The sequence below is a fragment of the Actinomadura sp. NPDC000929 genome (genome assembly GCF_040492065.1).
Classification (GTDB): Bacteria; Actinomycetota; Actinomycetes; order Streptosporangiales; family Streptosporangiaceae; genus Spirillospora; species Spirillospora verrucosospora.
Window position 1 is genome coordinate 1 of record NZ_JBEUPA010000003.1, and the last position, 55,229, is coordinate 55,229.

The 55,229-nt window shown below is 71.3% G+C and carries 55 protein-coding genes and 1 riboswitch (1 of these 56 running past the window's edge); of the genes, 29 read left to right on the plus strand and 26 right to left on the minus strand.

From position 1 onward, the window contains the following. Positions 1–120: 120 nt before the first annotated feature. Together ABWI04_RS01555 and ABWI04_RS01560 are read right to left on the minus strand one after the other, a co-directional pair. The gene (locus tag ABWI04_RS01555) at positions 121–1,527 is read right to left on the minus strand and encodes an FAD-dependent oxidoreductase (protein ID WP_353831106.1); all 1,407 of its coding nucleotides are present in this window, start codon (positions 1,525–1,527) and stop codon (positions 121–123) included. Next, positions 1,524–2,504, minus strand: coding sequence for an isocitrate lyase/PEP mutase family protein (locus ABWI04_RS01560; protein WP_353831107.1), 981 nt, complete (start codon positions 2,502–2,504; stop codon positions 1,524–1,526). The genes ABWI04_RS01555 and ABWI04_RS01560 overlap by 4 nt, the downstream gene beginning before the upstream one ends. Before the next feature lie 310 nt (positions 2,505–2,814). On the opposite strand from ABWI04_RS01560, the gene ABWI04_RS01565 reads away from it, so the two are divergent. The 6 genes from ABWI04_RS01565 to ABWI04_RS01590 are packed head-to-tail and all read left to right on the plus strand — an operon-like array spanning position 2,815 to position 8,634. After that, positions 2,815–3,990, plus strand: coding sequence for an acyl-CoA dehydrogenase family protein (locus ABWI04_RS01565; protein WP_345173734.1), 1,176 nt, complete (start codon positions 2,815–2,817; stop codon positions 3,988–3,990). After that, the gene (locus ABWI04_RS01570) at positions 3,987–4,910 is read left to right on the plus strand and encodes a VOC family protein (RefSeq protein ID WP_353831108.1); all 924 of its coding nucleotides are present in this window, start codon (positions 3,987–3,989) and stop codon (positions 4,908–4,910) included. Before ABWI04_RS01565 ends, ABWI04_RS01570 begins: the two co-directional genes overlap by 4 nt. Further along, positions 4,907–5,755 carry an alpha/beta fold hydrolase gene (locus ABWI04_RS01575; protein ID WP_353831109.1) on the plus strand — a complete coding sequence of 283 codons (849 nt, stop codon included), beginning with the start codon at positions 4,907–4,909 and terminating at the stop codon, positions 5,753–5,755. The genes ABWI04_RS01570 and ABWI04_RS01575 overlap by 4 nt, the downstream gene beginning before the upstream one ends. After that, positions 5,752–6,933 (plus strand): acyl-CoA dehydrogenase family protein, encoded by a 1,182-nt coding sequence (locus ABWI04_RS01580; protein ID WP_353831110.1) that lies wholly within the window; start codon positions 5,752–5,754, stop codon positions 6,931–6,933. The genes ABWI04_RS01575 and ABWI04_RS01580 overlap by 4 nt, the downstream gene beginning before the upstream one ends. Then, entirely contained in the window at positions 6,930–7,781 is an 852-nt protein-coding gene (locus ABWI04_RS01585; RefSeq protein WP_353831111.1) for an alpha/beta fold hydrolase, read from the plus strand. The genes ABWI04_RS01580 and ABWI04_RS01585 overlap by 4 nt, the downstream gene beginning before the upstream one ends. 10 nt (positions 7,782–7,791) lie before the next feature. Further along, a complete protein-coding gene (locus tag ABWI04_RS01590; RefSeq protein ID WP_353831112.1) occupies positions 7,792–8,634 on the plus strand; it encodes a fumarylacetoacetate hydrolase family protein in 843 nt (280 codons plus the stop codon). A 91-nt stretch (positions 8,635–8,725) separates the two neighbouring features. Here ABWI04_RS01590 and ABWI04_RS01595 read toward each other — a convergent pair whose 3' ends face one another. The 5 genes from ABWI04_RS01595 to ABWI04_RS01615 form a co-directional block, all read right to left on the minus strand. Beyond that, entirely contained in the window at positions 8,726–9,406 is a 681-nt protein-coding gene (locus ABWI04_RS01595; protein WP_353831113.1) for a hypothetical protein, read from the minus strand. 143 nt (positions 9,407–9,549) lie between these two features. Continuing rightward, entirely contained in the window at positions 9,550–10,281 is a 732-nt protein-coding gene (locus ABWI04_RS01600) for an ABC transporter ATP-binding protein (protein WP_353831114.1), read from the minus strand. Between the two features lie 22 nt (positions 10,282–10,303). Further along, entirely contained in the window at positions 10,304–12,022 is a 1,719-nt protein-coding gene (locus tag ABWI04_RS01605; RefSeq protein ID WP_345173753.1) for a branched-chain amino acid ABC transporter ATP-binding protein/permease, read from the minus strand. A gap of 4 nt (positions 12,023–12,026) precedes the next feature. Continuing rightward, the gene (locus ABWI04_RS01610) at positions 12,027–12,950 is read right to left on the minus strand and encodes a branched-chain amino acid ABC transporter permease (RefSeq protein ID WP_353831115.1); all 924 of its coding nucleotides are present in this window, start codon (positions 12,948–12,950) and stop codon (positions 12,027–12,029) included. A gap of 62 nt (positions 12,951–13,012) precedes the next feature. Further along, the gene (locus ABWI04_RS01615; protein ID WP_353831116.1) at positions 13,013–14,332 is read right to left on the minus strand and encodes an ABC transporter substrate-binding protein; all 1,320 of its coding nucleotides are present in this window, start codon (positions 14,330–14,332) and stop codon (positions 13,013–13,015) included. Positions 14,333–14,526: 194 nt separating this feature from the next. On the opposite strand from ABWI04_RS01615, the gene ABWI04_RS01620 reads away from it, so the two are divergent. From ABWI04_RS01620 to ABWI04_RS01635, 4 genes are all read left to right on the plus strand, one after another. Further along, entirely contained in the window at positions 14,527–15,162 is a 636-nt protein-coding gene (locus ABWI04_RS01620; protein ID WP_345174184.1) for a TetR/AcrR family transcriptional regulator, read from the plus strand. Beyond that, positions 15,159–15,797, plus strand: a complete 639-nt coding sequence (locus ABWI04_RS01625; RefSeq protein WP_345173760.1) for a TetR/AcrR family transcriptional regulator — start codon at positions 15,159–15,161, stop codon at positions 15,795–15,797. The genes ABWI04_RS01620 and ABWI04_RS01625 overlap by 4 nt, the downstream gene beginning before the upstream one ends. 109 nt (positions 15,798–15,906) lie before the next feature. Beyond that, positions 15,907–16,422, plus strand: coding sequence for a flavin reductase family protein (locus ABWI04_RS01630; RefSeq protein ID WP_345173763.1), 516 nt, complete (start codon positions 15,907–15,909; stop codon positions 16,420–16,422). Positions 16,423–16,771: 349 nt separating this feature from the next. Beyond that, the gene (locus ABWI04_RS01635; RefSeq protein ID WP_345173766.1) at positions 16,772–17,566 is read left to right on the plus strand and encodes a family 16 glycosylhydrolase; all 795 of its coding nucleotides are present in this window, start codon (positions 16,772–16,774) and stop codon (positions 17,564–17,566) included. An 84-nt stretch (positions 17,567–17,650) separates the two neighbouring features. Here the strand turns inward: ABWI04_RS01635 and ABWI04_RS01640 are convergent, their stop codons facing one another. From ABWI04_RS01640 to ABWI04_RS01655, 4 genes are all read right to left on the minus strand, one after another. Continuing rightward, a complete protein-coding gene (locus ABWI04_RS01640) occupies positions 17,651–18,571 on the minus strand; it encodes a serine protein kinase RIO (protein ID WP_353831117.1) in 921 nt (306 codons plus the stop codon). A 178-nt stretch (positions 18,572–18,749) separates the two neighbouring features. Next, positions 18,750–19,703, minus strand: a complete 954-nt coding sequence (locus ABWI04_RS01645) for a cyclase family protein (RefSeq protein WP_353831118.1) — start codon at positions 19,701–19,703, stop codon at positions 18,750–18,752. A 157-nt stretch (positions 19,704–19,860) separates the two neighbouring features. Beyond that, on the minus strand, positions 19,861–20,865 hold the full coding sequence (locus ABWI04_RS01650) for a TIGR03857 family LLM class F420-dependent oxidoreductase (protein ID WP_353831119.1): 1,005 nt from the start codon (positions 20,863–20,865) through the stop codon (positions 19,861–19,863). Positions 20,866–20,883: 18 nt separating this feature from the next. After that, the gene (locus tag ABWI04_RS01655) at positions 20,884–21,765 is read right to left on the minus strand and encodes a helix-turn-helix domain-containing protein (RefSeq protein ID WP_353831120.1); all 882 of its coding nucleotides are present in this window, start codon (positions 21,763–21,765) and stop codon (positions 20,884–20,886) included. Between the two features lie 128 nt (positions 21,766–21,893). On the opposite strand from ABWI04_RS01655, the gene ABWI04_RS01660 reads away from it, so the two are divergent. Further along, positions 21,894–22,709: a phytanoyl-CoA dioxygenase family protein gene (locus ABWI04_RS01660; protein ID WP_353831121.1), complete on the plus strand. Its 816-nt coding sequence runs from the start codon at positions 21,894–21,896 to the stop codon at positions 22,707–22,709. Between the two features lie 369 nt (positions 22,710–23,078). Further along, on the plus strand, positions 23,079–26,621 hold the full coding sequence (locus tag ABWI04_RS01665; RefSeq protein WP_353831122.1) for a CHAP domain-containing protein: 3,543 nt from the start codon (positions 23,079–23,081) through the stop codon (positions 26,619–26,621). A gap of 104 nt (positions 26,622–26,725) precedes the next feature. Here the strand turns inward: ABWI04_RS01665 and ABWI04_RS01670 are convergent, their stop codons facing one another. From ABWI04_RS01670 to ABWI04_RS01680, 3 genes are read right to left on the minus strand one after another with little or no spacing between them, the layout of a single operon-like run. Further along, positions 26,726–27,589 (minus strand): alpha/beta fold hydrolase, encoded by an 864-nt coding sequence (locus tag ABWI04_RS01670; RefSeq protein WP_353831123.1) that lies wholly within the window; start codon positions 27,587–27,589, stop codon positions 26,726–26,728. A 23-nt stretch (positions 27,590–27,612) separates the two neighbouring features. Next, the gene (locus tag ABWI04_RS01675) at positions 27,613–27,750 is read right to left on the minus strand and encodes a hypothetical protein (protein WP_353831124.1); all 138 of its coding nucleotides are present in this window, start codon (positions 27,748–27,750) and stop codon (positions 27,613–27,615) included. Positions 27,751–27,782: 32 nt separating this feature from the next. Continuing rightward, a complete protein-coding gene (locus ABWI04_RS01680; RefSeq protein ID WP_353831125.1) occupies positions 27,783–28,757 on the minus strand; it encodes an MFS transporter in 975 nt (324 codons plus the stop codon). Between the two features lie 111 nt (positions 28,758–28,868). Between ABWI04_RS01680 and ABWI04_RS01685 the strand changes: the two genes are divergently transcribed. The 3 genes from ABWI04_RS01685 (at position 28,869) to ABWI04_RS01695 (ending at position 32,000) form a co-directional block, all read left to right on the plus strand. Then, positions 28,869–29,387, plus strand: coding sequence for a CGNR zinc finger domain-containing protein (locus ABWI04_RS01685; RefSeq protein WP_353831126.1), 519 nt, complete (start codon positions 28,869–28,871; stop codon positions 29,385–29,387). Between the two features lie 231 nt (positions 29,388–29,618). Continuing rightward, positions 29,619–30,917, plus strand: a complete 1,299-nt coding sequence (locus ABWI04_RS01690) for an MFS transporter (protein ID WP_353831127.1) — start codon at positions 29,619–29,621, stop codon at positions 30,915–30,917. A 114-nt stretch (positions 30,918–31,031) separates the two neighbouring features. Further along, positions 31,032–32,000, plus strand: coding sequence for a patatin-like phospholipase family protein (locus ABWI04_RS01695; protein ID WP_353831128.1), 969 nt, complete (start codon positions 31,032–31,034; stop codon positions 31,998–32,000). 87 nt (positions 32,001–32,087) lie between these two features. Here ABWI04_RS01695 and ABWI04_RS01700 read toward each other — a convergent pair whose 3' ends face one another. Further along, complete coding sequence (locus ABWI04_RS01700) at positions 32,088–32,531, minus strand: hypothetical protein (RefSeq protein WP_353831129.1); 444 nt, start codon at positions 32,529–32,531, stop codon at positions 32,088–32,090. Positions 32,532–32,690: 159 nt separating this feature from the next. Here ABWI04_RS01700 and ABWI04_RS01705 point away from each other — a divergent pair, with 159 nt between their 5' ends. Beyond that, a complete protein-coding gene (locus ABWI04_RS01705) occupies positions 32,691–33,827 on the plus strand; it encodes a serine hydrolase domain-containing protein (protein WP_353831130.1) in 1,137 nt (378 codons plus the stop codon). 105 nt (positions 33,828–33,932) lie between these two features. On the opposite strand, the gene ABWI04_RS01710 is transcribed toward ABWI04_RS01705, so the two are convergent. After that, positions 33,933–34,814 (minus strand): LysR substrate-binding domain-containing protein, encoded by an 882-nt coding sequence (locus ABWI04_RS01710; protein ID WP_353831131.1) that lies wholly within the window; start codon positions 34,812–34,814, stop codon positions 33,933–33,935. Positions 34,815–34,886: 72 nt separating this feature from the next. Between ABWI04_RS01710 and ABWI04_RS01715 the strand changes: the two genes are divergently transcribed. From ABWI04_RS01715 to ABWI04_RS01725, 3 genes are read left to right on the plus strand one after another with little or no spacing between them, the layout of a single operon-like run. Next, positions 34,887–36,083, plus strand: a complete 1,197-nt coding sequence (locus ABWI04_RS01715; protein ID WP_353831132.1) for a thiolase family protein — start codon at positions 34,887–34,889, stop codon at positions 36,081–36,083. Then, on the plus strand, positions 36,080–36,775 hold the full coding sequence (locus tag ABWI04_RS01720; RefSeq protein WP_353831133.1) for a 3-oxoacid CoA-transferase subunit A: 696 nt from the start codon (positions 36,080–36,082) through the stop codon (positions 36,773–36,775). The genes ABWI04_RS01715 and ABWI04_RS01720 overlap by 4 nt, the downstream gene beginning before the upstream one ends. Before the next feature lie 2 nt (positions 36,776–36,777). Beyond that, the gene (locus ABWI04_RS01725; RefSeq protein WP_353831134.1) at positions 36,778–37,425 is read left to right on the plus strand and encodes a 3-oxoacid CoA-transferase subunit B; all 648 of its coding nucleotides are present in this window, start codon (positions 36,778–36,780) and stop codon (positions 37,423–37,425) included. 85 nt (positions 37,426–37,510) lie between these two features. Here ABWI04_RS01725 and ABWI04_RS01730 read toward each other — a convergent pair whose 3' ends face one another. Both ABWI04_RS01730 and ABWI04_RS01735 read right to left on the minus strand, forming a co-directional pair. Further along, positions 37,511–38,278 (minus strand): NAD(P)-binding domain-containing protein, encoded by a 768-nt coding sequence (locus ABWI04_RS01730; protein ID WP_353831135.1) that lies wholly within the window; start codon positions 38,276–38,278, stop codon positions 37,511–37,513. 30 nt (positions 38,279–38,308) lie between these two features. Next, a complete protein-coding gene (locus ABWI04_RS01735) occupies positions 38,309–39,307 on the minus strand; it encodes a threonine ammonia-lyase (protein WP_353831136.1) in 999 nt (332 codons plus the stop codon). Positions 39,308–39,407: 100 nt separating this feature from the next. Between ABWI04_RS01735 and ABWI04_RS01740 the strand changes: the two genes are divergently transcribed. Next, on the plus strand, positions 39,408–39,920 hold the full coding sequence (locus ABWI04_RS01740; protein ID WP_345173811.1) for an Lrp/AsnC family transcriptional regulator: 513 nt from the start codon (positions 39,408–39,410) through the stop codon (positions 39,918–39,920). 47 nt (positions 39,921–39,967) lie between these two features. Here ABWI04_RS01740 and ABWI04_RS01745 read toward each other — a convergent pair whose 3' ends face one another. Further along, positions 39,968–41,041 (minus strand): GNAT family N-acetyltransferase, encoded by a 1,074-nt coding sequence (locus tag ABWI04_RS01745; RefSeq protein WP_353831137.1) that lies wholly within the window; start codon positions 41,039–41,041, stop codon positions 39,968–39,970. A 30-nt stretch (positions 41,042–41,071) separates the two neighbouring features. Here ABWI04_RS01745 and ABWI04_RS01750 point away from each other — a divergent pair, with 30 nt between their 5' ends. Further along, positions 41,072–41,560 carry a MarR family winged helix-turn-helix transcriptional regulator gene (locus ABWI04_RS01750; protein ID WP_353831138.1) on the plus strand — a complete coding sequence of 163 codons (489 nt, stop codon included), beginning with the start codon at positions 41,072–41,074 and terminating at the stop codon, positions 41,558–41,560. Here ABWI04_RS01750 and ABWI04_RS01755 read toward each other — a convergent pair. From ABWI04_RS01755 to ABWI04_RS01770, 4 genes are all read right to left on the minus strand, one after another. After that, positions 41,557–42,291, minus strand: a complete 735-nt coding sequence (locus tag ABWI04_RS01755) for a haloacid dehalogenase type II (RefSeq protein WP_353831139.1) — start codon at positions 42,289–42,291, stop codon at positions 41,557–41,559. The two genes, ABWI04_RS01750 and ABWI04_RS01755, sit on opposite strands and share 4 nt — an antisense overlap. A gap of 136 nt (positions 42,292–42,427) precedes the next feature. Next, entirely contained in the window at positions 42,428–43,147 is a 720-nt protein-coding gene (locus tag ABWI04_RS01760) for an RlpA-like double-psi beta-barrel domain-containing protein (RefSeq protein WP_353831140.1), read from the minus strand. A gap of 192 nt (positions 43,148–43,339) precedes the next feature. Continuing rightward, positions 43,340–44,017 (minus strand): CHAP domain-containing protein, encoded by a 678-nt coding sequence (locus ABWI04_RS01765; RefSeq protein ID WP_345173822.1) that lies wholly within the window; start codon positions 44,015–44,017, stop codon positions 43,340–43,342. Positions 44,018–44,031: 14 nt separating this feature from the next. Then, a riboswitch (cyclic di-AMP (ydaO/yuaA leader) is annotated at positions 44,032–44,182 on the minus strand. A gap of 333 nt (positions 44,183–44,515) precedes the next feature. Beyond that, positions 44,516–45,142, minus strand: a complete 627-nt coding sequence (locus ABWI04_RS01770) for a DsbA family oxidoreductase (protein ID WP_353831141.1) — start codon at positions 45,140–45,142, stop codon at positions 44,516–44,518. A 113-nt stretch (positions 45,143–45,255) separates the two neighbouring features. Here ABWI04_RS01770 and ABWI04_RS01775 point away from each other — a divergent pair, with 113 nt between their 5' ends. After that, positions 45,256–45,855, plus strand: coding sequence for a TetR/AcrR family transcriptional regulator (locus tag ABWI04_RS01775; protein WP_345173827.1), 600 nt, complete (start codon positions 45,256–45,258; stop codon positions 45,853–45,855). Positions 45,856–45,956: 101 nt separating this feature from the next. Here the strand turns inward: ABWI04_RS01775 and ABWI04_RS01780 are convergent, their stop codons facing one another. Beyond that, positions 45,957–46,580: a LysE family translocator gene (locus ABWI04_RS01780; RefSeq protein WP_353831142.1), complete on the minus strand. Its 624-nt coding sequence runs from the start codon at positions 46,578–46,580 to the stop codon at positions 45,957–45,959. 110 nt (positions 46,581–46,690) lie between these two features. On the opposite strand from ABWI04_RS01780, the gene ABWI04_RS01785 reads away from it, so the two are divergent. Continuing rightward, entirely contained in the window at positions 46,691–47,632 is a 942-nt protein-coding gene (locus tag ABWI04_RS01785; protein WP_353831143.1) for a LysR family transcriptional regulator, read from the plus strand. Positions 47,633–47,714: 82 nt separating this feature from the next. On the opposite strand, the gene ABWI04_RS01790 is transcribed toward ABWI04_RS01785, so the two are convergent. Continuing rightward, positions 47,715–48,227, minus strand: coding sequence for an HXXEE domain-containing protein (locus ABWI04_RS01790; protein WP_353831144.1), 513 nt, complete (start codon positions 48,225–48,227; stop codon positions 47,715–47,717). Between the two features lie 45 nt (positions 48,228–48,272). On the opposite strand from ABWI04_RS01790, the gene ABWI04_RS01795 reads away from it, so the two are divergent. From ABWI04_RS01795 to ABWI04_RS01810, 4 genes are all read left to right on the plus strand, one after another. Further along, positions 48,273–48,920: a TetR/AcrR family transcriptional regulator gene (locus ABWI04_RS01795; RefSeq protein WP_353831145.1), complete on the plus strand. Its 648-nt coding sequence runs from the start codon at positions 48,273–48,275 to the stop codon at positions 48,918–48,920. 285 nt (positions 48,921–49,205) lie between these two features. Beyond that, positions 49,206–50,612 carry a tetratricopeptide repeat protein gene (locus tag ABWI04_RS01800; protein ID WP_353831146.1) on the plus strand — a complete coding sequence of 469 codons (1,407 nt, stop codon included), beginning with the start codon at positions 49,206–49,208 and terminating at the stop codon, positions 50,610–50,612. 724 nt (positions 50,613–51,336) lie between these two features. Then, positions 51,337–51,903, plus strand: a complete 567-nt coding sequence (locus ABWI04_RS01805; protein WP_345173841.1) for a carboxymuconolactone decarboxylase family protein — start codon at positions 51,337–51,339, stop codon at positions 51,901–51,903. 251 nt (positions 51,904–52,154) lie between these two features. Next, positions 52,155–53,177 carry an LLM class flavin-dependent oxidoreductase gene (locus tag ABWI04_RS01810; RefSeq protein WP_345174185.1) on the plus strand — a complete coding sequence of 341 codons (1,023 nt, stop codon included), beginning with the start codon at positions 52,155–52,157 and terminating at the stop codon, positions 53,175–53,177. A gap of 214 nt (positions 53,178–53,391) precedes the next feature. On the opposite strand, the gene ABWI04_RS01815 is transcribed toward ABWI04_RS01810, so the two are convergent. Beyond that, the gene (locus tag ABWI04_RS01815) at positions 53,392–53,763 is read right to left on the minus strand and encodes a DUF6086 family protein (protein ID WP_353831147.1); all 372 of its coding nucleotides are present in this window, start codon (positions 53,761–53,763) and stop codon (positions 53,392–53,394) included. A gap of 270 nt (positions 53,764–54,033) precedes the next feature. On the opposite strand from ABWI04_RS01815, the gene ABWI04_RS01820 reads away from it, so the two are divergent. Both ABWI04_RS01820 and ABWI04_RS01825 read left to right on the plus strand, forming a co-directional pair. After that, a complete protein-coding gene (locus tag ABWI04_RS01820) occupies positions 54,034–54,441 on the plus strand; it encodes a nuclear transport factor 2 family protein (protein WP_353831148.1) in 408 nt (135 codons plus the stop codon). 504 nt (positions 54,442–54,945) lie between these two features. Beyond that, positions 54,946–55,229, plus strand: partial view of a cation:proton antiporter gene (locus ABWI04_RS01825; RefSeq protein WP_353831149.1) — the 5' end (the start) only. 1,003 nt of this gene lie beyond the right edge of the window; 284 of the gene's 1,287 nt are visible here — the first part of the coding sequence; it begins with the start codon at positions 54,946–54,948; its stop codon lies off the right edge, out of view.

The following is a 55,229-nucleotide window of genomic DNA, read 5'->3' on the forward strand; positions in this document are numbered from 1 at the left end:
GGTCGGCGACGGCGACCCGCGCGCCGGCGCCCGCCAGCGCCCGCGCCGCGATCTCGCCGAGGCCGCCGGCGGCGGCGCCGACCACCAGGGCGACCTGGCCGGTCAGGTCGAACGCGGGGTTCACCACTGGAGCTCGCTCTCCTCGTCCGCGGCGTTCCGTCCGGCGAGCCGGCCGAACACGCCGGACTTGCCGATGGAGGTGCCGGTCATGTAGCCGGCCCCGTGGAATCCGCCGGTGATCTCTCCGGCGGCGTAGAGGCGCCCGATCGGCTCGCCCCACCAGTCGAGGACTCGCATCCGGGTGTCGACGGTGAGCCCGCAGTACGTCGCGAGCACGACGGTTCCCGAAGGGTGGGCGTAGAACGGCGGGCGGTCGATCGGCGTGGGGTCCCCGACGCCGCCGGACAGGTGGGCCCGCCCGAACGCGTCGGCCCGCCCGTCCCGGAGCGCGGCGTTGTACTCGGCGACGGTGCGCTGCAGGGAGCCGCCCGGCAGGCCGATCGCGGCCTCCAGGCCGGCGACCGTCCCGGACCTGAGCAGCATCCCGGCCCGCTCGCGCCCGGCGAACTCGTAGATCGGGACCTCGTCGTTGGCCAGGGCCATCGTGCGGGCGTCGAAGACCTGCCAGGTCGTCACGCCGGGCTGGGCGAGCGCGGCGTCCCCGATCTCCTTGTAGTTCCGCGACTCGTCCACGAAGCGGCGGCCTTCGCGGTTCACCGCGATCGCGCCCTTGTAGACGGCGAGGATGCCGGTGCCGTCCTCGTCGGGGTGCTCGACGTGGTAGTGCCCGTACGTGCCCTTGATGTAGGGGGTGTCGCGCAGGCCCGCCCCGAGCGCCATGGCCATCTTGAGGCCGTCGCCCTGGTTCCCGGCGCCGCCCTGGCGGAGCGCGTTCTCCATCTGCGGCGCGAACGCGGCGAGCAGCTCCGGGTTCATCGAGAAGCCGCCGGTGGCGAGCACGACCGCGTCCGCGAGCACCTCGCGGCCGTCGGCGAGCCGGACGCCGGTCACGCGGGCGCCGTCGTGCAGCAGCCGGTGCGCCGGGGCGCCGAGCACGACCCGGGCGCCGAGGGCGCCGGCCGCCGCGAGCAGCAGGTGCAGCATGCGGGTGGTGTCGGCGGGGTGGCTGCGCGGCGCCGACTGGCCCGAGGCGGCGTGGATCTCGCCGTAGCGGACGCCGTGCTCCTTCAGCCAGCGGTACGCCGCCAGCTGGTGCTCGCAGTACAGGTCGATGAGCGCCGGGTCGCCGCGCCCCCGCCCGACCTCGACGAGGTCCTCGCGGAGCAGCTCGACGGAGTCGGCGATGCCCTGCTCGGCCTGCTCGTCGGTACCCGCGAAGGCGGACAGCCCGGCCGACTTCACGGTGGACCCGCCGATCTCGCCGGTCTTCTCCAGCAGCAGCGCGTACCGTCCCGCCTCGGCCGCCGCGAGCAGCGCGGCGCATCCGGCGAGGCCGGCCCCGAGGACCAGGACGCCGACGCGCCCGGGCAGGTCGGTCTCGACCGGCAGGCCGGGCAGGGCGCTCACGAGACGCTCCCGAACTCGCGGTCCAGGGCGGTCTCGGCGGCGCTGAACCGCGGCAGGTTGAACAGGCTCTGCCGCTCCTCCCAGCCCGCCATCCGGCCGGCCCGGGACGCGGTCTCGCCGCGCTCGCGCAGGTGCGCCAGCGCCTCGCGGCCGGCGAGGTGCATCGAGCGCATCAGGTAGTTGGCGAACAGCACGACCCCGAAGCCCAGCTCGGCGTAGCGCGCGACGTCCAGCTGCGGAGTCCTGCCTCCTTCGACGACGTTGACGATCAGCGGCACGCCCGCCAGCTCGCGCCCGACCAGCGCGAGTTCGTCGACCGTCCGCGGCGCCTCGACGAACAGCGCGTCGGCGCCGGCCTCGGCGTAGGCGCGGCCGCGTTCGACCGCCTCCTCGATCCCGTGCACGGACCGGGCGTCCGTCCGCGCGATGATCACCAGCGCGTCGTCGGCGCGCGCCTCGCACGCCGCCGCGATCTTGGTCTGCATGTGGCCGGACGGGATCAGCGCGTGCGAGTCGAAGTGGCCGCACCGCTTCGGCATCTCCTGGTCCTCCAGCTGGAGGCCGGCCACACCGGCGCGCTCCAGCAGGCGGACCGTGCGCATCGCCGCCAGCGGTCCGCCGTAGCCGGTGTCGGCGTCGCAGACCAGCGGCACGCGGGTCGCCTCGGCGAGCCGTCCGGCGTGGTCGACGACCTCGGCCTGGGAGATCAGCCCGATGTCGGGAAGCCCGAAGCCGGCGTTGGCGAGCCCGGCGCCGGTGGCGTAGACGGCGGCGAAGCCGGCCTCCTCGACGAGCCGGGCGCCGAGCGCGTCGGTCGCGCCGGGCAGCACCAGCGGCTCGACCGGCGCGCCCGGCGCGGCCGTGGCGGCGGCCAGCGCGGCGCGCAGCGCCAGCCGCTTGTCGCGGGCGGTCGGGCCGGGGCCGACACCGGTCAGCGATGCGAGCAGGCCCGGCTCCCAGGGCGGGGTGTGGGGCACGTCAACTCCTCCATGGAGCGATTACTACAGACGCTTACCGTGACAGCAGTCACCAGGTCGGCGCAACCCTCGCGGTTCCGGCCCACCTTCCCGCGGACTCCCTCCACCAGGGTCGACATCGCGAGTTTTCGCAGCACATCAGCCATGTTCTAGAGGTCGTACCAGCGCCCGGCGCCTGTGGTCGCAGTCACAGAATTCTGCGGCCACCTCTTGCCTTCCCCGGAGCGATCGCTCTACGGTCCATGTAGTGACTGCTACAGAGATGCCGGTCACGCTCTCCCGTTCTCCGCGACCCGAAGGAACGTCACCGATGACCGTCCTGGACGAGATCCGCCGGCTGGAGCCGGAGTTTCGCGCCGAGGAGGACCTTTCGGCCGACCAGCGCATGCTGACCGGCCGGGCCTTCACGCGCATGCAGGAGACCGGGCTGATGCGCGGCCTCCAGCCCAAGCGCTGGGGCGGCGCCGAGCTGTCGCTGCGCGAGCACCTCACCGGCGTCTACGAACTCGGGCGGATCGCCCCGTCCGCGGGCTGGGTCGCCGGCGTCATGGGCTCGCACCCCTGGCAGCTGGCCCTGTTCCCCGAGGAGACGCAGGCCGAGATCTGGGCGTCCGACCCGGACTGGAACGCCTCCTCCTCCTACGCCCCGACCGGGAAGATCGAACCGGTCGACGGCGGCTACCGCGTGCACGGCCGCTGGTCGTTCTCCTCCGGCTGCGACCACGCCCAGGGCGTGATCCTCGGCGGCTTCGCCGGGAAGGTCGAGGTGGCGCCCGGCGTCGAGGTGCCGAACTACGGGTCCGCGCTGCTGCACCGCGACCAGTACTCCATCGAGGACACCTGGCACGTCCGCGGCTCCCGCGGCACGGGCAGCAAGGACATCGTCGTCGAGGACGCCTTCATCCCGGCCCGGCGCTTCCTGTCCAGCCCGCTCTACGAGTACAACCCGGAACGCCCCGCGCCCGGCATGGAGACCAACCCGAGCGCCCTCTACAAGCTGCCGTGGGCGGTCATGTTCAACCTCGTCCTGGTCGCGCCGATGCTCGGGCTCGCCCGCCGCCTCATCGACGACTGGACGGCCGACACCCGCGTCCGCAGGGCGAACTGGGGCGGCACCTACGCCGACGACCCGCTGATGCAGATGCGCCTGGCCGAGGCCGAATGGGTCCACGACGCCGCCGTCATGAAGATGTACGACGCGATCGACACGATCACCGAGGCCGCCGAGGCCGGGGTGTTCCTGGACAAGCGGCAGCGGGCCCGGCTGCGGTGGAACATCACCCGCGCCTGCCAGCGGACCGGCTTCGCGATCAACGACCTGATGCGGGCCGCCTCCGGCCGCACCGTCTTCGTCGACCACCCGCTGCACCGCCTCTACCAGGACGTCATCGCCGAACTCGGCCACGCGTTCCTCGTCTCCGACGGCGTCGGCCAGTACTACGGCGCCGCCCTCCTCGACTCTTCCGCCCCGGAGGTCATGCTGTGATCACGCAACTCGCCTACCTCGGCATCGCGTCCCCGAACTCCGCGGAGTGGCGCGACTACGCCCCCCGCCTGCTCGGCGCGACCATCGCCGGCGACGGCCCGGACGGCGCCGTCCGGGTGAAGGTCGACGACAAGGGCTACCGGGTCGCCGTCCACCCGGCGGAGCAGGACGAGCTCCGGTACGTCGGGTGGGACTGCGGCAACGAGACCGACCTGCGGTCCTACGCGGCCGAGCTGCGCGGCAAGGGCGTCGAGGTGCACGCCGGCGGCGCCGAGGAGCTGAAGGAGCGCCAGGTCGCCGAGCTGTACTGGTTCACCGACCCGTTCGGCAACCGCCACGAGATCGTCTGGGGGCAGTTCTCCCAGCCGAACTCGTTCTTCCCCGGACGCCCCATGCGCGGCCGCTTCGTCACCGGCGACCTCGGCCTCGGCCACGTGGTGCTGATCGTGCCGGACCTCGACCGCGCCAACGCCTTCTACGCCGAGACGCTGGGCTTCCGGTTGTCGGACCGGGTGAAGAGCGACGTCTTCAACCTGCGCTTCTACCACTGCAACGGCCGCCACCACTCGCTGGCCGTCGCGGAGATCCCCGGCATGACCGGGATCAACCACCTGATGCTGGAGGTCGAGTCCTTCGACGACCTCGGCACCGCGATCGACCTGTTCACGGCCGACCCGGAGCGGGAGATCCTGCTGTCCCTCGGCCGGCACACCAACGACCTGATGACCTCGATCTACGTGCAGACCCCGTCCTCGATGCAGATCGAGTACGGGCACGGCGGGATCAGCGTCGACGACCTCACCTGGGTGGCGGGCAACCACGACCTGCCGTCGATCTGGGGCCACCACCGCTCCCAGGCGTACCTGGACGGGCCTCCCGGCATCTTCCGCCCCGCGGGCGGCGAGGAGGCCGCCGGATGACCGCCGCGATCCGCACCGAGGACGTCGCGATCGGCGGCGGCCGCCACCTGCGCGTCAACCAGACCGGCGCCCCGGGCGCGCCCGCCCTGCTCTTCCTGCACGGCTCCGGGCCCGGCGTGACCGCCGCGTCCAACTGGCGAGCGGTGATCGAGGGGCTCGGCGACACCTACCACTGCGTCGCCCCCGACATCCTCGGCTTCGGCGACTCCAGCCACCCGGACCCGCAGCCGCAGGGCTTCGCGGCGCAGGCCGAGGTCCGCATCGACGCGCTGTTCGCCCTCGTGGACGCGCTCGGTCTGGAGAAGGTCGTCCTCGTCGGCAACTCCATGGGCGGGATGTACTCGCTGCGCATGGCCCAGCTGCGGCCGGACCTCGTCGACCGGATCGTGCTGATGGGCTCGGGCGGCATGCCGGGCCTGGAGCCGACCCCGGACCTGATCAAGCTCATCACCTACTTCGACGATCCGACCGTCGAGGCGATGGCGGACCTGCTGATGAGGTTCGTGCACGACAAGAAAGCCTTCGGCGACACCGTCGAGGCGGTCGCGGCGGAGCGGATGCCGATCGTGCGGCGCCCCTGGATCGAGGCCGGGCACCGGGCCATGTTCGCGCCCGAGATGCTCAGCTTCGGGCCCGACGACCTCGCGAAGATCGACATCCCGGCCCTGGTCGTGCACGGCCGCCAGGACTCCATCGTGCCGCTGGAGTGCGGCTACTACCTCGCCGAACACCTGCCGCAGGCGGACCTCTACGTCATCGGCGGGTGCGGCCACTGGACGCAGATCGAGCAGGCCGCGCGATTCCAGGCGATCGTGCGGACCTTCGCCGGAACGGGGACGCGATGACCATGAGCATGATCGAGAAGGCGCGGGCGGCCGCGCCGGCGCTCGCCGCGGCCGACGCCCCGAGCGCGGAGCAGGGCAGGCTCACCGCGGAGGCCGTCGCGGCGCTCGAATCGACGGGCGTCCTGCGGGCGCTGCAGCCCGCGCGCTGGGGCGGCGGCGAGGCCCACCTCGCCGAGTACGCCGAGACGGTGGTCGAGATCGGCCGCGCCTCGGCGTCCGCCGGCTGGGTGGCCTCCGTCGTCGGCGTCCACCCGTGGCAGATCGCCCTGTTCCCCGAGGAGACGCAGAAGGAGATCTGGGGCGCCGCCCCGGCCCGCAGGATCGCCTCGTCCTACACGCCGACCGGGAAGATCGAGAAGGTCCCCGGCGGCTACCGGGTGTCGGGACGGTGGAGCTTCTCCTCCGGCAGCGGCATCTGCGACGGCGTCATCCTCGGCGGGATCGCCGGACGCCGCGAGGTGAACGGCGTCGAGCACCCCGACTTCACCTCCGTCATCCTCGACGCCGCCGACTACCGGATCGAGCAGACCTGGAACGTCGCGGGCCTGCGCGGCACCGGCTCCGACGACATCGTCGTGGACGGCGTGTTCGTCCCCGAGCACCGCGGCCAGTCGCACGTGTACTACACGCACGGCCTCGGCACCCCGCTGCCCGGCCAGGAGCTCAACGACGGGCCGCTGTACCGGACGCCGTGGGCGGTCACCTTCAACCTGATCATCGCCGCCGGGGCCCTCGGCGCCTGCCTCGGCTTCTACGACCGGTGGGTCGCCGAGACCCGCGCCCGGCGCACCAACTACGGCCAGTCGCTGCGCGAGGAGCCGGTCGTGCAGCACCACCTCGCCGAGGCGGCCTGGCAGCTCGACGCCGCCGTCCTGAAGGTCAGGCGCGCGGCCGAGGAGCTGATGGAGCACGCCGAGCGCGAGGAGGTCCCCTCCCTGGAGCAGCGCGCCTTCTGGCGCTGGGACGTCGCCCGGTCGGCGAACGCGGCGGTCGACACCGTCCAGGCGCTGATGCGGGTCTCGTCGGGCCGTTCCGCCTTCGTCGACCACCCGCTCCAGACCAGGTTCCAGGACGCCATGGCCGCCGGCGGCCACGCCTTCCTGTTCGGCGATCCGCTGGCCAAGGCGTGGGGCGGCCGGCACCTCGGCGCGGCGAAGCCCGCGGAGGTCCACCTGTGATCACCTCGTCCGACGTCGCCGTCCAGGTCCGCGGCGGCGACCTGACGTTCCGGCTGCACGAGACCGGGGAGCGCGGCCCGGAGGCCGTGCTGTTCCTGCACGGCTCGGGGCCCGGCGCGACGGGGCTGTCGAACTGGGAGCGGATCATCACCGACCTCGGGCACCGGTACTGGTGCCTGGCGCCCGACCAGATCGGGTTCGGCGACTCCTCGCATCCCGCCGACGCGCCGCGCGGCATGGGCCCGTTCAACGAACTGCGGGCCGAGGCGCTGCTGGCGCTCGTCGACGCCCTCGGCCTGGAGAAGGTCCACCTCGTCGGCAACTCCATGGGCGGCCAGCTCGCCCTCCTGATGACGTTGGCCCGGCCGCACCTGATCGGCAGGATCCTCCTGATGGGCAGCGGCGGCGCGCCGGACATGCCGGTCAGCCCCGGTCTGCGGCACCTGCGCGAGTTCTACGCGAACCCGAGCACGGAGTCCCTCAAGGAGCTGCTCGGCGAGTTCGTGTACGACCTCGAACCCATGCGCGACACCGTCGACCGGGTCGTGGCCGAGCGGATGGCCTACGTGAACCGCGAGGACGTCCGGCGCTCGCACGAGGCGTCCTTCGACCCGGACGGCGCCCGCCGCTTCTTCACCCCCGAGGAACTCGCGACCCTCACCCACGAGGTGCTGTGCGTCCACGGCCGCGACGACCGGATCATCCCCGTCGAGGCGAGCAGGTACTTCGCCGCCGCGATCCCGAACGCGCACCTGTACGTCCTCGGGCGGTGCGGCCACTGGACCCAGATCGAGCACCCCCGGATCTTCGAGCGGCTCCTGACGGGCCTCGTCGACGGCCACCTCTGAGGAGACGCGCATGCGCATCGCCAACCACGCGGGCCGAGCGGTGCTGGTCGTCGCCGACGGCAAGGCAGCGGACGTCGCGACGGCCTCGGACGGCCGCTTCGGCCCCGACCCGCAGAGCCTCTACGACCACTGGGACGCCTTCACGGCCTGGGCGGCCACCGCCGCTCCCGTCCCGGACGTCGAGATCGACGCCGCCCGTCTCGGCCCGCCGTCGCCGGCGCCGTCGCAGGTGATCGCGATCGGGCTGAACTACGCCGACCACGCCGCGGAGACCGGCTTCGAGCCGCCGAAGGACCTGCCGCCGGTCTTCACCAAGTTCGCCTCGTCCCTCACCGGCCCGTACGGGCAGATCGCCCTGCCCGAGGGCGGCCACACGGACTGGGAGGTCGAGGTCGTCGCGGTCATCGGCCGGGCGGCCCACCGCGTCGCGGCCGACGAGGCGTGGGATCACGTCGCCGGCCTGTCGGTCGGCCAGGACCTCTCGGAGCGGATCCTCCAGTTCACTGGCGAGGCCCCGCAGTTCGGCCTCGCCAAGTCCCATCCGGGCTTCGCGCCGATCGGCCCCTGGCTGGTGACCCTCGACGAGATCCCCGACCGCGACGACCTCGCGCTCGGCTGCTCGATCGACGGCGAGACCGTCCAGGACGGCCGCACGTCCAAGCTGATCTTCTCGATCCCCCGCACGATCGCGGACCTGTCGCGGGTCGTCACCCTGCGCCCCGGCGACGTGATCTTCACCGGCACCCCCGACGGCGTCGGCCTCGGCCGCACCCCGCAGCGCTTCCTGCGCCCCGGGGAAACCCTGCGCACCTGGGTCGAGGGAATCGGCGAGATGGAGCACACCTTCCAGTGACCCGCACACGAGAGCCCCGGCCCCACAAGGGCCGGGGCTCCGGTCGGTACCGCGGCCGGGTCCACCGGGACCGCTTCGCCGGGTGGCGGAGTCAGAGCTGGCCGAACGTCCAGCCGATCGCCTGCCGCTGGAGTTCCTCGACGAGGACGGAATCGCCAGGTGACGCACTGGCGGATCGCTGCGGGACGGCGTCGGCGTACGACACCGTCGGGTCGGCGGGATCCGCCGGATGGGCGAGCGCGCCACCGAACCTCAGATCTCCGGCGAACCACAGCACCCCGTAGCCGTCGGTGATGGAGTTCCAGGTGCCGCGCTGGAGGCGGGTCTTCATCACCCCCGCCACGTTCTGGTCCGGATCCAGAAGGAACACGTGAACCAGCGCCGCGGGGTTAACAAAGTCGCGGACGAGCTCCACCCGGCATGGCCAGACCTGCCATGGCTGCTCGGTCAGAACTCGTCTGAGCCGCTGCGCCTCCGGCCCCGACAGGCCCTCGCCGTAGGGGCCGCGCACCCGCTCCTGGCTCCTCGCGAACAGCCATACGACCAGCAGGACCACCCACCCTGCGAGCACCCCGCCCACAAGGCCGGAGAGGGACAGTTCGTCCCCGAGCGTCAAGATCATGGCGACCGACCCCGCCGCACCGCACACCGAGAAGATGATCGAAAGCACGCGGTTCATGCGTGCGGCCTTGTCGAGCTGGCCGAGGACGGACGGGGTGACGATCGCCGCCGGCGCGGGAGAGACCGCGTAGCCGAACCGCCTGGCGAGCATTCCTGCCTCCGATGACCACGGGTTTCCCCTGCTTTTGATCATCATCCACGCGAGATCCGGAACCCGACAGTCACCTGACAGGAACCGGTCACCGCGAAAGAGGCCTTTCCGGCGCTCCGGCCAAGCCCGTCAGAACAAGCCCGTCAGAAGAGGTCCCAGAAGTCGCCGCGGTCGCGCATCCGCCCGGCGGTCTCCTCCAGGATCACGCGGCCCGAGCGCATGACGTAGGCGCGGTCGGCGATCTTCAGTGCCTGCCGGACGTTCTGTTCCAGCAGCAGGATGCCGAGGCCCTCGTCGTCGGCGAGGCGCCGCAGGCGTTCGAAGATGGCCTCCACGACCGAGGGGGCGAGGCCGAGCGACGGCTCGTCCAGCAGCAGCAACCGGGGCCGGGCCATCAGCGCCATGCCGAGGCTGACCATCCGCTGCTGGCCGCCGGACATCGAGCCCGCCGCCTGCCTCGCGCGCTCGCCGAGGATCGGGAACAGCTCCCCGACGGTCGCGAGGCGCTCCGCCGTGCTCGTCCCGGACGGCGCGTTCGCGGCGCCGAGCAACAGGTTGTCGTGCACCGACAGGTCGGGGAACACGAACCGCTCCGACGGGATCATCGCGGCGCCCGCGGCGACGGCCCTGCGGACGGGCCGGCGCGCGGTGTCCCGGCCGGCGATCCGGACGGTCCCGGCGCGCGGGCGGACCGCGCCGAGCACGGACCGGATCGTGGTCGTCTTGCCCGCGCCGTTGTGCCCCATCAGGGTCACGATCTCCCCCGCCCCGACGCGGAGGCCGACCCCGTGCAGCACCTCCTTGCGGCCGTAGCCGGCGACCAGGCCGCTCACGTCGAGCAGCGGCGCGTCCCGCACCGCGCTGTCCTGACTCATCCGTCCTCCCTGGGCGCGCCCGTCACTGGGCGCCGAAGTAGGCCTCGGCCAGCCGGGCCGAGCCGGTCAGCTCGTCGAGCGTGCCGGACGCGGTGATCTCGCCGAGTTCCATGAAGCAGGTGTGGTCGGCCAGTTGCCGGACCACGTCGAGGTTGTGCTCGACCAGGCAGACGGTGCGGCCCTCGTCCCGGACGGCCGCGACCATGGCGAGCATGGTCTCCACCCATGCCGCGTCGACGCCGGAGGCCGGCTCGTCGAGCAGCAGCACGTCGGCCCGGGTCGCCAGCGCCCGCGCCAGCGAGACCAGCTTCGACTGGCCGTAGGACAGCGCGTCGGCCGGCGTCCCCGCCTGGTCGGCCATGCCGACGAACTCCAGCCACCGCATCGCCTGCGCGGCGACCTCGCGGTCCGCCCGGGAGACGCCGCGGCCGGGCGCGAACAGGCGGCCGATCCGCTCCCCGGGCTGGCCGGGGACGGCGAGCATGACGTTCTCCAGGCAGGTCAGCCGGTTCAGCAACCGGACGTCCTGGAAGGTCCTCGCGAGCCCGGCGCGGACGACCAGGTCGGGGCGCATCCCGACCAGTTCCGCGCCGTTCAGCGTCACCGAGCCGGTGTCGGGGACGACCGTGCCGGTGAGCAGGTTGAACGCCGTCGTCTTCCCGGCCCCGTTCGGGCCGACGAGCGCCGTGATCGTGCCGCGCCGCAGTTCGAGGCCGATGTCCTTGGCGGCGACGATGCCGCCGAACCGCTTGGACAGGCCCTCCGCCCGCAGCACGACGTCGGCCGCGGCGCGGGCGGCCGGGTCGACCGGCCTGAGCGCGGCCTTCACCGGCGGCGCGGGCGACGCGGCGGCCGCCTCCGGCACGGCGGACGCGGCGGCCCGCCGGGAGCGTTCGGGGAACAGGCCCTGAGGCCGGACGAGCATGACGAGCAGCAGCAGGGCGCCGTACAGCACCACCTGCACCAGCGCGGCCTGGGTGCTCTGCACCCCGAGCACCTCGCGCAGCACCGGCTCGATCATCGTCAGCGCGACGGCGGCCGCGATCGAGCCCGCGAGGTTGGCGTTGCCGCCGACGACGACCATCGCGAACACGGCCATGGCGAGCGGGAACCCGAACGCCGACGGGGTCGCCTGGCCCAGCCAGCCCGAGTAGAGGCCGCCGACCAGCCCGGTCAGCCCGCTGGTGATCGCGAAGATGCCGATCTTGTAGCCGAAGGTGTTCTTGCCGAGCGCGCGGGTCGCCACGGCGTCCTCGCGAACGCCCTTGAGCACCAGCCCGTAGGGCGATTCGCCGATGCGCCGGCACACGGCGAAGACCAGCACGAGCAGCACCGCCGACGGGACCAGCCAGTCCTCCGGCGTCCGCAGGTCCAGCCCGAACAGCCGCAGGCCCTCGACGCCGGTGATGCCGGTGACGCCGCCGAGGGAGTCGAAGGTGGCGAGGACGCCGATGAGCCCGAGCGAGAACGCCAGCGTCATCAGGATGAGGAACTCCTCGGCGAGACCGAGCGCGATCAGCCCGATCACCACGCCGAGCGCGGTGGCGACCAGCACGGCGGCGGCGAGGGAGGCGAGGTAGGGCCAGCCGTGCGCGCCGGCGAGGAAGCAGACGGTGTACCCGCCGACGCCCGCGAAGGCGGCGTGCGCGACGGAGACCTGCCCGGCGTAGCCGACGAGCAGGTTGACGCAGACGGCGAGCGCCGCGAGCAGCAGCGCCTGGTCCAGATAGTTGATCCACATGGCGTCAGGCCTTCCTCAGCGGCGCGGGACGGGCGAGGCGCGGGCGGGGAAGCCGACCCTTCACCGCCAGGAACGCGAGGTAGGCGGTGAGGACGATGAAGACGGCGGTCTGCGTCCACTGCAGCGGCAGCCAGTTCGACGCCCACTGCTCCAGCAGGCCGAGCCCGACGCCGACGGGCAGGGCGCGCAGCGGGGACGAGCGGGTGCCCGCGAGGAAGGCGACCACGAAGCCGTAGACGACGGTCGAGTCGCCCATGCTCGGCTGCACCGTGTAGAGGAGGCCGTACCAGAGGGCGCAGGCGCCCGAGATGAGCCCGGCGACGGCGAAGCAGACGAGGTTGACGCGGCGGACCCCGATCCCCAGCACGGCCGCGAGGCCCGGGTTGCTGCGGACGGCCTTGACCGAGCGGCCGATCGGGGTGAACGCCAGGAAGGCGGCGAGCCCCGCGACGAGGACCAGGCAGGTGGCCGTCTGCTCCAGCTCGAAGTCGGAGATCCGCACCGGCCCGAACCGGTGCTGCACAACGTCCGGCCCGTAGAAGGGCAGGCTGCTGGTCCCGAACCTCAACTGCAGGAGCGCGATGCCGGCGGTGCTGACGCCGATGGAGGTCACCAGCACGGCGAGCATGGCGCGGTCGGCGGCGCGGCGGGCGACGGGCTCGTAGACGCCGGCTTCGAGCAGCACGCTGACGGCGACCGCCGCCGCGAGCCCGGCGAGCGCCGACGGCCAGAACGGCGCGCCGAGGCCGTCCATCACCCAGAAGGCGGCGTAGGGGGCGACGGTGTAGGTGAGCGTGTAGGCGAAGTGGAAGCGGGCGGTGACCCCGATGACGAGCGCGAGCCCGGCGCCGAGCGCGGCGTAGAAGGCGCCCCGGACGAGACCGTTGACGGTCAGCTGCCAGAGTTCGCCGCCCAGAAGGTCGTGCATGGATCCTCCCCGGATCGAGGGCCGGGGACGGCCCGTCGCGGGCCGTCCCCGGGAGGCGGCGGTCAGTCGGCGAGGCGGAACTCCTGGCCGCCGACGTTGTAGGTGGCGAGCGTCTCGACCTTGCCGTCCTTGTACTGGAACACCCCCATGGGGCGGCTCGCGACGCCGTGCGTCGCGAGGTCGATCTTGAGGGTGCCGACGGTGGCGGCGTCGCCGCCGTAGACGGAGGCGAACACCGGCTCCTTCTCCAGCGCGGCCTTGAGCTGGGCGCTGTCGGCGGGGTCGCCGCCGGCCGCCTTGACGCGGCGGATGAGGTCCCAGACCATCAGCGTCTCCTCGTAGGCGTTGGCGGCGTAGAAGTCCGCCGGCTGCCCGTAGGCCTTCCGGTAGGAGTCGGCGAAGAGCCTGGCCAGCGGGTTGGCCGGCGCCGACGCGTCGAAGTAGTCCATGGCGAACGTGAAGCCGTCGGAGTCGAGCACGCCCTTGGACGCCTTGACGGCCTCCTGCGTGAACTCGATGCCGACGAGCCGGCTCTTGAGGCCTGCGCTCTTGGCCTGGGCGGCGAAGGCGCCGGGCGACGCGCCGCTGAAGGCCACCCAGAGCAGGTCCGGCGGGTTCTTCTTGATCTTGGAGATCATGCTCGCGAAGTCCTGGGAGGTCGGTGCGACGGTCTCCCACAGGCCGTTGAAGGTCAGGCCGGCGGCGGCGAACTTCTTCGTCAGGTCGGCCTTGATGGCGGCGTTCTGCGCGCCGAGGTCGACCCCGGCGAGCCCGACCGTCCGCGTCTCGGGACGGGTCCGCTTGAACCACTCCAGGGCGCCGGGGACCGCGTCGGACGGCGCGACCTCGCGGGTGCCGTAGAAGTACTTCGTGCCCCGGGTGAAGACCTGGGCGCCGCCGACGCCGTCGAGGGTGAGGATCTTGTTCTTGTCGGTGTCGGCGAGCATCGCGCCGAGGCCGTCCCCCATCGAGCTGATCTTCGCCGCGACGCGCTCGCCCGCCAGCTCGGACGCGGCCTGCTTGGCGGCGACGGGGTCGGGGCCCTTGATGTCCTTGACGCTCGGCTCGATCGTGGGCCCGCCGGCCGCCTTGATCTGCTTGGCGGCCAGTTCGATGGCGTTGCGCATGGACTCGCCGTTGGCGGCGGACGGACCGGACAGGGTGAGCGTCGCGCCGAGCTTGAAGGTGACGTCGCCGCCGAGCGCGGCGCCGTCCTGGAGCTTGAGGACCTTGACGAGGTCGGCGGCCTGGGTCCTGGCGTCGGCGGCGCTGACGCCGGTGTCGCCGGACCCGCAGGCGGCGAGGGTCGCGGCCGCCGTCAGGGCCGCCAGGACGGGGGCGATCAGCCGTCGGCGGCCGAGATCGCTGCGAGGGGTGGGCATGGTGTCTCTCCGTTCCGCCGGCCGACGCCGATGCGTCGCCACGCAGGCGTACGCGCCACAATGAATCCGTACTGATCGCTACACGGACTGGAGCGATCACTACAGGGACGCGTGGCGACCGTACCCATGATGTGATGGTCGACACAACCCCCTGCCGGGGCGCAGTTTCCGAAGGTCAGAGGAGCAAGGTGCAGATGCGCAAGACGGCACGACGCCACCAGCAAGGTGAGGAGTCGAGGCTGCGGATCCTGGAGGCGACCCTCGCCATCGCCGCCGAGCGCGGCTACGACGGCACCTCGATCGGCCTGGTGACGGAGGCCACCGGGCTGCCGCCGAGCTCCGTCTACTGGCACTTCCGCAACAAGGACCAGCTGCTCGCCGAGACCCTGGAGTTCAGCTACCGGCGCTGGCGGGAGACCGCCCCCACCTGGCAGGAGCGCGTCCGGATCGGCGACCCCGCGGAGGAGGTCCGCGACCGGCTCCAGCGGGCCTCGCGCGCCATCGCCGACCGGCCGGAGTTCTGGCGGCTCGGCCTCATGCTGGGCCTGGCGAACCGCCCGAAGGAGCCGGCCGCGCGGCGACGCTACATCGAGGTCCGCGACGAGACCCGCGCCGCCATCCGGAGCTGGTGGGAGCAGGTGCTGCCCGCCGGAGACCCGGAGCGCGGGCGGGACGTCGCCGACCGGATGGCCCGCTTCCACCTCGCGGTCATGGACGGGCTGTACGTCGGCGTCCGCTCGGAGCGGGGCTGGAACCTGGAGCGCATGGTCGACCTGATCGCCGCCGGCGCCTACGCGCAGGCCGTCGCGTGGCTGGGCGAGGCGGCGTGAGCACCGTTCCCCCCGCCTCCCCCGGCCCCGCCGACGACCGGGAGATGTCCCGCGTCCGCATCCTCACGGCCGCCGCCGAGATCGCCGCGGAGTGCGGCTACGAGGGCACCACGATCTCCAAGGTCACCAAGCGCTCCGGCCTGCCGGCCAGCTCGGTGTACTGGTTCTTCCGGGACAAGGACCACCTGCTCGCGGAGGTCGTGCGGCACAGCTTCGAGCAGTGGATCGCCGCCGAGCCGCGCTGGGAGCGCGATCCGCGCGACGAGCGGTCGCTGGGCGAGGGGCTGCGCGACATCCTGGCGCGCTCGACGCGCGGCCTGCCCGGCGCCCCCGACTTCCTGCGCATCGGCCACATGCTCCTGCTGGAGTCCCGCGAGGTCGAGCCCGAGGCGCGCCGGTACTTCCTGGCCACGCGCGACGCGGTCGCGAGCAGCATCGCGGCCTGGTTCACCTCCCAGTTCAGCACCGAGCTACGGGCGCGCCGCCCCGAGCTGGCGATGGACCTGGCCCGCATCGTGGTGGCCTCGACCGACGGCCTCTTCCTCGCCCACCAGATCGACGCGGCCGGGGATCCGGACGACTTCATCGCGATCATCGTGGCGATCGTCGAGCAGGCGGTCGCGGACGCGGGCTGACCGGGGCGGCGGACCCCCGGCGGAGCGACCCGGCGGAAACGGGCGGTTGTCACACCGGGGGTTCGCATGGCAGTCTCTGTAGCGATCGCTACAGGGAGGAGTTCCCGCCATGGCCCTCACCGCCCACGGCACCGGCGCCCCGGTCATCGAACCCGACCGCTTCCGCCACGTGCTCGGCCACTACCCGACCGGCGTCGTCGTGGTGACCGCCCTCGACCCGGCCGGCGCCCCCATCGGCATGACGGTCGGCTCGTTCACCTCCGTCTCGCTCGACCCGCCGCTGGTGGCCTTCCTCCCCGACAAGGGCTCCAGCTCATGGCGCGCACTGCGCGCGTCGGGCGAGCGGTTCTGCGTGAACGTGCTGGCCGCCGGCCAGGAGGACGTCTGCCGCGCCGTGGCCGTCCGCAAGACGGACAAGTTCCACGACATCGGCTGGCGCCCGTCCCCCGCCGGAAATCCGATCATCGACGGCGCGGTCGCCTGGATCGACTGCGTCACCGAGCAACTGCACGACGCCGGGGACCACCACATCGTCGTCGGCCGGGTCACGCACCTGCAGGCGGGCGACGAGGAGACGCCGCTGCTGTTCCACCGCGGCGCCTACGGCAGCTTCAACCCGCACTGACCGACCCGCGCCCACCACGCCAGGCCGCGCGCCGCCCAGAGCTTCGTCCCGTCAAGGATTCGGGCCGGTGATGGCCTCCCGAAAGGTTCTGAGCTGGCAATGGAGACGCCGGCTCCAGGCTCCGGCGGCTCGGTCGATTCGCGCGATGCCGTCGCGGGCCTAATTGGCGGATACTTCTCGGGAAAGACCCGAGACGCTTGATCATCCGACTTATATAGTGTGCCGGATGACCCCCACTCTGATGGCGCGAAGGGCCGTCGCCGTACTGGCGACGGCTTTCGTATGTGTGCCACTCGCTCCCGGAGTCTCCTCGGCCGCCGACACATTCCCTTCCCAGGACGCCTGTGCGGTGACGAACAACAACACACCCTCCGGCGACTGCGGTCCTTTCGTCCAGCTCTACGCGGAGAACTTCAACGGCGGTGACGTGCCCGCGGGCGCGTTCAACTCGTGCGCCGGTGACGGAGACTTCCGCTGCGCCGGGCTGAAGACGAACTATCCGCATTACTACGACACGCTGGGCGCCTACCCTTCGGGCTGGCCGGACACCGCCACGAGCGGGGCGGACGGGAACGGCGGCCGGACGTTCGGCGGGTACTACCGGCCGGAGAAGGCCGTGAGCGTCTACACGGCGTCCAACGGTGACGGCCAGATGCGGGTCCACATGACCTCCAACGGTTCCGTCAACTCCGTGGCCGCCGTGGTTCCCCGGAAGTGCATGAACCTGCGGTACGGGAAGTTCACCGAACGGTTCGTCGTCCGCACCCGCACCCCCGGCTTCAAGATGGCCCACCTGCGCTACACGCCGAACGAGGTGGACTATCCGGAGGCGGGCGGGAACTTCTCCAGCGACCCCGTGAGCGTCTTCACGCACGGCTTCAAGGAGTCCAGCGCCGACGTGGCGCCCGGCACCGCGTGGACCTCGTGGCACACCTACTCGACGGAGATCGTGCCGGGCTCGCTGCGGTTCTACCTCGACGGCAAGCTGGTCAAGACCGTCAACGCCGACTTCCCCGAGTCGGCCGACTGGATCCTCCAGAACGAGAGCGCGCTCGCCGGCGCCTACGCAGCGGCCGGAGCCTCGGTGGACATCGACACCACGTGGCTCACCTGCTACAAGTACGTGGCTCCCGCGTCCAGCTGATCCACACCGCACCCGGCGGATCATCCGGCCGGCCGGCTCCCGGCCCGGGGTGGCACCTCGGGCCGGGAGGCCGGCTGAAGGCGATCAGAACACCATCGCGAGCAGGTCGGCGAACAGTTCCTGTTCGTCGATTTCGAGCCCGCGGTTCGTGAACCACGTGGCCATGTTGTGGCAGTCGCGCATCAGGAAGTCCATGCCTTTCGGGTTGCCGACGACGTCGACGACCTGGGGCAGGTCGATCATCACGATCCGCTCGGCCTGGGCGAGGACGTTGTAAGGCGAGAGGTCGCCGTGCGCGAGCCCGGCGCGGGCCAGTTCACGCATTCCGTCGCGGAGCTGCTCGAAGTACACGCCGAGCAGCTCTTTCGAGGGGCGGACCTGGGCGAGCCGGGGCGCGGCGCCGCCCTCACCGTCGTCGATGAACTCCATCAGCAGTTCGGTGCCGTCCACCTGCACGGGATAAGGCACCGGGACGCCGGCCTCCCACAGCTGGTTGAGGGCGCCCCATTCGGCGTGCGCCCACTGGCCGGCCGCGACACTGCGCCCGTGCGAGGTCTTCTTCGCCATCGCCCGCCGGTCACGGCTGTTGCGGGTACGGCGGCCTTCGACGTACGACGTGCTGCGGTGGAAGGACCGGTGTTCCTCGGTCCGGTACCGTTTCGCGGCCAGCAGCGAGGACTTCGCCGGGTTGTCGCCGATGGCTTCGACAGCCCGCTCGAGCAGGAAGACGTCGGCTTCCTTGCCGGTTTTGAGGATGCCGAGCTCCGTATCGATCGCAGCCTGTTCCGTGACGACCCACGAGGGGCGCGGTTCCGGGCCGCGTGAGCCGCGCTCGACGTCCAGCCAGGTGGACCACCGCTGATCCGGGCCCAGCTCCTCGTCGACCGAGTGGAACTCGAACTCGAAGGCGCCGGCCGGACCGGGCGGGGGCTCGTCACCGGCGAGACCGGACGAGCGGGAGCGAAGGTCGGAGTAGGTATCAGAGGTTTCGTACTCGGAAGACAACGGATGCGCTCCTGAACAAGAAGGGACTGATGCGGACATGCCGCAGCACAGTGACGGCCATTCGTCAGCCCTCCTTAGTCCAGGCAGCGTTCGTCGCCGCTCGATCGCCCCAGCATGCACGCCCGTTCCGGACGCCGCAACGCATTTACCGGGGTGGGATCGCCTGCGAGTCCCGAGGTCAGAACGTGGCGATCGGGTTGACCGGGCTGCCGGACGTCCCGGCGAAGCGGACCGGCGCGACGGCCAGTTGGAAGTCCCACTGGCCGAGCTCGGCAGCCGTCGCCGCGCACGCCTCCAGATCGCAGTTGTCGACCAGCCACAGACCCATCGCGACGAGACTCACCGCGTGAACGGGCATCAGCACGTCCTCGTACCCCGACGGCTGGACGTCCTGAGGGGTGTCGGCGCCGATCAGCGCGACCTCCCGTTCATGCAGCCAGGGCAGGCAGGACGCGTGCCAGCCGGCCTGCTTGAATCCACCGGCCTGACCGGCCTCGTGCCGGACGCGGCCGTAGCCGGTGCGCAGGAGAACCGCATCGCCGGATCGCACCCGCACCCCCTGGCGCCGCTCGGCCTCCTCCAGGTCCTCGGGAAACACCCCGTCCCCCGGTTCCAGCCACGGCACGCCGCGGACCGCCGCGATGTCCAGCAGGACGCCACGCGTGATGATCCCGTTCGCCGCCGCCGTGACGGCCGCCCACCCCGATCCCGTCGCGGCGTCGACCAGCGAGTGTGACCGCCCGTTGTACATCGTGCCGTTCCAGAAGATGTGGCACGGTGAGTCGACGTGGGTGAGGGTGTTGCCGTGGAACGTGATGCCGAGCCGCTCGGACGAGAAGCCCCAGCTCCGGTCCTTATGGAAGGGCGCCGGCATGTTCTCGGCACCGGGCATGTCGGCGGCGCACGGGCACGTCGTCGTCGACCGCTCCATGTCCTCCGGTACGGCGACCTCCCATGCGCACGACACGCTCCTGCCGTGGCGCACGGCCCGCGCCGCCGCCAGCCGGACGTCGTCGGTGATGTGGTTCAGAGTGCCGAGCTCGTCGTCGTCGCCCCACCGTCCCCAGTTCGACAGCGTGTCGAAGTAGCCGAGCACGTCGTCCTGTGTGGGCATCGGTCGCTCTGCCGTCATCCCAGCATCGGCTCCTCCGGTCGCGCGGTTCGAGACGCCCGCTGAACGGCATGACCTCGTTCAGCGGGCCGGCAGTCAGCCAGTCGGAGGTACCGTACGGCACCCAGACCGTGCTGTGGCACCGGTAAGGGCGAAGGCGTAGTCGTCCCAGCACTGCTCAAGGGAGTAACCGGTCACGCCGTGGCCGGCCAGAGCGCGGTGGTAAGCGGCGACCAGAGCGCGGGCGGGCAGGCCGACGGTGAGGGTCTGCCAGTCGACCGCGGCGACGCCGGGCCCGCCGCCGGTCACGGCTGCCCCGCACGGGCGCGGCCTGGGTTGTGGGGCAGTCCCTCGAACCGGTCGGCGGGTCGCACCGCCCGGTAGGCGTCGATGATCGGGGCCAGCTCGGCGGGGGTGGCGCCGTGCAGGACCACGCTGTCGGCGCCGGCGTCGAACTGGGCGAGGACGCGTCGCGCGCACCGATCGGGAGAGCCGGTCGCCGCCGCCTCCAGCCAGTGCTCGGGGAGCAGCCGGCGAGGTGGCGGAGTTCGTCCGGCGTGGCGAGCGCGTCGAAGGCATCGGGGTAGCCGTCGACCAGGTCGTCGGCGCGGAAACGGGCCAGGTCGGCCGGATCCCACTCGTTGACCCGGACCAGCAGGTCCCCGTAACCCTGCAGGTAGGTGGCCAGGCGGCCGACCAGCTTGCGCAGGCGGGCCTCCTCGTCCAGATGGTCGCCCACCGTGGCCAGGACCGACCACACCCGCACCGAAGCGGGGTCGCGGCCCGCCGCCGCGGCGCCCCGGCGGATCGAGGAGACCGCACGGGCCAGGGTCCGGTCGGTGAAGAAGGTGTGCAGGACGACCCCGTCGGCGACCCTGCCGGCGAACTCCAGCGTGCGCTCGCCCATCGCCACGAGCATGATCGGGATGTCTTCGCGGAACGCGGGGTCCTGGCTGAGGTACGGATGGCTTCCGGCGGGACCGTCGTGCCCGACGACCGCCTCTCCCCGCCACAACCGGCGCATGATGCCGATGAAGTCGTCGAGCTGGGCCTCTGTGACGCGGCTCAGGCCCATCACGTCGAAGAGCATGTCGAAGCCCCGCTCCAGGCCGAGCGCGAACCGGCCGCCGGACATCCGGTGCATCGTCGTGGCGAGCATCGCGGTGACCAGGGGGTGGCGCAACGTTCAGAACATCGTCTGTTACCCACCGGGACGGAACCGGCTGCGGTACGCGGCCGGGCTGAGGGCGAAGAAGTGCCGGAACCGGCGGCTCGCGTAGTTCGGATCGTGCCAGCCGACGAGCCTTCCGATCGCTGCCACGGACAGGTCGGTCTCGATGAGGAGCGCCGCCGCGCGCTCCGCTCGCAGCCTGCCCAGATAGGTCATGGGCGGAACTCCGAGATGCGCTGTGAACATACGAGTCAGGTAGGGAGGCGACAAGTTCACCGTGGAGGCGAGCTCGTCCAGGTTCCACGCCCGCTCGATATCGCTCTCCAAGGACTGCACTGCGGCCAGTACAGCGGGGTGGACGTGGTCGGTTCGTTCGCCGGTGGCGTCCGTGGAGCCATGTGCCTCTACCCCGCCCAGAAGGCAGAGCAGGATCCCGACCCACACCGCGTAGACCGGGCCGGGACGAAGGGCCGGATCGGAACCGGGCTCGCCCGCGGTTTCCGCCAGGCCGGTTTCGACCACTCGCAGCGCCGTGGGGTCCAGCCGCAACGGGTGACCGGTAGGGCGGCCGGATCGGCCGGCGACGTGCAATGAGCGGCCGATGTGCGGGGCGGCGCGCATCCAGGCCAGCTCGTGTCGAAAGGCCTCCGGGCTGACATACAGGTTGTAGACGGTCAGGCGGTCGCAGTCGCGGTAGCCGTGCCAGTCACCCGGACGGAGCATCGTCACCGCGCCGCGGACGAGAGGCTGCTCGCCCGCGGCCGAGACGTGCGTGGCGGTGCCACCGGTGACGACGGCGAGCTCGATGAAGTCATGGCTGTGAGAGGCGGTGTCGCTCCGCAGCTCGAACCGCTCGGCGGCGATGGGCGGCCGACCCGGCGGAAACACCTCCGCATGCCGTACGCGATGCACCGGACCTCCCCTCGATGGACGCTCGTCAAGATCGTGCTATGCCTGTCGGGCTCTCGTGCTAGCCGCCCGGCGGAGGCGGCGGCGACAGTTGTCGAGACGCCAACCCCCAGAAGGCAAGGAAGACAGCCATGGCAGCAGCCGGTGCCGAAACCCGCACCACTCCGGACGACCTCTCCGAGGACACCGTGTCAGCGTATCGCCGTGACGGTTTCGTCCACCTGCCCGGAGTGATCTCCCGGGCCGACGCGGGCAGGTTCGCCGAAGCCGCGATGGCGGCCCGCACCACCGTCCGGGACCACCACAACGGGACGATCTTCACGCAACTGCTCCAGCTGTGGCGTCACGACGAGACGCTGCGCGAGCTCACCCTCAACCCCGACCTGGCGGCCATCGCCGCCCGGCTGGCGGGGATCCCGCTGCGGCTGTGGCACGACCAGCTGCTGATCAAAGAGCCCAGGAACGGGGCCGCGACAGAGTTCCACCAGGACCAGCCGTACTGGCCGCACGCCGGTTCACGGCATGCGCTCTCGGCCTGGGTGGCGCTGGTGGACGTTCCGGTCGACCGCGGCTGCATGACGTTCATCCCGGGCTCCCAGTACCTGGACGGCCTGCGGCCACAGGATCTGTCCGACCATGCCGACATGTTCGCCGTGGCGCCCGAACTGCTGTGGGAACGGCGCGTCACGGTTCCCCTGCGCGCGGGCGACTGCACATTCCACAACTCTCGCCTCGCCCACAGCGCCACACCCAACTTCACCGGCGACCCTCGAATCGCCCACGTCATCATCTACGTGGACGCTGACCTGACCTTGGCGGCCGAACCGGCGCACCCCGTCACCGACCAGCTCGGCCTGACCGTGGGCGGCCCCCTTCCGGACGAGCATTTCCCGCGCTTCGCCGAGCTCATCGAAGGGCCGCAGCCGGGAACCACTCCGACGACCTGAATGGTCGGACCGCGGGAGGTCGGCGACCCGGCGGCGAGAAGGCCAATTCAAATTCCGTCGCGCTGATCAGCAGCGTCATGGATGATGCTGCCCTGACAGGGTCCGGGAATGGTCGCGGCTTGCAGGCCCGCAGTCCGATATCCGGCTTGCGCCCGCCGCGACCTGACGGACGGTGGTATCCGAGCAGCTTTTGTGCCGGGGACCACTTTAGAGCTGAGCAAGGCAGCGGGACCGAGGTAACGGGGAATGCCCTGGATGGATGACAAGGCCAACCTGTGGTCTAACTGGGAATCAGTACCTCAGCCCCCGGACGACGGTGAGCCTTCGTCGGACTTACCTCGGCCCGGGGCGGCGGAGGAATTGCGGCCGGTGGCAGAGGGCGCGCCTCTGGACGATCTGGCCGAGCTCACGCCGGAGGAAGCATCCGCGCTGGAGTCGGACCCCCGCATCGCCGCGGCGGCCCTGAGGCCGGAGAACGTCCAGGACATCCTCGCCGAGCAGTCGCGAAGCGATCGGGGTGCGGACGGGCGGGGCCGAGCCCCCTACGGCGACGCCGGGTTGCTCGGGGGGCCGGTCAAGGTCCCGTCTACGGCCAACCCGCTCACCGGGCAGCGTGCGGGCAGCCCGGCCGCGGGCCCCCATGCTTCAGATCATGCGCCCGGAAACGACGACACGTCCCCGGGCGGGGTCAAGAAGGCGGTGGCAGACGCCGCCAAGAGCGCCGCCAGGAACGCCGCGAAGAACGCCGCCGAGGAGGTCGCGGGCAGGTACGGCCTGTCGATGCCGGAAGGCGATTCCACGGGCGAGAAGATCGCCCATGGCGCGGGCCAGGGCGCCAACTTCGCTCTCGGCCGCTACCTCGACCGGTACGCGCCCGGGGTCTTCGACAGGGTCATGAGCAACAGGCTCGGCCGCTGGTTGGTGATGCGGAGGCTCAAGGGGTCTGCCGCCGGGCGGTTCGTGCCGGAGTCGTTCTGGAAGGGTTTCCAGGCCAAGTACACCAAGGGCGACAACAAGAAGGAGAAGGCCAGCGGTACGGGGTCGGATAAGGAGAATCAGCACGGGAAGCTCAAGGTGCTGCTGGGCGTCGGGCTGCCGGTCCTCGTCCCGTTCCTGTGCATCGTGCTGATCGCCGCAATGATTCTGGGCGTCGACGTCGACGACGACCCGGAGTCGCAGCCGGAGGCGGCCTCGGACGAAAAGGTCGCCGCGTACTTTCCCGGAGGCTGGCAGCAGATCCTGAAGCAGGCGTCGGAGCAGACGTCGGGCAGCGCGCAGGACTACTCCGAAGTGCCCTGGACCATTCTGGCGGGTCTGGCCAAGGCGCAGACCGACTTCGCCCGCTACAGCCCGTACGACAACATCGATCGCGATCCGGGGCGCGAGGCGAAGGAGGTCCCCGGCGGGGACGGCTCCGCCGACGGGGGCACGAACACGAACGTCAGCAACACCGTCGGCGCCGGGCCGGGTCCCGTCCAGGGGGTCACCGGGGCCGGCTCGGCCGCCACCGTGCCGGGCACCGACGACGATCACGTCGCGCCGCCGGACGGGGATCTCAGCCACCAGCTCGGCTGGTTCCTCTGGGCGCTGCGCATGCAGGAATCGGGCGGCGACTACACCAAGAACGCCGGGACGAAGAAGAGCAGCGCCTGCGGCGCCTACCAGTACATCACCAGCACCTGGAACAACTACGCGGGCTACCGGAGGGCGTGCCAAGCACCGCCGAGCGTGCAGGACCGCCGGGCCAAAAGGGACGTCCTCACCAATTGGAACAGGTTCCACAAGTGGCAGCAGGTCGCGGTCGAGCACTTCACCGGCAGCTGGGGGGACTCCCCGGAGAAATGGCACCAGTGTCCGGGGGCGTGTGATTTCAACCCGACGGCCTGGAAGTACGCGGACGGCGTGATGTCGAAGATGCGGGCCGCGGCACGGGACCACCCGGCCGGAGCCGGCCCGGGCGGAGTCCAGCCCGCCTCGTTCCTCGTCGCGCCCGGCGGGCCCGGGGTCCAGGACGCCGCGTTCCGGGCGGGCGCCGGGTCGTCGGAGACCGCGGCAACGGGCCTGCACGCGGGCGGCTGCGACGTCGCCGATCCGGACCCCGACATCGGCGGCAAGGACGATCAGGGCTCCGGTCCGTACCTGCTGACCCCCGCGGCGTCGGGCCAGATGCGGATGCACGGTCTCGATCCGCAGAACCCGTGCCAGTCCTCGTACTTCGTCGCCTTCGAGCTGGTCAAGGCGGCGGAGAAGGTGCACCGCGACCCGAAGAGCCCCCGCTGGAAGGCCGACGGCGACGGGAAGGACCAGGCCGGCGCCCGCAGGTACTGGAGCAAGGTCATCGAGACCTCCGGGATCTTCATGGACCGCAGCCCCGACCCCGGCGCTCCGTGCGCGGTCCCCCCGCCGGACGACCCGAGCAGGCCGTGGCCGGTCAGCTTCAAGATCATTTCGATCTGGCGCTGCGAGGCCACGCGCCTCCAGGACCTCTATCTGGTCAGCGGCGGCTCCTACGACCAGAAGGGCGTCTTCGGCTACACCGTCGAGACCGACCGGGCCACCGCCACGGGGATCCTCGTCAACGAGGCCCTGTCGGTCAGCTACGGGGCCGGGCACTGGAAGACCGACGAGTGCGACAACTCCAAGGACGATCGCCAGGGCGTCTTCCCGATGACCAAGAAGGAGGCGGAGGAGGCCCACATCGAGAACCGGTGCGACGTGGACGGCGACATCGCCGGCGCCGCCGATCTGGTGCTGTCCGTCGAGAAGGTCCCGCCCAAGGAGCGCCCGCACGACCTCGGCGTCTTCCAGCCGATGGTCGGCGGCTGGCAGAAGATCAGCATCGCGATGAGCAACGACCTCGGGCTCTTCTCCAGGGTCGGGCCCGCGCAGGAGGACTACACCGCGTCGGAGGCGTGCACCACGGTGATGAGACGGTTCCTCACGGCGATGGCTCCGCACTCGGCGGCCTTCGCCACGCTGCAGGACCCGCCGGACGCCCCATCGCTGCACACGACTTGGGAGCCGAAACTGCAGGCTCTTGAGACGACATACGGGATCCCTGATCCGATCGACGACAAGGCCTGCGTGGTCGGCTCCTGGTCGGCGGGGTACAGCGCCACGCTCTCCCGGATCGCCACGGACCTGTCCGGCGGCGTGGACGCCGCCAATCTCAAGGGCCTGGCCAATTTCTACCAGGCCAGGGAGGAGGCCAACCGGCGGGCCGATCCGGTGTCCGGCCGGGACGGCCTGGTGATCCCGCGGCTGGCGCCACGCCCGCTGAAGGAGATCAGCGTGCCGGTCGGCTCGCAGGACAGTGACGCCTGGTCGCGGCTCGGCACGTCCGAGAGCGTGGCCCTGCCCCTGCAGAAGGTCGCCGTCGACTACGCCTGGTTCTTCGGCGGCGTCATCCCGCCGTTCGACAGTGCCGGCAAGAGCCTGTCCGGCACCCCGCTCTCCCCGTCGACACCGGTGTACCAGGGCGGTGACGGATCCGCCGCCCGGGTCATCAGCGTGGCCACGTCACTGATCGGGACGGGAGACAGAGGCGGCCGCGACAACAACCTCAACCAGTACAACCAGTACAACGGTGAGCCCTGGTGCGCCGACTTCGTGAGCTGGGTGATCGACAAAGCCGGCGCCACGAAGGCGTACTGGAACAGCCCGACGGGGACACCGGCCCACCGGTGGGCGGGCGTCTGGCAATGGCGGGCCGCAGGACGAGCCCTCCCCGTCAGTGAGGCACGACCAGGGGACCTGGCCATCTACGGCGACAACGCTCACATCAACATCGTGGTCCGCAACCTCGGCCAGGGCAGGCTGAGCACGATCGGGGGAAACCAGGGCCCCCTCGTGGAGTCGGGAGTCCGCACGACCGCCACAGCGGTGCTGCGTCCCAACTTCAACATCTCCTAAGGCCGGCGAACGGAACGGGCCTGAACGGGGGCCGCCCCTCCCCTCCCAGGGGCGGCCCCCGCCAGCACCGGCGGATCAGGTGGCTCGGATCGTCGGCGCCCGCATCAGCGCAGGGTGCGGCTGAGGAAGTCGCGGATGTGGGCGGCGATCTCGGGCCCGTGGGTCTCCAGCGCGAAATGTCCGGCATCGAGGATGTGGATCTCGGCGTCCGGCAGGTCCCGGGCGAAGGCGCGGGCGCCATCGGGGCCGAAGATCTCATCGTTGCCGCCCCAGGTGACCAGGACCGGCGGGCGGTGGGTGCGGAAGTACTCCTGGAAGGCCGGGTAGCCGTCGAGGTTGAACTGGTAGTCCCAGAACAGCTGGAGTTGGATCTCCTTGTTGCCGGGACGGTCGAGGTAGGCCTGGTCGAGGGTCCAGGTGTCGGGGGACAGCCGGTCCGCCCGGTCGGCGGGCACGCCGTGCGTGTACTGCCACTTGGTGGCGTCGGGCTCCAGCAGTCCACGGACGGCGGGTTCGTTGGGCGAGCGGTCCTTGGCGTGCGCGAACAGGACGTCCCAGAAGGGGGTGAAGCCCTCCATGTAGGCGTTGCCGCTCTGGCTGATGATCGCGGTGACGCGTTCCGGGTTCCGGCTGGCGATGCGCAGGCCGATCGGTGCGCCGTAGTCCTGGATGTAGAGGGCGAAGCGGTCCAGGCCCAGCTTGTCCAGCAGCTCCAGAGTGATCTCGGTGAGCTTCTCGAAGCCGTAGTCGAACTCGTCGACCGCGGGCATCGCCGACTGGCCGAAGCCGATGTGGTCGGGTGCGATCAGGTGGTAGTCGCCGGCGAGGTCGCGGAGAAGGTCGCGGAACATCGCCGAGCTGGTGGGAAAGCCGTGCAGCAGCACCAGCGTGGGGTCGGCCGGGTCGCCTGCCTCCCGGTAGAAGACGTCCAGGCCCTGGATCTTAACGGTGTGGTGCCGGGTGGTCATCGCGTTGTGTCCTTTCGCGGTGTTCATCGGGATCGCGTGGCGGTCGCCACGGGTTCGCGGGCCGCGGGCGCGACCAGCGCCGCGGCGGTGAGGCTGAGCAGGACGCCGAGGGCGAAGGCGGCCCGGTAGCTGCCGGACAGGGCGTGGACGGCGGCGGCCAAGGCCAGCGCGGCACCGGCCGAAAGTTGGTGGATCAGCCATGCCGGGGCCAGCGCCCGGCCGAGCCGGGCCGGTCGAGGCCGCGGGTCAGCAGCGTCATCGTCAGCGGGATCACGGTGAAGGAGGCCGTGCCGAAGAGCACCGCCACCGCGACGAGGACGGCCGGCTCGGTGGCGGTGGCCGCCAGCAACAGCGCCACGGCGCGGACCAGGTGCAGCGTGCGCAGCAGCGGCTCGGGGCCGAACCGGTGCAGCAGCCGGGCGGTGGCCAGTGAGGTGAGCCCCGCGGTGAGAGCGCTGAGGGTGATCAGCCGTCCCGCGTGCGCGGCCGACCAGCCCAGCTCGGTGGCGTACTTGGGCAGCAGCAGGACCAGCATGTACAGCGACGCCGAGTGCAGGGCGAAGGACGTCAGCACGCGGCCCCTGCCTCGCAGAGCGCCGGTGGCCGGTGCGGGAGCGTTCCCCCCGCGGTCATCCCGGGGCAGGATCGTCGCCAGCGCGGCGGTGACCACCAGGCCGGTGAGGCCGAGCGCCAGGTACGTCCCCCGTACACCGACCGGCTCCAGGAGCAGGGTCGCCGCCCAGGGGGCGAGCAGTTGGCCGACGTTGACGCCCACCGAGGCGCGGGCCAGGGCCGGACCGGCCCGGTCACCGTACCGGTGGCCGATCAGCGTGGTGACGGCCAGGCTGGACGAGGCCGCGAAGCCCAGGCCGCCGAGGACCACGTAGGCGGCGACGAACTGCCAGGCCTGCTGGACGGCCGCCAAGGCCACGTAGCCGCTGGAGATCAGAGTCAGTCCGGTCAGCAGCACCAGCCTCGCTCCCACCCGGTCCAGCAGCACGCCCACCAAGGGCTGCGCCAGGCCGGTCAGCGCGATGGCGATCCCGGCCGCGATCGCCGGCGTCGCGGCGGACAGCCCGTAGGAGGCGGACGCCGGCGCGAAGAAGACACCCGCCGAGAAGTTCAAGCCGAACGACACCGCCTGCGCCGTCAGCGCCGCACGTGCCACGCGATCTCGCCGCATCCACTTCCCCTAACCACCTAAGCGCCCTGTAGCGGTTAGGAAGGTGTCATGGGAAATCTAACTTGTCAACCGACTATAGACGGTTAGAATGACGCCATGGCGCGCAGACCTCTGACCGGCGAGCCGTTGCCGCTGGACCTGGTCAACACGCGATGGCCGGCCGACGGAGTGGTGCACGACGAACTGGCCGACCCCATCGGCCTTGCCGAGTGGCTCCAGGAACACGGCTTGGAGGTCGACGACCCCCAGCGCTGCGCAGAACCACTGCGGGCAGCCCGGGCGGCCATCCGCCTGTCTCTGGACGAAGGAGCCGATGACCAGGTCAACACCGTCCTCGCGCACGGCAGGCTGCGGCTTCACCTCGAAGACGGGGTTCCGAGCGAGCGCCTGGAACTGGACTGTGAGGCGTGGCGGCCCGCCTGGCTGGCCGCGAGGGCCTACCTCGACCTGCTCAGGACGGCGCCCCCTGGACGACTGCGGCACTGCGAGGGAACCGGCTGCGTGTTGTGGTTCCTTGACGCCTCACGCAGCGGCCGACGCCGCTGGTGCTCGATGAGCGGCTGCGGCAACCGGGCCAAGGTCAAGGCCCACTACCAGCGGATCCACCGACCCTGACCCCGCGCAGCGGACCGCGCGCGTGGCGCTCGACGCTGCACGCCTGGGTCGATGCGGGTGCCTTGCCATGCTGGAGCGCGTGTCGTTACGGTCGGTCCTAAGACTCCGCTTCACTTCGGAGAAGGACGTCTGCGGCGGTGGGGCTCGCCGTACCCGAACCGCGGTGCCGCTGCGGGGCGCCGCCAACAGTCCCTACCTGGTGTCCTTCGTGCATGCCCGGTGGGAGAGCCCATGGCTGGCGACAGCGCTTCCGAGCACCCCGATTCGGGGACCGGAGCCGAGCCGCCCACTCCTGGATCGGCTCCGGCGCTGTCGCCGTGGCGGTTCGTCGTGGTCTTCGGTGTGGTCAGTCTCCTGGCGGACGTCGTCTACGAGGGGGCTCGATCGATCACCGGTCCGTTCCTGGGGTCGCTCGGCGCCGGCGCCGTCCTGGTGGGGGTGGTGACGGGTGCCGGCGAGGCGGCGGGCCTGGTTCTCCGGCTGGTGAGCGGCCCGGCGGCGGAACGGTCGGGCCGGTACTGGGCCTGGACGATCGCCGGGTACGGCCTGACGGTCGTGGCGGTGCCCGCGCTGGCGCTGCCGGTCGGGCTGGCCGGGGCGTGCGCGCTCGTGGTGGCCGAACGGGTGGGCAAGGCGACGCGCAGCCCGGCCAAGGACACGCTGCTCTCCCATGCCGGCAGCCCGATGGGCCGCGGGACGGCGTTCGCGGTGCACGAAGCGCTGGACCAGGCAGGCGCGTTCGCGGGACCGCTGCTGGTCGCCGCGGCCGTCGCCCTGCACGGGTACGCCCTCGGCTTCGGGATCCTGGCGGTGCCCGGCCTCGCGATCCTGGTCGTTCTCGTCTGGCTCGCCCGCCGCGTCCCCGACCCGCAGGCCTATGAGGAAGGTGTGGGACGCGTGCCCGCCCCGGCTCCGGCGAGGGGCTCCGTGGCGCTGCGGGGCGTCTCGCCACTGGCGGGACTGGGCCAGGTCTTCTGGCGCTACGCGGTGTTCTCGGCGGTCACGATGGCGGGCTTCGCCACGTTCGGGCTCATCGGGTTCCACCTGGTGCAGGCGCATCTGGTGAGTCCGCAGGCGGTGCCGTTGGTGTACGCCGGGGCGATGGCGACCGACGCGGTGGCGGCACTGGCGACGGGCCGGTTGTTCGACCGGTGGGGCCTGCGCGTCCTGGTGGCGTTGCCGGTGCTGGCCGGCGCCGGGACCGCGCTGGCGTTCTCCGGTTCGCTGCTTCCGGTGCTGGCAGGCGCGGTGCTGTGGGGCGCGGCGATGGGAGTACAGGAATCGACGATGCGGGCGGCGGTCGCCGATCTCGTCCCGGCCGCGCGCCGCCCGACCGCCTACGGAGCCTTCGCCGCGGTCTACGGCATCGCCTGGCTCGCCGGCGGAGCAGGGCTCGGCGCCCTCGCCGGGCACGCGCATGCCGCGCTGGTACCGGTCGTGCTGAGCGTGCAGGCGGTGGCGCTGGCCGCACTGTGGTGGGTCGTGTCAGCGGCCGACCCCAGGCCCGGACAACAGGCAGCCCAGCGGTAGGCCGCGTCCTGGCCAGACGGGTGCGTCCTCCCGCATGGGAGCCGATGCGCGGGAACGGCACAATGGGCTTCGTTGGGGACGCCCGAGCACGGGCACCCACACGGAGGAGGAGACGTGGGCGTGGAGACCCGGCACCGGCTTCTGCCGGTCCTTGCCGAGCGGGCCATCGCGGGCAGCCGGCCGGGTGCCCGCGACGACGGGCACCGCGTGGCGCTGGCCATCGAAGGCGGCGGGATGCGCGGCACCGTCTCGGCGGGCATGGCACTGGCGATCCACGAGCTCGGGCTTCTGCCGCTGTTCGACGCGGTCTACGGCTCGTCAGCGGGCGCGATCTCGGCGGCCTGGCTCCTCAGCTCCACCCCCGAGGGAGTGCGCGGCTGGACCGACCCGGTCTTCGCCCGGACCCTGATCCGCAAGCGCAACCTCCTGCGGGGCCGTCCGATCGTGGACGTCGAGCAGCTCGTCGAAGAGGTCTACATCCGCCGGTTCCCGCTCGACTACGCCTCGGTGCTGGCCAGTCCCATCGAGTTCCATCCCCTGGCCACCGACGTCATCACCGGCGGACCGGTGGACCTGCACAGCGCCCTTGTCGACGAGCGCGCGCTACGGCTGGCGCTGCGAGCCAGCGCGGCACTGCCCCTGCTCTCCGGACGGCCGGTCTCCGTCGGCCCCGGGCTCTACTACGACGCCGGCGTCGCCGAGGCGATCCCCTTCCGCCAGGCACTGCGAAACGGGGCGACCCACGTGCTGGTGCTCCGCTCGCGCAGACTGAGCGACCGGGCACCGGAACGCCCGGCCCCCTCGTTCAGCTCCCGGCTGGTCGCCGACGTCGGGCTGCGCCGCTACACGGCCGAGCTGAAGGCCACCTTCCTCACCCGGGACGCCCGACTCGCCGAGGCCGACCTGCTGCTCGCCGAGCACGACGCCGACCAGGACCATGCCGGGCCCGCCGTGCTGTCGATCCGCCCTCCGGAAGACTCACCTCGCATCAGCCGCCTGGAGTCCGACGGCGCCTTGCTGCATGCGGCCTTCGAAGCGGGCCGTGCCGCCGCGACCACACGTCTCGCCGACGCCGTCCACTGACTACCCCTGCGGCGGAGAGCAAGGCCCGGGCCGAGAGTCCAGCCGACTCAGAGCCCGCCCAGTTCCATGCTCAACGCCCCGCCAGGATCACCGGCCCACGGTGACCTGGACGGCCTCGACCTCTTCGCTGGCCTTCATGGAGAGCGTGGTGCCGCCGGCGAGCGCCAGGCTCAGCATCACAGCGGCCCAGCCGATCGCGGGTCGCCACCGCGGCCTTCGGACCGCCCTCGGCTCGGGCACACTGACCCGTTCGCCGACCGCGATGCGCTTCCTTACGGCCACCCAGGACGCCACCTCTTCATCGTCGAGCCCGCACGCCAGGACGAAGGCGACCAGCAGCTCCTCGCGGGGCAGGGTCTTGCGGCCGAGCGCGGTGGACGCGGTCGAGTAGGGCAGCACGCGCCCGGCCTCGGCGGCCCGACGCTCCAGTTGCCGGTAGCTGAGGCCCGACCAGGCCTTGAGCCGGCGCATCGCAGCGACGAACTCGGCCTCGTCGGTGGCCACGTCCGGTGACGGTGGCGGTGCGCTCACGATCTCACCCCGATGCTCGTTGATCGCCCCACTATGCCCCAGCCTGACCAGGCCGCACAGCGTCTCGCACAAGCTCGCACGGCACGACCTCTTGATCACCGCGGCCCGCCGCGGCCAGCCTCTGGCGCATCCCCCGCACCACACCGCCCTGGAGGACGCATGCAACGGATCAATACGCTCCCCTTCGCCCTGGCGCTCACGACCACGCTGGCCGTGGCGGGCTGCGGCGGCGACGCCATGGGCGCGCCGAGGGCCGCCCGGAGCGCGGCCGAACCCGTCGACCGTTCGATCGCCCGTTACCTCGACCGCACGCTGCCCGAAGGACCGGGCGGCACGGTGGTCGCCGCCCGCGGCGCGGAGCTCGCGCACTGCAAGGGCTTCGGCCTGGCGGACCGCGCGGCTGGGACCCCGGCCACCTGCGACACCGTGTACGACGTCATGTCGATCACCAAGCAGTTCACCGCGGCCGCGATCATGAAGCTGGAGACGATGGGGAAGCTCCGGACGACCGACCGGATCAGCACGATCCTCGGCCCGGTGCCAGCGGACAAGCGCGGCATCACCCTGCACCACCTGCTGTCGCACACGGCCGGGCTGGCCGAGGGGCTTGGTGACGACTACGAACGCGTCTCCCGCGACGAGATGCTGAGCAAGGCACTGAAGTCCACGCTGGTCTCCCGCCCCGGCGCGGAATTCCACTACTCGAACACGGGCTTCAGCGTGCTCGCCGCCATCGTCGAGAAGGTGTCAGGCACCAGCTACGAGCGGTTCTTGGCAACGCACCTGTTCGCGCCGGCGGGGATGACCCACACGGGCTATGTGCTGCCGAAATTCTCCCGCGCAGAGGTGGCCGTCGAGTACGACGAGAACGGGGTGAGCCAGGGCCGTCCGTCCGACCACCCCTGGGCCTCCGACGGACCGTACTGGTATCTGCGCGGCAACGGCGGCATGTTGTCCACCGGCCGCGACATGTTCAAGTGGCACCGCGCGCTGCTCGGCGACACGATCCTCAGCGCCGCCGCCAAGGCCAAGATGTTCGAGCCCCACGCACGGATCCCCGGCACCGAGGCCGCCTACGGATACGGCTGGGGCGTCCTGCACACCAAGGACGGCCGGGTCGCCTGGCACAACGGCGGCAACGACTGGTCCTTCGCCAGCTACAGCCGGATCCTGCGCGACGGCACCATGATCTATTGGGTCACCAACCAGGCATCCCAAGCAGACAAGTGGAACCTTGAGGAACACGAACTCGAGATGAACCAGGCCTTGGCCGACCACGCCCGCGACACCGACTAGAGGCCGGCCTGCGGCCGCGACCACGAGCGGCCGGCGCCCGGAAGTCGTCCAGAACGTGCGCCACCGGCTCCGAAGCGGCCGCAGGCGGCGGTCGCCCGGGGTCGGTCAGACGATGCGGCGGATGACGGAGACGGCTCGGGACAGGTGGGGTTCCGTGCGGTCGGTCCGGTGCGCGAGCGCGAGGTCGACGTGCACGGCGGGCCGTGCCAGCGGGCGGAAGACGACGCCGTCGAGGGCCAGGGCCGTCACCGGCTCGGGCACGACCGCCACGCCGAGACCGCCCGCGACGAGCGTGATCAGAGTGGAGGTCTCGCCGACCTCGTGGCGGATCCGGGGCTCGACGCCCGCGTCGCGGAAGAGGCCGAGCACCACGTCGTACATCACCGAACGGCGGTCCGCGGAGTGCACGATCAGGTCGGCGCCCGCCATGTCGGCGACCCCCGTCTCCCGAAGGGCCGCCAGGGGGTGATCGGCGGGGACGGCGACGACCAGCCGGTCCCGGCGCAGCGGCAGGACCGTGAGCGAGAGATCGGCGATCGGCGGCCGCAGCAGCGCCAGGTCGATCGCGCCGGTCCGCAGTGCCGCGACCTGGTCGGGGACCAGCATCTCGCCGCGGAAGGAGAAGTCGACGCCGGGCAACTCCAGGGAGAGCCCGCGGGAGAGCGCGGGCAGCAGGCTGTAGGTGGCCGACCCGACGCAGCCGATCGCGAGATGGCCGACCGCGCCGGCCGCGACCCGGCGGGCCTCGTGCGCGGCCTCGGCCACCTCACCGAGGATCTTCCGGGCCCGCGCCAGGTAGCCGCGGCCCGCGTCGGTGAGCTCGACCCGGCGGGTGGTCCGGTGCAGCAGCTCCACGCCGAGGTCGCCCTCCAGCCGGCGGATCGCCTGCGACAGCGGCGGCTGCGCCATGTTGAGCCGCTCGGCGGCGCGTCCGAAGTGGAGTTCTTCGGCGACGGCGACGAAGTACCGGAGGTGACGGAGATCCATACCGCTCACGTCTCAATAAGCGCGAATATTGATACTTCACTATATCAAGGGAGGCCGCTTAGCCTCGACGCCATGAGCTCCTATCTGTACTCCGCCGTCCGGACACCGTTCGGACGGTTCAACGGCGCCCTGGCGGGCGTCCGGCCGGACGACCTCGCTGCAGACGTGATCAGCGCGCTGCTGGCCAGGGCGCCCCGGCTGGACGCGGCCGCGGTCGGGGAGGTCGTCTGGGGTAACGCGAACGGTGCGGGCGAGGAGAACCGCAACGTCGGCAGGATGGCGGCGCTGCTCGCCGGGCTGCCGACGAGCGTGCCGGGCACCACCGTCAACCGGCTGTGCGGCTCCAGCCTCGACGCCGCGATGAGCGCCTCCCGAACGATCGAGGTGGGGGACGCCGACGTGGTGGTGGCCGGCGGAGTCGAGTCGATGACCCGGGCGCCGTGGGTGCTGCCGAAGCCGGCCCGAGGGTTCCCGCCCGGAGACCTCGCCGCCGTGTCGACCACGCTCGGCTGGCGGCTGGTGAACCCGCGCATGCCGAGGGAGTGGACCGTCTCGCTCGGCGAGGCCAACGAATCGCTCCGGGAGAAGCACGCCGTCAGCCGGGAGCGCCAGGACGCGTTCGCGCTGCGCTCCCACCGGCTCGCGGCGGCCGCCTGGAACGAGGGCTTCTACGACGACCTCGTCGTGCCCGCGGGGGAACTGGAGCGCGACGAGGGCGTCCGCGCCGACACCTCTCTGGAGAAACTGGCCGGGCTCAGGCCGAGCTTCCGCGCGGACGGCACCATCACCGCCGGCAACGCCTCGCCGCTGAGCGACGGCGCCGCCGCCCTGCTGCTCGGCTCGGCCGCCGCCGCCGACCTGATCGGCCTCGACCCCCTCTGCCGCATCGCCGGGCGCGGCGCGTTCGCGCTCGACCCGCAGGACTTCGGCTACGCCCCGGTCGAGGCCGCCGACCGCGCCCTGGCCCGGGCCGGGATCGGCTGGGACCGGGTCGGCGCGGTCGAGCTCAACGAGGCCTTCGCCGTGCAGTCCCTCGTCTGCGTCGAGGCCTGGGGCGTCGATCCGGAGATCGTCAACACCCGGGGCGGCGCGATAGCGATCGGCCACCCGCTCGGCGCCAGCGGCGCCCGCGTCCTCGGCACGCTCGCGAAGGTGCTCCGCGAACGCCGCGAGCGCTGGGGCGTCGCCGCGATCTGCATCGGCGTCGGGCAGGGGCTCGCCGTCGTCCTGGAGAACACGGACCTGCGCGGCGCGGGGGCCGGGGCATGAGCCGGACGGAGATCCTCGAAAGCGTCGACGAGGCCGTCCGCGGGATCGAGGACGGCAGCACCGTCCTGGTCGGCGGCTTCGGCTTCGCGGGAATGCCCTTCGACCTTGTCGACGGCCTGATCCGGCAGGGCGCGGGGGACCTCACCATCGTGTCCAACAACGCCGGCAACGGCGACGTCGGGCTCGCCGCCCTGCTCAAGGCCGGGCGGGTGCGCAAGGTGATCTGCTCCTTCCCCCGGCAGAGCGACTCCCACGTCTTCGACGGGCTGTACCGGGCCGGGAAGATCGAGCTGGAGGTCGTGCCGCAGGGCAACCTCGCCGAACGGATGCGCGCGGCCGGGGCGGGCATCGGCGCCTTCTACTGCCCGACCGGCGTCGGCACCCCCCTCGCCGAGGGCAAGGAGACCCGGACCATCGACGGGCGCGTCCACGTCCTGGAGTACCCGATCAAGGGCGACGTGGCGCTGATCAGCGCCCACCGCGCCGACACGATGGGCAACCTCGTCTACCGGAAGACGGCCCGGAACTTCGGCCCCGTCATGGCGACGGCCGCGACCACCACGATCGCGCAGGTGTCCGGCGTCGTCCCCGCCGGCGACATCGACCCGGAGACGGTGGTCACGCCCGGCATCTACGTCGACCGCGTCGTGCCGGTCGAGCAACGGCGCTACACCGTCCAAGGAGCACGCTGACCATGCCTTCCACCACCGGGCCCCTCTCCCCGGACGAGCTCGCCGAGGTCGTCGCCCGCGACATCCCGGCCGGCTCCTACGTCAACCTCGGCATCGGCCGGCCGACCAGGGTCGCCGACCATCTCCCCGACGGCGCGGGCATCGTGCTCCACACCGAGAACGGCATGCTCAACATGGGCCCCGCCGCCGTCGGCGAGGAGATCGACCCCGATCTCACGAACGCCGGCAAGGTCCCGGTGACCGAACTGCCCGGAGCTTCCTACTTCCACCATGCCGACTCCTTCGCCATGATGCGCGGCGGCCACCTGGACGTGTGCGTGCTCGGCGCCTTCCAGGTCTCGGCCACCGGGGACCTCGCCAACTGGCACACCGGGGCCGCCGACGCCGTTCCGGCCGTCGGCGGCGCGATGGATCTGGCCATCGGCGCCAAGCAGGTCTTCGTGATGATGACCCTCTTCGACAAGCAGGGCCGCTCCAAGCTGGTGCCCGCCTGCACCTACCCGCTGACCGGCACCGGCTGCGTCAGCAGGGTCTACACCGACGTCGCCGTCATCGACGTCGGCCCGGACGGGGCGGCGGTCCGCGAGACCTTCGGTGTCACGGTCGACGAACTGCGCGACCGGCTCCCCGTCCCCCTCGCGACCCTCTGACGCCGCCGGTCGCCGTGGGCGTGCCCGCCTTCGCCGAGGCGGGGGGCGCCGGCGTGAACATCGGCGGCTCCTCGAAGCGGTTCCGTCATCCCGCGAGGTCGGCGACGAGGTCGTCCAGCGCCCGGGTGAGGGCTTCGGAGTTGGCCGGGGTGAACCAGGTGGTGCGAATGCGCTCGTTGTTCCCCTTCGGGGTCTCGTGATCGGCTGCGAGCTGCCGCAGGGTCCGGGTCTCGTCGCCCAGGGCCCGGCCGACCTCCTGGAAGAGGCTGCGGACGTAGCCGTCCGCGTCGTCGGGGGCGATGCCGTGGCCAACGGCCCACGAGGTGAGCGCGGCGAGGTAGAAGTAGTGGGTGGTGAGCGTTCCCGTCAGTGCGGAGAAGACGTCGAAGGCCGTCTCGTCCGCGACCGGGAGCGCCCCGCCCAGGTGCTCGAAGAGAGAGTCCGCCACCGGGTGGGACGGGCACGTCACCGTGACGGAGCGGCGTTCGCGTATCGCGGGCAGCGGGATGGCCCGAACGAGTTGGGCGTCCGTGGTCAGCGTCCTTCGCAGGTCGTCGTTGCCGACGCCGGCCATCACGTTGATCACGATCTTGTCGTCGGGCACCGTCAGGCCGGCGAGCGCTTCGTGGCGGTCCTGACGGCGTACGGCGATGACCACGATCTCGGAGCGGTCCACGACCGCCTGGTTGTCGGGACACACCCGGACGCTTTCGTAGCGCTCGGACAGGTACGCCGCCGTGCGGGCTCCGCGAGGGGAGAGGAACACCTGGGGCGCGTCGTCGTCCCGGCAGTACAGGCCGTCCACGATGGCTCGGCCGATCTCCCCTACCCCGATGATGCCGATGCGCTTCACTGCGCTTTCCTCCATGGTGTGTGGGGTCGTTCAGAAGCTCGCGCGTTCAGGGGGCGCCTGCACAGCGCACGTGAGCCGGGCCGCCAGCTCCCGGACCTGCTCGGGACGGGGGTTGGCGCCGGTCAGCACCGTCGCCAGGCGGTCGCCGGGGACCGCGCCCCCGGCGATCGCCGCCAGGCCCGCCGCACCCGCCGGCTCCAGGACGATGCCGAGCGTGCGCGCCGCCAGCTCCATGGCGTCGGCGATGGCCTCGTCCGTCACCAGGATCATCTCGTCCACCAGGACGCGGGCCCGCCGCACCGAAGCCTCCGTCGGGCGACGCACCGCGATGCCGTCGGCGAAGGTGCGAGCACGTCCGGCGCGGACCGCGCGGCCGGCACGCAGGCTTTCCGCCATCGAGGGAGCGCCTTCGGCGTTGACCCCCACGATCCGGGTCCCGGGAGCGTGCTCCTTCATCCAGCGCGCCACGCCGTTGATCAGCGCGCCGTCGCCGACCGGGAGCACGACGGCGTCGAAGCACGCCCCGGCCGGCGCGCCGCGGGTCAGCTCGGCGCCGATCGTCCCGGCGCCTTCGGCGATCGCCGCCTGGACGCCGTCCCGCAGGTGGACGCGGTCAGGATGGCGCCCGGCGTGGGCGGCCGCGGCCTCCCGCGCCGACGAGCCGTCCGGTCCCGCCGCGACGACGCGGGCGCCGAACGTCTCCATCCGCTCGCGCTTGCCGGGATTGACGGTCTCGGGCACGAACACCTCGACCGGCATCCCGCGTGCTCGCCCGGCGTAGGCGACGGCCTGCCCGAAGTTGCCCGAGCTGGCGCACACCACCGGCGTGCCGGGGGCGAGCGTGCTGAGCATCAGGTCGGCGCCCCGGCCCTTGAAGCTGCGCACCGGGTTGGCCGTCTCCAGTTTCACCGTCACCGCGCGGCCGCCCAGCGCCCGGCACAGCTGTTCGTCGAGGTACTGCGGGGTGTTGAGGAACACCGGATCGATCACCCGTAGGGCCTGCTCGATCCGCGCCACGCCCAGGTCCATGCGCGCCACCTTCCGCCGAGGCTTTCCGACCCGGCCGACGCTAACCGAGCTCCCGATCGACGCGATTGAGAATTCTTGCACCAAGGCGCAATAATCTTGCGTGCCCGAATCGCCGCCGCCCCGCCTGGACGAGATCGACGCCCTGCTGCTGGACCTCCTTCAGCACGACGCCGGGCGCACCCTGCACGACCTCGGGGAACAGGTCGGGCTGTCCCCGAGCGCCGTCCAGCGGCGGATCGCCCGCTACCGCCGGCACGGTCTCATCGCCCGGCAGGTCGCCGTCCTCGATCCGCACCGCTTCGGTCCCACCGTCCTGGCCACGGTCCTGGTGACCCTCGTCCGGGAATCGTTCGAGCACCACCGGGCCTTCGCCGAACGGATGCGCTCGGAGCCTCAGGTCCAGCAGTGCTACCGCGTCGCGGGGCCGTGGGACTACGTAATCGTCCTGGCCGCGCGGAGCATGCGCGACTGCGGTCGGCTCGGAGACCGCCTGTTGAAGGCGGACGACAACGTCCAGCGCTACGAGACCCTGGTCGTCTTCGACACCATCAAGTCCGGCCTGGCTCTCCCACTTCCCGCTCGACCGCAGGACGGGCGGCCACCCGATGAGTGAACGCCGCCGCATCCCGTCGCGCCGCACTCCCCCTGCGCACGGGCCGATCAACCAGTGCTGAGGCGCATCTTGGTCAGGCGGATGGTTCCGTCGTCGCCGGGGACGGGGGCCGGCCGGTATCCCTCGCTCCGGTAGAGCGCGATGTTGTTCCGGCTGCCCGCTCCCGTGGACAGCACGATGCTGCGGCAGGCCTGGTCGGCGGCGGCCTCCGCCTCATGGAGCAGCCAGCGCCCCAGGCCGCGCCCCCGCAGGTCGGGGACGACGCCGAGCCGTCCCACGTGCCACTCGGCGTCCTCGCGGCGGGTCCGCACCATGCCGAGAAGGCGGCCGTCCCGCCACAGCCCGATCGCGTCCCAGGACGCGAGCCAGTCACGAACCTGCTCCACGGACTCGTGCAGCGCCGGGACGGTCACGGGGTCGTTGGCGAGGGCCTCGTCCACCCAGCAGCACCGCTGCAGGACGGTCACCTCGGGGGCATCGTCCGGCGTCAGCCGCCGCAGGTAGGAGCCCGGTTCGGGGCCGGCCGCCGATGCGGGCCGTGCTCGCTCTCGCATCGGCCGGAGCGCGTGCGCGACCCGGACCAGCTCCTCCAGGACGTCGATCGCGGCCTTGCCGGCAGCGGCGGCGGGCCGCACCTCCCCGTCGTGCACGGCGTCGGCGATGCGAAGGGCGACCGTGGACCCCAGCGGTACCAGGCGCAGCGTGGTCACCACCTGCTTGGCGTGCTGCACGGCCCTCGTGCCCGCCGAGGTGTTGCCGTAGCTGACGAAACCGACCGGCTTCCACGCCCACTCGCGGGAGAGGTAGTCCAGCGCGTTCTTCAGGGACGCCGGCATCCCGTAGTTGTACTCCGGCGTCACGACGATGAGGCCGTCCACGCCGTCCACGATCGCGCTCCACCTGCGTGTGTGCTCGTTGCGGTACACGCCCGCCGACGGATGTTCCTCCTCGTCGAGGAACGGGAGGTCGAGGTCGGCGAGGGCCAGCGGCACCAGTTCGGCGCCGAGCTCGGCGGCGCGGGGCGTGATCGTCTCGGTCAGCCATGCCCCCACCGCGGGGCCGAGGGCGCCGGGGCGGGTGCTGCACACCAGCACGAGGACGCGCACCTGTTTCGTTGACATGTAAATGAACCTAGGCGATAGGTTGTTTACATGTCAAAGAACCCGCCGGACGAGCCCGTGCGCTGGCTGACCCCGGACGAGGAACGGGCGTGGCGGGCCTTCCGCCGCATGGTGATCGCCGTCCAGACCGGCACCGCCCGCGACCTCTCCCAAGTCGGCCTCTCCGAGCCCGACTACGAGGTGCTCAGCACGCTGTCGGAACGGCCGGACCACGCCGGCACCCTGCACGAGCAGGCCGCGAAGATGGGCTGGTCGCGCAGCCGGCTCTCCCGGCACGCCACCCGCATGGAGGCCCGCGGCCTCATCCGCCGCGCACCCGACCCGGCCGACGGAAGGGGCTGCCTCCTGGTCCTCACCGAACACGGCCTGGACACCTTGACGGACGCCGCCCCCGCCCACCTGGAGTCAGTGCGCCACCACTTCATCGACCGCCTTGGACCGGAAGACCTCACCGCCCTGGAACACATCGCCGGAAAGGTGGAAGCCCCGGACAGGGCGAACGGCCGCCCCGTCCGCTAGGTCCGCGGACCGGCCTCCAGGAGATCGGCGAGCTCACCGAACCCGCGCACGACGAGGTCGCATTCCACGTCGTCCGCCCGGTCGGCCGTGAGAGAGGGCCCCTTCTCCAGCGGACGCTCCAGGAACGCGGTGGCGAGCCCGGCTCCCCTGGCGCCGTCGATGTCCCACTTGTGCGCGGCGACCATCAGCACCTCCGCCGGTTCCACGTCCAGCAGCCGCACTGCTGTCAGGTACGCCTCCGGCTCGGGCTTGTACGTGCGGGCGAGCTCCGCCGACAGGATGCAGTCGAACGGCAGCCCCGCCCCCTTGACCAGGTGCGTCAGCAGGGCGAACCCGCCGTTGGACAGCGCCGCCACCACGCGGCTCTCCCTCAGGCGTGCCAGGCCGTCCACCGAGTCGTCCCACGCGGGCAGGCGATGCCAGGCCCGGACGAGCCGCCGCCGTGCGGTCTCGTCGAAGGCGTCAGCAACGCCGTGCAGCTCCAGCAGCTCGTCCAGCGACTCCCGGTGCAGCGTGTCGAGGTACACCCACTCCCGCTCTCCGCTGCTGACCCGCTGCATGGACGGGAGGTACCGCTCGCGCCATTGGTCGGCGAAGGCCTCGCTCTCCAACGCGACACCGCACTCCGCAGCGATCGCCGCCACCTGGCCGGCGACCCCTGTCCGCCAGTCGACGGTCGTCCCGAAGATGTCGCAGGTCACTACCTGGATCGCTCTGACGTCTAATCCCACTGGCACTCCCTCGCCCAGGAGCGCCCGGATGGCGCCCCACCCCAGTCCTACCCCGGACGTGACAGACCCCGCCCTCGTCCGAAGACGGGAGCGGGGTCCGTGGTGAGGCCAGGAGGGGTCACCCGGTCGGGCCTGATCAGCCGAGGGGCTTCGGGGCGCCCTTCTTGCCGGCGCCGTGGCCCCAGGACAGGATCTCGTACTTGACGCCCTTCAGGTGGCCCGCCGAGGTGCCCGTGTCGTACTTGCTCCGCGGCTTCTTGCCGTCCACCAGGTGGCGGAAGGTGTAGGTGTCGAGGTCGAGCATGACGCCGCGGTGCGACGGCTCGCCCGGCCCGCGGTCCCCGACGAAGCCGGTGACGCTGCGCCCCTTGTAGGTGACCTTCACCTTGGTGTGCATGGGCCAGCTCGGGCTGGCGAACAGGCCCTTCTGCATCGGCTTGCCGCCCGCCGGGGCGCCCGTGTCGCCGTTCACGCCCGAGCCGTCGTCCCAGAAGTAGGACGCCTTGGTGCTGCCCGACAGGACGGCGTGGCGCTTCGGCGCGACCTTGGCGGTGCCGTGGTGGGTGGCCTTCGCGGCGGGCTGCCCCACCTGCTGGCCGGTCACCTTTCCGGTCACCTGCTTTCCGGTGACCGGCTGTCCGGTCACCTTGTGCCCGCTCACCTGTTGTCCGGTGACCAGCTGTCCGGTCATCTTGTCGCCGGTGACCTGCTGCCCGGCCACCTGCTGTCCGATGACCTTGTGCGACATCGGCTCGTCGGCCTGGGCCCCGTGGGAGGTCCCGGCCGCCACGCCCGCGGCCAGCAGGCCCGCGAGAGCGGTACCGATCAGGGCGGTGTCGATGGCTCGCTTCTGCATGTTCATCCTTTGCTCGGTGGTCCGGGGCGCCGGGTCACGGCTTCGGCTAGTCGGGGGCTCGCCGTTCGGGCGTGACGGATCCGGCGCACGGCACGTGGGCGTGCTCGCGACGTGGGTGTGATCGCGGAGGGATGGAGAAGGGGGAGGCACCACTGGACGGTGCGGGGCAACGGGCCGCTCAGCGGCCCTGGCTCACCGGTACTGGGGGTAGCCGTAGCCGGCGACGGTGGACGTGTCGCGGACCTTCTTCTTCACCGCGTCACCGGTGTTGCCCTCGATGGTGTTGATGGTGCCGTCGTGGTTGTCCTTGACGACGATGCCGACGTGCTCGACGCCCTTGATGCCGCCGCCGTTCCAGGCGAAGAAGACCACGGCGCCGGGCTTCGGGGTCTGGCCGAAGCGGCCGGTCTTCTTGAACCACTTGGCGTGGCTGACGGTGTAGGCGTCGGCGCCCATGCCCTTGGTGCCGGTGTGCTGGCCCAGCCAGGACACGAACATGTCGCACCAGGACTGGCCCTTGTAGACCGAGGCGCTCTTGGAACCGATGCGGTGGGCGTTCTGCTCGCCCAGCGGCGAGCCGACGTACCAGTCGTTGAACTTGCTGTTGCCCGAGGCGTCCTCGTGGGTGCCGATCTGCGTGCGGGCGAGCTTGATGACGTCCTGCGCGGAGGCGCCGGCGGTGGCGGTCTTCGCGCCGTTGGCGCCGGCCTGGGGCGCGGCGGCGACGTGCGCGGTGTTCGCGGGCTTGGTGTCCGCATGGGCGGACGGGGCCAGGGAGGCGAAGCCGAAAGCGCTCGCCAGGGAGAGGACGGCTCCGGCGGCGAAGCGGGTGCCCATGCGCTTGGTCAGGTCGAAAGTACGAGCGGTCATGCGAAGGTTCTCCTGAGGTCTTCCAGTCCGCCTACCGGGTTAGCTGTCGGGTTCGGGCATGGAAGTGGCCCTACCGCGACCCCGCGCAAGGCGGGAGTGCGGATTCACCCCGGTGTTTCGGTGGGTCCCCGGCTCCGCTCGGCCAGTGATCGGCGCTCTGCGGACTCGGCGGCGGACGTGCCTTGATCGGCCGTCCTGATGATCAGGGACTCGATGCGCCCGTCACGATCTGGTCGGGCGCTCCGGACGGGCTTTCCCGTCGGTCACACACCCACAACAGGTTCAAGCGGCCCCATATTTCGTCAAGCCCACCCCAAAGACGCTGCTGACCTGTAAAGACTCCCCAAAGCGCCCTCAACGCAAGGGCTGCGGTCCAGTCAAGTCGGCCCAAGATTTCTGGTCGCCACCTCGCCCCAACGGGAGACGATCACCCCCGAGCGCGCCCCCACCCGCGGGCTGGTCATCAAGGTGCCCAAGTTCACGACCGACCAGGACGCGTCATAGTCGCACCGGAGCCGGGCGCGAATGCGTGGTCCTGCTGGAGCGCCGGCGCGGTGAGTCGGCCCTCATCAACTCACCCCTCAGCGCGGCGAGTGACACGGCTCCGACCAGGACCGTCCCGTCGGGAAACCGGAAGACCGGCACTCGCGGGCCGGACACGCGAGCGGACCGAGCCGGTTCCTCGTGGGGCCGCTCGCCGTCCCACCTGACGCCGGTCGCGGACGCCAAGCCCCGCAGCACGTTGACGTCGCCGATGTCCAGACCGTCACTGAAGTAGGCGCGGTAAAGACGGGCGGTCATGTCCTCGGCGGTGCCGTGCGCGGCCGCCAGCGCGATGAGCCGGTGGGCGTCGGCGGTGCGGGCGGGCACGATCCGGTCGAGGTTCACCACCAGGCCGTCGACCGCCGCCGCCCGTGCGATCTGCTCGACCCGCGCGGTGGGCGCGAGAGGGAAAAGGCCGCGGCTCGGCGGCGGTTCCGCCGCGGAACCCGCGGTCTGGTACGGCCTGAAGACGACCTCCAGTTCGCCGCCACCCGCACGGTGCTCCTCGGCGGCCCGCTGGAAGCGGGCGTAGCCGAGCGCCGACCAGACGCAGGCGATGTCGTGGGTGAACTCAACTTTCATGGGTTCGTCCTTCGATGGCGGCACGGATCGTTCCGTGCCGCCTCAGCATGCCCGCCGCCGCTCGCCGCGTCAATACGGAACGTTCCGTGCCGCCTGAGGGCTATGCTGTCCCCATGTCACCCAGACGTCCTGAGCGCCGAAGTGAAGAGGCCGCCAACGCCGTCATCAAGGCCGCCATGGACCTGTGCCAGGAGGTCGGGTACCGCAAGGTCAGCATCGAGGGCATCGCCGCCCGCGCCGGCGTCGGCAAGAACACGATCTACCGCTGGTGGCCGTCCAAGGCCGCCGTGCTGCTGGACGGCCTGCTGTCCACCTGGAAGATGGACGCGACCTTCCCCGACACCGGTGACTTCGTCGCGGACATCAAGACGCAGATGGCGGCGGCCTCGCGCATCCTCGGCGACCCGCACGTCTTCCCGCACTACCGCGCACTGATCGGCGAGGCCCAGCACGACCCGGACCTCCACCAGGCCTTGTGGGACAACTTCATCGGTCACCTGGCGGGCGCCGCGGCCGACCGCATCCGCGTAGCGCAGCGCAAGGGCCAGGTCCGCGCCGACGCCGACCCGGTCCTCGTCACCGAACTGCTCTACGGCGCCGCCTACTACCGCCGCCTGCTCACCCCGCGCACGGCCGACGCCGAGCACGTCAACGCCATCGTCGACCTCGCAATGACCGGCCTCGCCCCACCGGCCGACACCTCCACGCAGTAGCACGCCTCACCGCTTCTGGGCGCCCCTGCACATGCCGCCCGCGCAGGTGCTCACGGTTTACGGCGGGCGAGCAGGGCCCGCGGACCTGACCGGCCCAGCCCTCAGACACCTACTGCCACCGCAGCGCCCAGCGCCAGCAGGACGGCACCGGTGGTCATGCTGAGCCCCCGCAGGACGGTCGGCTGCGACACCAGTGCGCGTCCTCGGCTGACGGCCCAGGTGAGCAGCATGTACCAGGAGGCGCTGACGAGCGCCCACAGGGCTCCCAAGGCGACGGTCGACAGGAACACCGGGCCTTCCTCGGTCACGAACTGGGGCAGCACCGAGATGGCGAACACTCCCGCCTTGGGGTTGCCGAGGTTGGTGACCAGGCCGGTGAGGTATCCACCCGTGAAGCCGGTGCCGCGCCCGTCCTGCTCGGGCGGGCGGGGGGACCCGACCGTGAGCGCGGTCTGGAGCGTCTTCACCCCGAGGATCATCAGCACGATGCCGCCGGCGATCCGGAGCACCGCGTACGCGGTGGGGCTGGCCAGCAGGACGGCGGACAGCCCGGCCGCGGCGGCCGTCGACCACAGCAGGAAGCCACTGGCATTGCCCGCGAGCGTGCCGTGGAGCGCAGGCCGGCCACCCTCCAGTACCTGCCGGATCATCAGCGCTTGACTCGCGCCGGGCAGCATCGCCAGCAACAAGGTGGTGATGACGAAGACGGGCACATGCGTGGGCATGGGAACGAACCCCTTCCGGGGATTGCGGCCGACGAGTGTGCCACCAGGCTTCCTCGCTCCGCGCCCCTAAGGGAAGTTAAAAGAGAAGGATGCAGCGTTAGCATTGGTGAATGCTGGTGGATCCGGGGCAACTGCGGCTTCTCGCCCTGATCGAGCGGCACGGCTCCCTGACAGCGGCGGCCCACGCACTCCGGCTCACGCCCGCGGCGGTAACCCAGCAGGTGGCCAAGGCCGAGCGCGACTGGCAGGTCCCCCTGGTCATCCGTGGCCCTCGCGGAGCGACGCTAACCGCGGCCGGTGCGCTGCTCGCCTCCCACGGCCGGACCGTGGAGCAGGCATCGCACCAGGCCGAGGCGGAACTGGCCGCACTGCTCGGCCACCTCTCGCTCCGCCTCCGGATCGGGACGTTCCAGGCGGCCGCCCTGCACCTGCTGCCACCGGCCCTGACGGCCCTGCGCCACCGCCACCCGGCCGCCGACGTCTCCGTCATCGACGTGGTGTCCGGGCGCGGAGCGGACGAGATCAGCGCGGGGAACCTGGACGTGGCCATCGTCGCGTCCTGGGACACGCCGCTCGCGCCGCCCCCGCACCTACGGGCGCACTCGCTCCTGGTGGACCCGATGGTCGTGGTCCTCCCCGACGACCACCCACTGGCCACCGGGCAGCCCGCGGACACCGAACTCCACCTGGAACAACTGCGCGACGAATCATGGGTCTCCATCCTGGCCGGCCATGCCGCCCGCGAACAGTTCCACAACGCCGCCCGCAAGGCCGGCTTCACCCCAACCGTGCGGTTCGAGACCGAGTCCTATGACGTCGCCCAAGCCCTGGTCGGCACAGGCATCGCCGTGGCCCTGGTGTCACGCCTGGCCCTGGCCCACGTCCCCGGCACCACCCATCGCGAACTGGCCCACCCCAAGCCCTACCGCCACCTCTACGCCGTGACCAGAACCGACGCCAGCCTCACCCCACTCGCGGACATGCTCATCGACCTCCTCCGCGATGTCGCCCGCGACATCACCGCCACCTGGGCCACCCCACACGGCTCCTGAAAAGCCCCGTTCTAAATCGATCACGAACCCCCTCCTGGCTCGGAAGACCTCCCCGGCGGACCTGAGCGGGGTGTCGGGCCCCTCAGCCAGGGCGCTTCTTCTCGCGGGTCGAGGTCAGCAGGTCGGCTCCGGTGTGGACGGCCATCAGGGTCGCGGGGAGCAGGATCGCGGCGTCGCGGAGTGTCCGCGCCGGGTCGCGGCGAACGCCTGCGCGGCCGAGCGCGCGCCAAGCCCACAGGGAGAACGGCACGACGATCGTGGGTGCTGTGGCGACACCCGGGGTGTAGCCGCGTTGCCTGACGCTCAAAGCCAGGTGTCCGAGCCCGTGCACGCCGAACCCGGCCAATGTGGCCTGATAGAGCCGGGACCTCCCGCCGGTCCGCGCGCCGTCCACCGTGGCGGCGAGCATCAAAGCGCCCATGAGAGCGATGGCCGTGCGGGCGTGCGCCGTGGAGACCTCGCGACGCAGCCACACCGGTCCCGGAGCGCCGCCGCCCGCGTTCTTCCGCGACCAGGGAGCCATGGTGAACCACTCTTCGGCGTCGTTGGCCGCCCAAGCCAGCAGCAGCCCCCAGGTCACGCTCTTACGGATCATCCCCGCCTCCCTTTACGTTACGAGTCGTGCTGTAATATTTCTGAAATGAGCGAGCAGCGCAAGGGGGCCCCAGGACGTCGCGGCCGGCCGCGCAGCGCCGACGTCGACCGCGCCGTCACCGCGGCGACGATCGAACTGCTGGCCGAACAGGGATACGCGAAGCTGACGATCGAGGCGGTCGCCGCGCGCGCGGGGGTGGGCCGGCCGGCGGTGTACCGGCGCTGGCCGACCAAGGACGACCTGGTGGTCCACGCCCTGGTCGAACAGGTGCCGCCGCTGGCCGTTCCGGACACCGGCGACGTGCTGCGCGATCTGAAGGAACTGTCCGCCGGGTTCGCGCTCCGGCTGGCCGGCTCCCCGCTCGGTCGGACCGTCCTTGCCGTGCACGCTGAAGCGGGCCGTCGGCCCGACCTCGCCGAAGCGCTACGACACCACTACCTGAACCCCAGGAACGCCACCATCCGCGCCTTGATCGAACGCGGCCTGGCCGAGGGCCGCCTCAACCCCGCACTCGCCCCCGACACGGTCCGCGACCTGGTCTTCGGCCCCCTGATCTACCACTGGCTCGTCACCGGCCACCTCTCGACCGCCACAGCGAACACCCTCGCCGACGCCGCCTGCGCCGCGGTCAGCCGCACCTTCCCCTCGCCAGATCAAGCCGGCGGCTCCACCGACACGCCTGGCCGTCCGTAGGAACCATCTACAGCGCTCGGCGGCGTGGGGACGGCCGGTCGGCGGTTGCCCGGGTGGAAGGACGCATGCAAGGCTGAATCGTCTTGCGCCGCCTGCGACGACCACGAAGCCGCGCGGCACGAGGAACCGGGCCACGCCGGGTCCCCTCTCTGTTGAAACGGCCGACAAAGGGACACCAGTGACTGATCACGCACGGGGGACGGCCCCCTGGCACGGCCGCATCGAGCAGGTCCGCGGCGCCGACCCGGCCCCCGACACCGCACACGTCGAACGTCCGACGGAGACATGACGGCCATGAAGACGGACGAGCACGGGCTGGCCATCGGGGCGGGCAGCCGCACCGCGGTCGAGCACTACGACAACGCCGTCCATGAACTGCTGCACTTCCGCCCGGAGGTGGACGCCGAAGCGAAGCGGGCGCTCGAAGCGGATCCCGACTTCCCGCTGGGCAACGTCCTGTCGGCGTACCTCGGGCTTCTGGCCACCGAGCCCGAAGGCGCGCGGGCCGCGGCGGAGCGGTTCCGGCTCTTCCGGTCGCGCGTGGACGGCTCCGGGCTCCTTCCCCGCGAGCGGGCCCACGTCGCGGCGCTGGAACGCCTGGTGAAGGGCGACTTCCTCGGCTGCGGCCGCCTGCTCGGCCAGATCAGCGAGGAGTACCCGCGGGACGTCCTCGCGCTGTTCGTCGGCCACCAGGTCGACTACTTCACCGGGGACGCCCGCGCACTGCGCGACCGGGTCGGTGGTGCGCTGACGGCATGGAGCGAGTCCGACCGGCATTTCGGCCAGTTGCTCGGCATGTACGCCTTCGGGTTGGAGGAGGCAGGGCACTACGACCGATCGGAGGAGGTCGGCCTGCGCGCGGTCGGGCTCGACCCGAAGGACGTGTGGGGCATCCACGCGGTCGTCCACACCTACGAGATGCAGGGCCGGTTCCGGCGAGGCATCGCCTACATGGACGAACGGACGACCGACTGGTCGACCGGCACGTTCTTCAACGTGCACGCGTGGTGGCACTATGCGCTCTACGCACTGGAGGCCGGAGACACGGCCCGTGCCTTGGAGATCTACGACGCCGTGCTTCACGGCCCGGAGTCGACAGGCACCGCGATGGAGCTGCTGGACGCCGCCGCACTGCTCTGGCGCCTGCTTCTCGAAGGCGATGACCAGACCGCGAGGTGGAACGCCTTGGCCGACGCCTGGGCGTCCAAGGCCGAGGAGCCGTTCTACGCGTTCAACGACATGCACGCGGTGATGTCCTTCGTCGGCGCCGGCCGCTTCGGCGACGCCGACCGGCTGATCGCCGACCGCGAGGCCTACCTGGCCGCTCCCCTGCCCGACGTCACCAACCAGGCGATGACCGCACGCGTCGGCCTTCCGGTCTGCCGCGCTCTGGTGGCCTTCGGGCGCGGCGACCACAGCGCCGCCGTCGACCTCCTCGCTCCCATCCGGCACCAGGTCAACGAATTCGGCGGCAGCCACGCGCAGCGCGACGCGGTGCAGAAGACCCTGCTGGAGGCCGCCCTCCGCTCCGGCCGCCTCGATCTGGCCCGCGTCCTGGTCAGCGAGCGGATCAGCATACGACCCGCCAGCCCGTTCAACTGGCTCAAGCACGCCGACGTCGCCGAAGCCCTCGGCGACGCGGCCACGGCGTCCACCGCCCGATCGCACGCGGCGAAGCTGCGCCGGCCCTGAGCTCCCGGCCGACGCGGGCCTCCCCCGCCACCGGCTCGGACCCACGATCAGCCCCCAAGTCGTACCCGAGGTGCTCGCAGACGTACTCGCGCAGGTCGCAACTGGTCCCCCAAGGGCCGACTGGCCCTGCCAGAAAACACACCAAACCAACTTGGTGCAATAAACGAGACGGTCGAGCGAATTTCGGTCGATCAGTTCCCTAATATCGCGGCGTCCGCACCATTGGGGACTCGTTGACATCGGAGGAAACCGCCCTCCAACGCCGACGCCGCCGAGCTAATCGGCCTCATCGGGGATCTCATTCGGTCGCTGATCGAACATACGAGGCATCTTCGGGACCTGGAGGTCACCGAACACTGGGAGGGATCGTCGCAGCTTAAAGCCCTGGACGGCGTGTACAGCACCTGAAGCACCACACGACGAGCGGCAGGCCGAAAAGGGGCCAGGTAACCACGAGCACCTCGCGGCCGAGCGCCAGCACGCCGAGCCCAGCGAAACCAGCGGAGAGAAGCGACCGCGCAGAGGAGTGGCGGTGAACAGGCCTCGCATACTCGCCCCGCATGGGCGGTGAGGGGACCCGCCTGCCTAATGCGCTCCGCGAAAGCCGAATGCCAGCATGGCCGGATCTGACACCTTTTGCCCCCTGCCCTGGGCCCGCCCGATGCGAGACACTTCCTTGTGCACGGAGAGCGAATCCCTGACGTGGACAACGTTTGGAGAACCGATGCCGCATATCGCCCTGGGGAACGACGCGTCCGGAATCATCTCGCTGTTCGCCTACCGGCCCGAGACCGCTCGCCCGATGAGCGAGCTGGCCGAGGTGCTGCTGCGCGGCCCGAGCTCGCTGAGCCGCGGCGAGCGGGAACTGATCGCCTCCTACGTCTCGGCCCTCAACGAGTGCGAGTTCTGCACCACCTCGCACGCGGCGTTCGCCGCCGCCCAGCTCCCCGAGGGCATCGCGCTGGTCGACCAGGTGCGGGCCGACCTCGAGAGCGCACCCGTGTCGGCGAAGCTGAAGGCCCTGCTGAGGGTGGCCGGCGCGGTCCAGCGGAGCGGGCGCGCCGTGCGGCCCGAGGACGTGGCCGCCGCCCGCGCCGAGGGCGCGACCGACGTCGAGGTGCACGACACGGTGCTGATCGCCGCCGCGTTCTGCATGTTCAACCGGTACGTGGACGGCCTGGGCACGACCCTGCCCGACGACCCCGCGGAGTACGCGGCGTCCGCCGACGCGATCGTCAACGGCGGATACCTGGCCATACTCGGCCGCCGAGAGGCACACGCCGAGACGTGAAGTCCGCCGTTGCACCCGCCCGGAAGTAGCCGCCCGCGCCCTCCCGCTCCGCGTCACCCCTCCTGGGTAGACGGGCACCGGGGTTCACCGGCTTTGGCCTGATCATGGACGACCTGCCGGGCATGCGGGCCGATACCGGGTGATCGCAGAGGGCTCCGGCCGGGCCTGATGTGTGACGGTCGAGGGCCGTGGGGGGGGGCGTGGTGCCAGCGTGCTGGAATCTCGCGGGCGCTGAGCTGGTTGGTATAGGTGTGAAGAAGATCGGTTTTCTTTCGTTCGGTCACTGGAGTGACGGCGCGGGCTCGCGGACCCGGTCGGCTGCGGACGCACTGCTGCAGTCGATCGATCTCGCGGTGGCCGCGGAGGAACTCGGCGCGGACGGCGCCTACTTCCGGGTGCACCACTTCGCCAGGCAACTGTCCTCTCCCTTCCCGCTGCTGTCCGCGATCGGTGCGAAGACCTCGCGCATCGAGATCGGCACAGGCGTGATCGACATGCGCTACGAGAACCCGATGTACTTCGCCGAGGACGCCGGCGCGGCCGACCTGATCTCCGGTGGACGGCTGCAGCTCGGCATCAGCCGGGGATCACCGGAACAGGTCATCGACGGGTGGCGCTACTTCGGGTACGAGCCGCCCGAGGGCGACACCGATGCCGACATGGCACGCAAGCACACCGAAGTCCTGCTCACGGTGCTGCGGGGCAGAGGGTTCGCCGAGCCGAATCCGCGGCCGATGTTCCCCAATCCGCCCGGGCTGCTGCGTATCGAGCCGCATTCCGAGGGGCTGCGGGACCGCATCTGGTGGGGCTCGGGCTCCAACGCCACCAGCGTGTGGGCGGCCCAGCTGGGCATGAACCTGCAGAGCTCCACGCTCAAGGACGACGAGACCGGCGAGCCGCTGCACGTCCAGCAGCGCAAGCAGATCGAGGCCTACCGGCAGGCGTGGAAGGAAGCCGGACACCAGCGCGAGCCGCGCGTGTCGGTCAGCCGCAGCATCTTCGCGCTGACCACCGATATGGACCGCGCCTACTTCGGCCGGAACGCCGACTCGGGCGACCACATCGGGATGATCGACGAGAACACCAGGGCCATCTTCGGACGCTCGTACGCGGCCGAACCGGACGTCCTGGTCAAGCAGCTCGCCGACGACGAGGCCATCCAGGCCGCGGACACGCTCCTGCTCACGGTCCCCAACCAGCTCGGTGTGGACTACAACGCCCACGTCCTGGAGAACATCCTGACCCACGTGGCACCCGAACTCGGCTGGCGCTGAGAGCACAGCAAGCCGCGTCCGTCTCGACCTGGAGCCGCGCTCGGTCGACGTCCCCGATGAGCACCCGCCGCTTTCGGCGGCGGTCTTCGATCAACCAACCCACGACAGACAAGCCCAGATCCTGCGGCTCGCTGACACTGCGAGCCGCAGGATCTCGCCGCGCGCGTAGGGGGTGTCCCTATGGGATTCGTCAAGGGTTGGGTCGGCGGGTGGCTCAGGTGACCATCGCGCGGCCGTGGTGCCGGCTGAGCTCTTTCAGCGACGCGATGTCCGGGTTGTCCGAGGATTGCAGCGCTGGTAGATGACCTCCGCCGCGGGTGACCAGGACGATGGCGGTCGCGGTGAATCCCTGCATCAGGGATCGGAGGATCACGTGGTTGGAGCGTGTGTAGCGGTCGATGAGGGTGTCGACGAACACGCTGAAGACGTCGATGTCGATCTCGCACTCGTCCGCGTCCATCGGGCCGAGGCCTGTGGGGAGGTCGGTGAGCGTGGCGAACGACTCTGCCGCTCGCAGGAAGACCTGAGCGACTCCTGTTGCGGGATTCCAGAGGACCCGTTCGCCGATCTGGAAGAACTGGCTCATCGTCCTCCTTGCCGCCGTCATCGCAGCAGCGTGATCAGGTGTCAGTGATCATCGATCCTAGGGTGCCAGGAAGGGCCTGTCGGGCGCCGGATCCAGCGGGTCCTGCGGCTTGGGCTGCGGATCTGTGGTCGGGTCGGTAGGGCTGTTCGGGGTGCCAGACCGGTGTAGGCGGCCAGAAGGCCCGGGGTGGGAAACGCGCATAACGGGAAACCCTACGGGGGTGCGGTACAGTCCAGCGTAAGCGTATTGCCTACTCTTACAAGGGGCATCATGGGCATCAGCACCGAGCGCGACCTCGTCGACTTCCTCGTCACCTACACCCGGGACATGGCCCTGTCAGAGGAGGAACCCGGCGCGATCCTCGACCGCTACTTCGTGCCGGACTTCGAGTACTGCAACGAGGGCCTGGTGATCGACCGGCAGCGGATGATCGACCACGTCCGGCCCGTCCGCAAGAACGTCGACAAGGCGGCCATGGCAGCCGACGAACACACCGGGGTGGAGATCCACCAGGCGCTGGTCCGCGGTGACCAGATAAGCGCACGCTGGACCCTCCGCACCAGAATGCGCAAGGGCAAGACCTTCACCGCAGAGGTCTACATGTTCGGCCGGCTGGCGCCCGACGGCCGGATCCAGCGGATCGATCAGATCAACAGGCCCCTCGACGAGCAGCGGTAATCCACCCGCTCACGAGTACGACCGTGACGCCGAGGCGCTCGCATCCTGACCACCACCGACAGCCTCGACGCGTCCGATGCGCCAACGTTCGATAAGGCTGGCATCTCGGGGAACAGGAGCCCGTGAAGTCACGTAGCTCCTGCAGTCGGCGAGCCGCGAGTCGTTGCCGTCCCCGTGGCGCTGAAGAACGGCGTCCAGTTCGCTGGCACCGCGGTCCTGGGCGCGGCCACGGCCGTCCTCGTCATCGCCGGAGCCTGGCGGTTCAACCACCGGACCCTCGCCCCGCGGAAAGCCGGGCGCGCCAGGTCTCGGTCCCTCGGTCCTCGGCGCTCCTCCCAGCAGCCTTGGCGCACCTCGTCGGCTCGACGTAGTCGACGGCGCGGGTGCCAGGGTGCTCGCCTGGAGGCCGTGTGGAAAGCGCGCTTGGATTCGCGTTAGGGTCGTGGCCGGTGAGCCGGGAAGTCTGGTCGGCATTGCGTCCGCCATTCCCGAAAGAGCCCCGGTATGCCCAACCTCCTGCTCGCCTTCTCCGCCTTGCTGCTGCTGGCGGTCCTGGTGTCCAGCCTCGCGCACCGCACTGTGCTGTCGACGGCGGCGCTGTTCCTGGTCGGAGGGTTCCTCCTCGGTGACGGCGTCACCGGGGTGATCACGCTGCGGCCCGGCGACACGCTGGTGTCCGAGCTGGCGGAGCTGGCGCTGTTCGCGGTCCTGTTCACCGACGGCATGCACGCGGGCTGGCAGGACCTGCGCAGCGCCTGGCGACTGCCCGGACGCGCGCTGGGCTGGGG

Coding starts and splice junctions, on each gene's coding strand:
- ABWI04_RS01820 (WP_353831148.1), top strand. CDS start 54,034: ATGGGCATCAGCACCGAGCGCGACCTCGTCGACTTCCTCGTCACCTAC.
- ABWI04_RS01710 (WP_353831131.1), bottom strand. CDS start 34,814: ATGGATCTCCGTCACCTCCGGTACTTCGTCGCCGTCGCCGAAGAACTC.
- ABWI04_RS01580 (WP_353831110.1), top strand. CDS start 5,752: ATGACCATGAGCATGATCGAGAAGGCGCGGGCGGCCGCGCCGGCGCTC.
- ABWI04_RS01690 (WP_353831127.1), top strand. CDS start 29,619: ATGGCTGGCGACAGCGCTTCCGAGCACCCCGATTCGGGGACCGGAGCC.
- ABWI04_RS01750 (WP_353831138.1), top strand. CDS start 41,072: ATGTCAAAGAACCCGCCGGACGAGCCCGTGCGCTGGCTGACCCCGGAC.
- ABWI04_RS01670 (WP_353831123.1), bottom strand. CDS start 27,589: ATGACCACCCGGCACCACACCGTTAAGATCCAGGGCCTGGACGTCTTC.
- ABWI04_RS01685 (WP_353831126.1), top strand. CDS start 28,869: ATGGCGCGCAGACCTCTGACCGGCGAGCCGTTGCCGCTGGACCTGGTC.
- ABWI04_RS01620 (WP_345174184.1), top strand. CDS start 14,527: ATGCGCAAGACGGCACGACGCCACCAGCAAGGTGAGGAGTCGAGGCTG.
- ABWI04_RS01745 (WP_353831137.1), bottom strand. CDS start 41,041: ATGTCAACGAAACAGGTGCGCGTCCTCGTGCTGGTGTGCAGCACCCGC.
- ABWI04_RS01630 (WP_345173763.1), top strand. CDS start 15,907: ATGGCCCTCACCGCCCACGGCACCGGCGCCCCGGTCATCGAACCCGAC.
- ABWI04_RS01715 (WP_353831132.1), top strand. CDS start 34,887: ATGAGCTCCTATCTGTACTCCGCCGTCCGGACACCGTTCGGACGGTTC.
- ABWI04_RS01600 (WP_353831114.1), bottom strand. CDS start 10,281: ATGAGTCAGGACAGCGCGGTGCGGGACGCGCCGCTGCTCGACGTGAGC.
- ABWI04_RS01575 (WP_353831109.1), top strand. CDS start 4,907: ATGACCGCCGCGATCCGCACCGAGGACGTCGCGATCGGCGGCGGCCGC.
- ABWI04_RS01610 (WP_353831115.1), bottom strand. CDS start 12,950: ATGCACGACCTTCTGGGCGGCGAACTCTGGCAGCTGACCGTCAACGGT.
- ABWI04_RS01770 (WP_353831141.1), bottom strand. CDS start 45,142: ATGAAAGTTGAGTTCACCCACGACATCGCCTGCGTCTGGTCGGCGCTC.
- ABWI04_RS01760 (WP_353831140.1), bottom strand. CDS start 43,147: ATGCAGAAGCGAGCCATCGACACCGCCCTGATCGGTACCGCTCTCGCG.
- ABWI04_RS01800 (WP_353831146.1), top strand. CDS start 49,206: ATGACGGCCATGAAGACGGACGAGCACGGGCTGGCCATCGGGGCGGGC.
- ABWI04_RS01735 (WP_353831136.1), bottom strand. CDS start 39,307: ATGGACCTGGGCGTGGCGCGGATCGAGCAGGCCCTACGGGTGATCGAT.
- ABWI04_RS01565 (WP_345173734.1), top strand. CDS start 2,815: ATGACCGTCCTGGACGAGATCCGCCGGCTGGAGCCGGAGTTTCGCGCC.
- ABWI04_RS01790 (WP_353831144.1), bottom strand. CDS start 48,227: ATGATCCGTAAGAGCGTGACCTGGGGGCTGCTGCTGGCTTGGGCGGCC.
- ABWI04_RS01705 (WP_353831130.1), top strand. CDS start 32,691: ATGCAACGGATCAATACGCTCCCCTTCGCCCTGGCGCTCACGACCACG.
- ABWI04_RS01725 (WP_353831134.1), top strand. CDS start 36,778: ATGCCTTCCACCACCGGGCCCCTCTCCCCGGACGAGCTCGCCGAGGTC.
- ABWI04_RS01780 (WP_353831142.1), bottom strand. CDS start 46,580: ATGCCCACGCATGTGCCCGTCTTCGTCATCACCACCTTGTTGCTGGCG.
- ABWI04_RS01615 (WP_353831116.1), bottom strand. CDS start 14,332: ATGCCCACCCCTCGCAGCGATCTCGGCCGCCGACGGCTGATCGCCCCC.
- ABWI04_RS01815 (WP_353831147.1), bottom strand. CDS start 53,763: ATGAGCCAGTTCTTCCAGATCGGCGAACGGGTCCTCTGGAATCCCGCA.
- ABWI04_RS01660 (WP_353831121.1), top strand. CDS start 21,894: ATGGCAGCAGCCGGTGCCGAAACCCGCACCACTCCGGACGACCTCTCC.
- ABWI04_RS01805 (WP_345173841.1), top strand. CDS start 51,337: ATGCCGCATATCGCCCTGGGGAACGACGCGTCCGGAATCATCTCGCTG.
- ABWI04_RS01775 (WP_345173827.1), top strand. CDS start 45,256: ATGTCACCCAGACGTCCTGAGCGCCGAAGTGAAGAGGCCGCCAACGCC.
- ABWI04_RS01595 (WP_353831113.1), bottom strand. CDS start 9,406: ATGCTCGCCAGGCGGTTCGGCTACGCGGTCTCTCCCGCGCCGGCGGCG.
- ABWI04_RS01645 (WP_353831118.1), bottom strand. CDS start 19,703: ATGACGGCAGAGCGACCGATGCCCACACAGGACGACGTGCTCGGCTAC.
- ABWI04_RS01785 (WP_353831143.1), top strand. CDS start 46,691: ATGCTGGTGGATCCGGGGCAACTGCGGCTTCTCGCCCTGATCGAGCGG.
- ABWI04_RS01720 (WP_353831133.1), top strand. CDS start 36,080: ATGAGCCGGACGGAGATCCTCGAAAGCGTCGACGAGGCCGTCCGCGGG.
- ABWI04_RS01590 (WP_353831112.1), top strand. CDS start 7,792: ATGCGCATCGCCAACCACGCGGGCCGAGCGGTGCTGGTCGTCGCCGAC.
- ABWI04_RS01795 (WP_353831145.1), top strand. CDS start 48,273: ATGAGCGAGCAGCGCAAGGGGGCCCCAGGACGTCGCGGCCGGCCGCGC.
- ABWI04_RS01605 (WP_345173753.1), bottom strand. CDS start 12,022: ATGTGGATCAACTATCTGGACCAGGCGCTGCTGCTCGCGGCGCTCGCC.
- ABWI04_RS01765 (WP_345173822.1), bottom strand. CDS start 44,017: ATGACCGCTCGTACTTTCGACCTGACCAAGCGCATGGGCACCCGCTTC.